Here is a 57,671-nt window from a genome sequence, read left to right on the forward strand (position 1 = left end):
ATATGTAGTAAAACCTGGAGACGTATTATGGAAGATAGCAAAACAATTTGGACTAGTATGGGAAAAACTAGCTGAGTTCAATAACCTAAAGAACCCACATCTAATATTCCCAGGACAAGAAATACTAATACCAGCAAACTAGTAAAAAAACGAGGGCGACCTCGTTTTTTTTAACAAAGAATCGAGAATTAATAAGTTGTCACTCTGAGAAGGGCAGTATAAGCTTTACTTACGAAGGGTCTCTTAACTTTTTTTAGTTCTGATTCTATGTAAAACATTATGGTAATCTAGTCTAAATTACTATACAAGTTACATATGTAGCAATATTTCTATTATTATGTTTTCATTTCTCAATTGTTCAGGGGTGATGGTTACGGAAGGTAAAGTTTTCAACATAATGAAATATTCCATACATGACGGACCAGGAATTAGAACCACAGTTTTCTTAAAAGGTTGCCCTTTAAGCTGTTGGTGGTGTCACAATCCCGAAAGTCAGGAGATAAAGGAACAGCTCATGCTGTTTCCAAATCGTTGCATAGGCTGCAAGACATGTATAGATGTATGCAAACATGGCGCAATAAAAGAAGTTGATAGCATGATAATTACAAACCTAAAAGAATGTACCCATTGTGGTGATTGCGTTAAGGAGTGCTATGCAGAAGCCAGAGAAATGGCAGGCAAAACTATGACAGTAGACGAAGTAGTAGCAGAAATATTAAAAGATAAGGATTTTTTCCAGCAATCCAATGGAGGCATTACATTTTCAGGAGGGGAACCCTTGATGCAGCCAAGCTTTTTAATTGCCTTATTAAAAGAAATGAAAAACCTTGGCATACATACTACAATTGATACCTGCGGCTTTGCATCAAAAAAGACAGTAGAAGAGGTAAGTCAATTTGCAGACCTATTTCTCTATGATTTGAAACATATGAACTCTGACAAACATGAAAAATACACAGGTGTACCAAATCATAAAATATTAGAGAACCTTAAACTTCTTAGGGACATAAACAAAGAAGTATTTATTAGAATACCTATCATACCAGGAATAAACGATAATATAGATGATTTAAGGGATTTTAGAGATTTTATTAGAACCTTGCCTAATGTGAAAATAGTGAATCTGCTTCCTTATCATAAAATTGGGCAAGAAAAATACAATAGACTAGGTAAGCCATATAAAATCTTAGACGTTGAAGAGCCAACTCAGGAAGAGATGGACTTTGCTTCTGAAGTAATTAAAACCTGTGGTGTAAACGTAAAGATAGGGGGTTAATTTTATGAATGAAAGAGTACAGATTTTGAGACAAAGGAGCTTAGACGCTATTCCTACTATTTCTGTGGAAAGAGCTCAAATAGTAACTAATGCCTATAAAAAATACCAAGGCAAGGTTTCGATTCCTGTCCTAAGAGCATTGACATTCAAGGAACTGATGGAGAATAAGACCATATGCATAAACGACGGTGAGCTTATAGTAGGAGAAAGGGGACCATTACCAAAGGCTACACCAACCTATCCAGAGCTTTGCTGTCACACCATAGAGGACTTTGAAACCATAAATAAAAGAGAAAAAGTATTTTTTAGAGTAGATGAACAGTCAAAAAAAATTCAAGAAGAAGAAATAATTCCTTTCTGGAATGGCAGCTCCATGAGGGATTTACTATTTGACCAGATGTCAGAAGAGTGGAAGGACTGCTACAATGCAGGAATATATACAGAATTCATGGAGCAAAGAGCACCAGGCCATACAGTAGGAGATAATAAAATATTCAATAAAGGCTTTTTAGAATTTAAAAAAGAAATAGATGAAGAAATAGAAAAGCTAGACTTTATCAATGATTTAGATGCCTATGATAAACATGAGCAGCTTAAGGCAATGTCTATATGCTGTGATGCCATAATCACCTTTGGGAAAAGACACGCATTGGAGGCTAAAAGACTTGCTGACTTAGAAGAATCTCCAGAGAGAAAAAAAGAACTAATAGAGATATTTCAAGTATGCAATCACGTACCTGCCAATAGCCCAAGAAACTTCCACGAAGCATTACAAGCTTATTGGTTTGTGCATCTTTCTGTAATAACAGAGTTAAACACATGGGATGCATTTAATCCAGGAAGATTAGACCAGCATATTGAGCCATATTACAAAAAGGGAATAGAAGAAGGAACTTTAACCAGAGAAAAGGCTAAGGAGCTTTTACAGCTTTTCTGGATTAAATTTAACAACCAGCCAGCACCTCCTAAAGTAGGAGTCACTTTGAAAGAAAGCGGAACTTATACTGACTTTGCAAATATAAACTGTGGCGGATTAAAAATAGATGGCACTGACGGAGTAAATGATGTAAGCTACATGATGCTTGAAGTAATAGATGAAATGAGATTATTACAGCCTAGCTCCAATATCCAATTAAGCAGAAAAAGTCCTGATAAGTTCCTTAAAAAAGCTATCGGAATAATTAAGAAAGGTTGGGGTCAGCCTTCAATATTCAATGCTGATACAGTAATAGAAGAAATGCTAAGACAAGGCAAATCTATTGAAGATGCAAGATGTGGAGGCACTAGCGGTTGCGTAGAGACAGGAGCATTTGGTAAAGAAGCATTTATATTAACGGGATATTTTAATTTGGTTAAAGTATTAGAAATAACCCTAAACAATGGAATCGACCCTCAAACAGGCAAGAATATAGGTATAGATACAGAAAACCCAAGAAAGTTCAAGGATTTCCAAGAACTAATGACTGCATTTGAAAAGCAAATAAACCATTTTATAGATATAAAAATCAAAGGAAACAACATTATTGAAAAACTATATATGAAATACATGCCTTCACCTTTTTTATCAATTATAGTTGATGATTGTATAAAAAAAGCTAAAGACTATAATGCTGGCGGAGCAAGATATAACTCTATGTATATACAAGGCGTAGGTATAGGAACATTAACCGACAGCTTAAGCTCAATAAAATATCATGTATTTGACAATAAGACTTTGACCATGGATGAAATGTTAAAGGCTTTAGAAGATAATTTTAGAGGAAAAGAGCGTATTAGACAGCTTTTATTAAATAGAACACCAAGATATGGTAGTGACAATGACTATGCCGATAACATAATGAGAGAAGCCTTTGACTATTTTTATAAGGCTGTAAACGGGAGACCATCAGTAAAAGGTGGCACTTATAGAATAAACATGCTTCCAACTACCTGCCATGTGTATTTTGGTTCTGTAACAGGAGCTACACCAGATGGAAGGAAAGCACATGAACCTCAATCAGAAGGTATATCACCAGTTCAAGGCACTGATAGATTAGGACCAACTGCAGTTATAAAGTCAGCATCAAAAATGGATCATCTAAGAACAGGTGGAACATTATTAAACCAAAAGTTCACACCATCATTATTAAACAGTGAAGAAGGAATAGAAAATCTTATGCACCTAGTTAGAACATACTTCAAGCTAGACGGGCACCATATACAATTTAATGTAATAAGTGCTGATACACTAAAAAAAGCACAGATAACCCCAGAACAGTACAAAGATTTAATAGTCAGAGTTGCAGGATATAGCGACTATTTCAATGATTTAACAGAAGAACTGCAAAATGAAATCATAACGAGAACAGAGCATAAGGGATTCTAATATTTTTTTCATATAGCTTATCCCCCTAGCATACAATTAATTAAGACTAAAATAACGATAGATTAACAATAGTGTAGCGGTAGTGTAACAATAGTTTAACAATTGTTCAACTATTGCTTAACTACTGCTTAACTACTGTTTAAGGGGGATAACACACATGAAAAACCTAGCTATGTACATAATTTTTATTCTCTTTTTAACAATATTATTGCCACTATTCCTTGTAAAAGGTTGTGAGATGAATAAGGGAAAAAATCCTTCCATGGATGAACAGCAGAAAATCATAGAAGGTAAAGAACTTGTAAAAGTATATAATATAAAAACAGGTACTACTGATGAAATGGAGCTAGAGGAATATATAAAAGGAGTAGTAGCTGCTGAGATGCCAGCAGCATTTCATATTGAGGCATTGAAGGCACAAGCCATAGCCGCTAGAACCTATGCATTGACACGTATAGAGAGATTTAAAGATGGAAATCCTGACCATATAACAGCACCACTTTGCACAGGTGTCCATTGTCAGGCATATTTGACATTAGAGGAGCTAGGACAGGACCATGGTCAAGGATGGATTACTGAATACTGGCCCAAGATAAACCAGGCTGTAGATGAAACTAAAAATATGGTAGTAACATTTGATGGAGAATTGATAGATGCTATTTATCACTCAACAAGCGGTGGTATGACAGAGGATTCAGAAAATGTATTTGCAACAGCAAAGCCTTATCTAAGGTCAGTATCTAGCCCAAATGAAGAGAGTTCACCAAAATTTCATTCAAGTATTAGCATGTCATTTAATGATTTTGTAAAAAAAATCCAAGAAATAGTTCCAAACATTAAAATTACAAAGAAAAATGTTACCCAGATTATAAAAGTGGCCGATAAAAGCGAAACAGGTAGAATAATGAAATTGATGATAGGAGATAAAATAGTAGAGGGAAGAGATTTTAGAACACTATTTAATCTCAACTCAACTAATTTTAAAATAAATCTTATAGGAGACAAAATAGAAATAGAAACCCTTGGCAACGGCCACGGTGTAGGAATGAGTCAGTGGGGAGCAAATTCCATGGCTAAAAACGGCAGTTCATATGAAGAGATATTAAAGCATTATTATCAAGGAGTGGAGATAAGAAAATATAATTAAAAATTGAGATCCTTCACATTCGTTCAGAATGACAAAAAAAGTAGTGGTTGGCTTCCATGACAACCTGTCATCCAGAGCGTTAGTGAAGGATTTATTTTTTTGCAAAAAATTTTTTATATACATGTATTATTTTTCTAAAACTGGTCACAATATGTAATGGAGGTGGGACATATGGACGAGTTTAACAAAGAACCCAATAATAATGAAGGCAATAATAAAAATAAAAATCCAATAATAAGTAAAATATCAAAAGGAATGAAGGTGATTACAGATAAAGATGGTTTTTATGTTATCTTATTTATCTGTATATGCATAGTGACAACTACAGCAGTTTGGGTGTCGAAAACAAATTATGACAAGGCAAATACTCCAGATAATATAGAATATCTAGATTTTGCTGAAGGCTATTTTGAAGACATCGAAGATTTAGAAGAAGATAAAAGCAAAGATGTCTCATTAATAGAAATAGATGAAGATTCAGTAACCCAAGAAACAAAAGATAACGGAGCAGAGACTCCAGAAGAACAAAAGACAAAGGTTACATCAACTACGGATGTTGCAGCTACTTCTACAAAAGGGGAAGAACCAGCAGTCACAGTAATGGCTCAGCCAACTCTAGGTAGTATAAGCATGGATTATGCAGAAGATAACCTAATTTATTCAAAAACTTTAGAGCAGTGGACTACACATAACGGAATAGACATAAAAGCAACTGAAGGAACAGTAGTAAAAGCAGCTTTAGATGGAACAATCACTCAAATAGAAAAAGAAAGTGAATTAGGAATAACCATTACCATAGATCATGGAAATGGACTAAAGACAAAGTATGGTTGCTTGTCTACAGATGAGATGGTTGAAGTTGGTCAAGAAGTAAAAAAAGGTGATGCAATAAGTGGAATAGGAAAATCTGCAGGAATTGAGTTATTAGAAGGACCTCATTTACATTTTGAAGTTATTAAAGATGGTAAAAATGTAAATCCTAAAAATTATTTGCCAAAGTTTAAATAATCTTTAAAAAATAAAACATACAGAAGCATCAATAGTTCTAATATTCAACAATTATGCATAAGTATTACTTAAAAAGACTCATAATTTCAAGAATACCGTCAAAGGGGGTTAACTAATTTGAAAGATTATATAGAAGAACGAGCATTAGAGATTGCCAAATATATAATAAGTGAAAATGCCACAGTACGACAAACTGCAATGGTTTTTGGTGTTAGTAAAAGTACAGTCCATAAGGATGTGACGGAGCGTCTTCCCAAGATAAACCCTCTTGTAGCAAGTGATGTAAAGAAAGTACTTGATATGAACAAGGCAGAAAGACACATTCGGGGTGGCAAGGCAACAAAGATGAAATACAAAGCAATTAATAACTAATGAGGATTTAAGACAAATTTTATATAGAGGGGTATACAAAAAATATTATTTCCAAAAAGGAAGTAATATTTTTTGTTTTATTAGAAGAAAAAAAGAGGAATTTTGGAAAATTTATAGAAATATCTAACAGTGGGATAGCTATGCGTATAAATACAATGAAGAATTGAGAATTGAGAATGGAGAATTAAATAGAATTGTCATCCTAAGCGTAAGCGAAGGATCTAGTATTTAAAGATTCTACATTCAATAGTAAAGACTACTAAAGAAAGTATTAAGAATTGATAAGTATTGAAAGAAAATAACTCTCAATTCTCAATTTTCAATTACATAAGGGGGTTTTATTATGTTTTCGTTTAGATCTGACATGGGAATAGACCTAGGGACTGCTAGTATACTAGTATACATAAAAGGCAAAGGAATAGTGCTTCAGGAACCATCAGTAGTAGCCATTGACAAAAACACAAACAAGCTATTAGCTGTAGGAGAAGAAGCAAGGAGAATGCTTGGAAGAACTCCTGGCAATATAATAGCCATAAGACCACTTAGAGACGGAGTCATTTCTGATTATGAGGTAACAGAGCGAATGCTTAAATATTTTATAGAAAAAGCTGCAGGAAGGATGCTATTTAAACCAAGAATCATAGTATGTGTTCCAAGTGGAGTGACGGAAGTAGAGAAAAGAGCAGTATTAGAAGCAAGCAATCAAGCAGGGGCCAGAAAGACATACTTAATTGAAGAGCCAATAGCAGCAGCTATCGGAGCAGGACTTGACATAACAGAGCCAACAGGACATATGATAGTAGATATAGGTGGAGGAACTACAGATGTAGCTATTATTTCTCTTGGTGGAATAGTTGTTAGTAAATCAATAAAAGTAGCTGGAGACAAATTTGACGAAGCTATAACTAGGTATATAAGAAAGAAACACAATGTTATGATTGGAGAAAGAAGTGCTGAAGGATTAAAGATTAACGTAGGAACAGCATTCCCAAGATCAACTGAAGTATCTATGGATGTTAGAGGTCGAAATCTAGTTACTGGACTTCCTAAAAATATAACTATTACATCAGAGGAAATGTTAGAAGCATTAGAAGAACCAGTTACAGCAATAGCAGAAACTGTCCATTCAGTTCTCGAAAAGACACCACCAGAGCTAGCAGCAGACGTAGGCAATATTGGTTTAGTAATGACAGGTGGAGGCTCACTACTATGGGGAATGGACAAGCTAATTAGCAAACGTACAGGTATACCTGTTTATATAGCAGAAGATCCAGTATCTTGTGTTGCAGTAGGTACAGGCAAGGCACTAGAATGGGTTGATGTTCTAGAAAATACTGTATTGTCTGACGACCAGAGAAAAAGAAATTATGAATAGGAGTTGGTTTCGTGAATAATTCCATGTACATAGCAGCGTCTGCGTTATTACAAAATCAAAAAAATATAGATGTAATATCAAATAATCTTGCAAACGCAAACACTACAGGATTTAAAAAGGATATAGCCATATCAGAATCTTTCCCAGAGGTACTCCTAAGTAAAATTAACGATAGAGTAGACATGGACAACCATAGGGCTTTTAGCGGAGTAAATGTTGAAAGGGATGAGGATTCTTATACATTATCAATAAATGCAGGATACTTTAAAGTAAATACACCTGCAGGCATAAGCCATAGCAGAAGTATAAGGTTTACAGTAGATGACAATGGATATCTTAAAACATACTATAAAAATCTAAATGATGAGCTTAAAACAGATGGAGAGAATTATGTTTTAGGCAAAAATGGACCTATTAGAGTAGAAGACAGAAATATAGAGATTGACAATAGAGGAAATGTAATTTCAGGTGGACAAATCGTGGATAATCTCATAACATTCCCACCATTTAATGTTATAGGTACAACTAGTGGAGGAGTTAGATTTGATAAGATAGCCACAGACTATACAGCAGGTATCATAACAGAAACAGGAAACAAGCTAGATTTTGCATTGCAAGGAGACGGATTTTTTAAAGTGCAGACACCAAATGGAGTAGCATATACAAGAGATGGCTCATTTACATTAGATGCCAATGGAGAGCTTGTAACTAATGAAGGACATGCCGTATTAGGGCAAAATGGTCCCATAGTACTAGGCCAAGAGAGTTTCGAAGTCAATGAATATGGTGATATAATTATAGAAGGACAAGTCGAATACAATCTAGATATAGTGAAAATTGACAATAAAGAATACTTAAGAAAACAAGGAGACAATTTATATACTACAGTTGACAATGTAGATGCACAAGAAGCCAGATTTGATGGACAAGTATTAGCTGGATATCTAGAGACTTCAAACGTAAATACAATAAAAGAAATGGTAAACATGATCACAGCCCAAAGAAGCTACGAATCCAACCAAAAAGTAATCCAAGCCCAGGATCAATTACTAGATAAAGTAGTAAACGAATTAGGAAGAGTGTAGAACAATAGTAGAACAATTGTCATCCTGAACGTAAGTGAAGGATCTCGTAGTAGTTCGGGGACATTCCCCAGAAAGATAGACCGTATTGCAGGGACGTGTCATACCTTTAGTGATGAAAGGATGTGAAAATATGATTAGATCATTATGGACAGCCGCAACAGGCATGAAAGCCCAACAATTAAACATAGACACAATTTCAAACAACCTAGCAAATGTAAACACAAATGGCTACAAAACACAAAGAGCAGAATTTAAAGACCTTTTATATGCTACAATCAAAAAAACAAATTTAAATGATGATTTAGGAGCTCCAGTAAACCTAGAAGTAGGTCATGGAGTAATGCCTAGTGCTACAACAAGAGATTTCAGAAAAGGAAGCTTAATAGAAACACAGAACGACCTTGACTTTGCAATAGATGGAGAAGGCTTCTTTTCAGTACTATTACCTAACGATAATGTAAGATATACTAGAGATGGTAGCTTTAAGCTAAGTGTAGACGGAGACGAAGCTATGCTAGTAACATCAGACGGATATATTGTACTTAATGAAGATGATGATGTTATCATAGTAGAAAATGGAATGACAGATTTAAATGTAGATAGTATGGGATATGTAACTGCAAAAGATGAAGATGAAGAAACGATCGAGCTTGGAAGACTAAAAATAGTTAACTTCATGAATCCTGCAGGGCTTTTAAGCGAAGGACAAAATCTATACAGCATAACAGCTGCAGCGGGGGAAGAATATTTACTAGAAGCAGATGAGATGGATAGTAAAATTGTACAAGGATACCTTGAAGCTTCGAATGTTCAGGTAGTGGAAGAAATGGTAAAGATGATAACAGCTCAAAGAGCCTATGAAATAAACTCAAAAGCAATTCAAGTATCAGATGAAATGCTTCAAATGGCAAATAGCCTAAGAAGATAATAAATATTTAAGGTGATTATATGAACATAATAGATTCAAGCGCTAATATGCTAATAAATACAAATACATATGACGAAAATAAAATAAAGCAAATTACTGAAAAAGCTAACAACAAAGAAAACGATAAAGCACTTATGAAAGCATGCCAAGATTTTGAAGCCATATTCACCCACATGCTTCTAAAATCCATGCGTTCAACAATACCAGAAAGTGAGCTTATAGAAAAAGGTACAGCTACAGAAATCTTTGAAGACATGTACGACCAAGAATTAGCAAATCACCTAAGCAAAGGCACCAATGGTATAGGTATAGCTCAGATGCTTTATAACCAAATGAAGAGAAATTATTAATCAAACAGAAATTTGAAAACACCTTTTGGTAAAATGAAACCAAAGGGTGTTTTTTGTTGAGAAAATATATTATTGTTCAAAATACAACTTGATACTGCTACCTAATTATAAATATTAATTTAATTATTGCATAAAATGACACTTATTGATAATATATATACAAAAGTGTCATTTTTGTTAAGTAAATAGACCCATATATGTCTTTATGGGAAGTTTACATGGAGGTAGTTTATGAACGGTTTTAAAATTTACAAGGATGGTAAACCCATAAAGGAAGATGAAAACAAAGCTGGATCATACGAATACAAAGTCTTATATCTCAGCAGGAGATTATTATACATTTAAAAATTTAGAAGAGACTAATCATTTGAGCGTTGAGGAAGAAACAAGACTTTTGACCATTAGAAAAAAAGGATATTTTATAGAACAAGTTTCTAAGACTAGTAAGGTTACACAAGTTATAGATATGATTCAGAGAAAGGACAACTATACAGAGGATCACTGCAACCGTAAACCCATAAGTTTGTTGTGCAGACACTTAGTATACCATTTCTAGTAAAACGAAAGCAGAACAGATATTATCACTCCATTTCTAGCAACCATAACACACTTACTCCTAAAGCATCAGCAATGGCAACAAGTTCAATATCTGTTACAGGTCTTGTTTTCGCTTCTATTTTAGAGATAGTAGTTTTCTCTAATTCAACTCCTCGAACAGCTAGACGAGCTAATAAATCTGTTTGAGTAACTTTAGGTTTGGCTTTATGTCGAGCTTGTCGAACACGTTCACCTATTAAGTTTCTATTATTTGAATCGTTCATTTTAATCATACATAAATCCTCCAAATTATTTATTTATAAACTTGATTATAAAGCAAGTTTAATGTTATAATTTGCTTTGTAAGCAAGTTATATAATAATGGAGGATTTTGTATGAATGATATAGAGAAACGTATGGAAGAACTAAGAGAGCAACTAAATAGACTTGCTTATGATATAGATAACTGTGATGTAGAGAAGTTACTCAATACTAGTAGAGAATTGGACAAGGTTATAAACGAGTATATCAAAGCAAAGAAAAAAGTAGAGTAGCTAAAGGAAATAAATCATAATCTAACATGTTGAATGAAAAATCTCCTAGTAAGCAACACTAAAATAACAAAGGATTAAAATTAGCAATAATATTATACTAATCTTAATCCTTTTGATTTTAATACTCTATAACAGACCCACTCCCAACCTCTTTAATCTCACATATTTTAGATATCATCAACTTGTATTCTAACCTTGTACAGTGACAAGGATGCATTAAAGTTGGCTGCAAGTTACTTAAATAATCAATAGTGCCTTGGATTTTTTCATCAGATGGATTTAGTAGATGAAGACCACCTATGATATCAAGTACTTTTTCCTTATTAAATAGGCTAATTGCAGCATTAGTTATATTACATATTCCAGAATGAGAACAGCCTGTAATCACAACTAAGCCATCATTTGTATCATAAGCAAGCGCAGAATCTTCTACTAAATAATCAGGCATAAATTCACCGTTTACTAAGACTTTTGCCCTCGGAGTGAAATTTTCAAATGGATGAGTACGTTTGATTTCACCTAAGAATACTAGCTTTTCAGTTATCCAAAATGGTTCAGTTGTCTTCTTTACATTAAAATAGTTGCTTATAACTTCTCTAGCCAATACATTTCCTACAATCTTACCATTTAAATATTTCATTTCAAATGTTAAAGGATGAGTTACCAGTGTAGGTTTTTTCTTTGGAGGATTATCTTTGTAATAGTTTATTAGATGAAATAGACCACCAATATGGTCATCATGTCCATGAGAAATCACTATGTAATCAATATCATCTAAAGGAATATTTAAATTTCTTGAGTTATTCAAAAAAACATCAGTAAGACCTAAATCAAATAATATCTTTTTCCCTTCATCTTCAATAAAAAAAGATAGTCCAGGCTCACCATACAAACTATTTCCTATTAAAGTATTGTTGTCAACTAAAACTGTAAGCTTCAAAGCAATCACCTTGTATAATAAATTTAGGTTTTTTGGATACCTATAAACCTTAATACTACTAACTTAAAGTATAGGTAAAAATCCTCAAACATACAACAAAAGTTAGTATAGGTATTATCTATAAATTAACAATCTTTATAGGTATTCTTGATTGGACAGAGATGGACAAAACATGTAGAATTATGTCGGATTCGATGACTTTATAAAAAAACATACGAAAGAAGGGTTTTATTAACGATGAAAAATACAGCATTTAAGCAAACATTAATTCTCGTGTTAATCTTTACTCTTATTTTTACAATGGCTGGATGTAATGCAAAGCCAGCAGAAGCCCCAGAAGAACAAACAGCTAAAAGCGAAGAATCAGCTACTCCAGAAAAAGAAATCAAAAATCCTGACACATTTATTGAAGCAACTACAAGTACAATTGAAACACTAGACCTTCATTTCATGACTAGTTCAGCAACTACTTGTATAGCTTACAATGTTTATGATTCATTGCTTGTTAGAAATGAGCAAGGAGAACTAGAGCCTTGTTTAGCATCAGAAATACCAAGCTATGAAAATGAACTAATAAAGGATAAGGATAATGGAGGTATGTCCATAGAGTTTCCAATTAGAGAAGGAGTTAAATTCCATAACGGAGAGCTTCTTACTCCAGAAGATGTAAAATATACTTTTACACGTGGAATCATAGTAGGCGCATTATCTGATTTATGTCAAGCTTTAACTGGCGAAGGTGCCTTCAATTCTTTAGTAGAAAAAGAAGGTATGGATAAGGCTTATGATATATTAGATGCAGCTATTACAGTTGAAGGAAATTCAGTAGTTTTCAATTTAGGAGAACCCTTTGCTCCATTTATAGAGATAGTATCTGACGATGGTGCAGAATATGGAATACTTAATAAAAAATGGGCAGTAGATGAAGGAGCATGGCCAGGAACTAAAGAAACAGTAAAAGACTACGTGGCAATTACAGATGAAAACAACACATTACATGATAAAATGATGGGAACAGGTCCATTTAAATTAGGCTCATGGCAACAAGGAGAAAGACTTACTCTTGATAGATTTGATGATTACTGGCAAGGACCTGCTAAAATAAGTCGTGTTGTTAGAGAAATTATTACAGAAGGCAATATTGCAATTCAAAAATTGCAAAAAGGAGACATTGACTTTGTTGAGCTTAGCTTGCCTGAAGTACAACAAGTAGAAGGATACGAAGGAATAAAAGTAGTTAAAGATATACCTGCAGCACAATTAATAAAAATTAACTTTAACTTTGATATCAATGGAGATAAATACATAGGAAACAAAGAATTTGGTTCTAATGGTGCTCCAAGCAATATTTTTAGTGATTTAGATGTAAGAAAAGCTTTTTGTTATGCTTTTGATTATAAAACATTTATTGACGATGTACTACTTGGCACAGGCATAAAACCATATGGTCCAGTACTTGTAGGATATCCAACTGCAAATCCAAACAATCCTCAATATGATCTTGACTTAGCTAAAGCAGAAGAGCATTTTAAAAATGCTTTTGGCGGAGAACTTTGGGAAAAAGGATTTAAGCTTACTGTACCATATAATGAAGGCTCAACTAGTAGACAACGTGCTCTTGAAATATTACAAGCTAATTTAAAACAAATAAATCCTAAATTTGAAATAGAGCTAACTTCATTGCCATGGGCTGCTTATGTTGGTGCTATAAATGATAAAGAACTTCCAATGTCAATATTCGGAATACTACCAAGCTACGACCATCCATACTGTTCATTAGCATATCATATGTATTCTGATGGATACTATGCTGGAGTTAATGGATATACAGAGTTAGCTAAAGAAAAGTACGACCCATTAATTAAAGAATTAGCAAAAACATTTGATGCTGAAAGAACAGAGGAAATTTCACATGAATTACAAAAACTTTCTTCTGAAGATGCACTTTCAATTTTCCACTACCAAGTTATTGGACAAGTTGGAATGAGAGACTGGGTTCAAGGTTATCATACAACTGCTTACCCATTCTTAGTTGACTATTATGATATTTATAAAGATTAATATATAAACGATTTCTGACGAGGCTTATTAACCTCGTCAGAAATTTATTACTTCCAAAGTGAGGTGAAATACCAAGATACTATGAAAATATACATATTAAAAAGACTAATTTCAATTCCTATTATTTTGTTTGTATTGTCTGTAGTAATATTCTCCTTAGTCATTTTTTTAAGCCCATCTCAAAGAATAGCAGTTTTCGTCAGCAATCCTGAAGATTTACAAAATGTATCAACAGATGAATTAATAAAACGTTATGGTTTAGATGAACCGTTTCATATACAATATCTAAAATGGTTAAAGGGTATTTTGAAAGGTGAATTAGGATGGTCAAACTCAGCTAGAATGCCTGTGGCCAAAGCTTTAGCCTTACGTATACCAGCTACAATAGAGTTACTATTATTTGGACAAATAATAGTTTTTTTAAGTGGTTCTTTTTTAGGTACTATAGCAGCAAAAAAACACAATGGTTTTGCTGATTTTTTTATTAGAATTGTAACTATATTTGGTGTTTCTATTCCTAATTTTGTTATTGGCTTATTTTTATTAATAATTTTTTACGTAAAATTCGATATATTTTCACCAGGGCGATTAAGCTTATTTGCACTAGATATTGTCCATTCAGATCAATTTACAATTTATACTGGAATGTATATGATTGATTCCTTGTTAAACAGAAGATTAGATATATTTTGGGACTCGTTTAAGCATATTATTTTACCTTCAATTGCATATTCAACAGGTCCTATGGCTGCAGCCGTTCGTTTAATGAGATCATCACTATTAGAAAACATGGATAAAAGCTATGTAGATACTGCCATAACCAAGGGTGTTCCAGATAAAATGGTTATTAACAAGCATGTTCGTCGCAATGCACTGATACCTTTTATTACATTTATGGGAATGCATATTCCTACACTTTTAGGAGGCTCAGTAGTTATTGAATCAATATTCAATTATCCTGGAATGGGAACCTTTATAGTGACTTCTGCTTTAGGATTAGATTTTCCTGCCATAATAGGCTCAAGTCTAGCTGTAAGCTTAATAATTATTATTAGTAATTTACTAGTTGATATTTTGTATTGGGTAATAAACCCTGTAACCAGATTGGAGTGATATGTATGGCAAATATATTAGAAAAATTTTTTAAGCAGCCATTAGGTGTTTTTGGGTTGCTAATTATTTTAACATGGGTAATAGTAGCTATTCTTGCTCCAATACTTGCTCCGCCAACAGATGGAGAAAATCCATATATGATTATACGCCACTCATTTTCATCTCTTCCAAAGCCTTCAGACGATGTAGCTAAATTCGGAACAACTGAAGGAGGCTATGATATATATTACGGTATTATTTGGGGAAGTAGGACAGCATTAATAGTTGGGCTTATCACAGTTATTTGCAGCTCTATAATAGGAGTACTAGTCGGAGGTATTAGCGCCTACTGTGGTGGAGTTGTAGATAATATTACTATGAGAATTGTAGACTTGTTTATGAGTATTCCTTTTTTAATTGCAGTTATTGTCATGACAATAGTATTAGGTAAAGGACTAGATAAGATTATAATTGCACTTATTATCTTTGGCTGGCCAGACTACGCTCGAATAATCCGTAGTGAAGTATTAGCAGTTAAAAAACAAGAATATGTTTCTGCAGCTAAGAGCATGGGTGCAACTCCTTTACGCATATTTTTTACTCACATTATTCCAAACTCTATCTATCCTGTTATTGTGCTTATATCCATAAATATTGGTAGGATATCACTAGTAGCAGCTTCTCTTAGCTTTGTAGGAGTAGGAGCAGAGCCAGGCTTTGCAGATTGGGGACAAATGCTCTCCTTTGCACGCAACTGGATTTCAGGCATACCTGGTGAGCCATTTCATTATTGGTATACATATGTTTATCCTTCAATAGCCATATTTACTTTTGTTTTGGGATGGACTTTGTTTGGAGATACATTAAGGGATATTTAAACTACTTCGTAGAGACAAGTTAATATAAGGCTAAATAAGTCTATTGGTAATTGGAGGTATACTAAGTTGAATTTGCTTGATATTAAAAACTTAACAGTTACATTTAAGAATAAAGAAAAAATAGTTAAAGCTGTAGATGATGTAAGCCTATCAGTAAAAAAAGGAGAAAAAATTGGGCTTGTAGGTGAATCTGGAGCAGGCAAAAGTGTTATGTCTAAATCTATTTTAGGATTAATAAAAAATTCAAAAAATCTTTCTATTGAAGGTGAAATTTATTTAAACGGTGAAAACCTGCTATTGAAAAACAAGGGAGAATTACAAAAGCTAAGAGGCAGCAAGATTTCTATGATATTTCAAGATCCAATAAATTCTCTAAATCCAGTATTTACTGTTGGTCATCAAATTGCAGAAGTATTTATGATTCATGAAAAAATGAATAAAAAAGAAGCTTGGTCAAAAGCAGTAGAAATGCTTACCAAAGTTGGTATCGAATCACCTTCTCTAGCAGCAAAACAGTATCCACACCAATTTAGTGGTGGTATGTGCCAAAGAGTAATGATTGCAATGGCGTTATCTGCAAACCCTGAGCTATTAATTGCTGATGAGCCAACTACAGCTCTTGATGTTACTATTCAAGCTCAAATATTAGAGCTACTAAACAAGCTTCACGAAAATACTAATACTTCAATTTTGCTAGTAACACATGACCTAGGAGTGGTCTCAGAGTTTTGTCAATCTGTAGCTGTTATGCTAGATGGAAAGATAGTAGAGAAAACAGATGTAAGGACTATTTTCAAAGCTCCACTACATCCTTATACTCAGGGATTACTTAACTCAATACCTGTCATAGGAAGCAAAGAAAGATTGAAGCCTTTACAAAATGAGTCATTAGCTGAAGATACAGCTAATGAAGGCTGTGCCTTCTATAATAGATGTCCAGCAAAGTTTAATAGGTGCAAATGCGAAAAACCAAAGCTATATGAGACTAGACCAGGTCATTTTGTCAGATGCTTTAAAAACGAGGTGTTAAATTACAATGAATAATGAATTAGTAAAAGTAGAATCCTTGAAAAAATATTTCTCTTTAAAAAGTGGACTGTTAGGCAACAACAAAAAAATAGTTAAAGCAGTTGATAATATAAGCTTTTCTATAAATAAAGGTGAAACCTTTGGCCTTGTTGGAGAGTCTGGCTGCGGAAAATCTACAACTGGAAAAATGGTACTCCGTTTGCTGGAGCCAACTTCAGGAAAGGTGTTTTTCAAGGGAGAGGAGCTGACTAGTAAATCTGGAAAAGAGCTACTTGCCATTAGGCCTAATCTCCAAATGATATTTCAAAATCCTTATGGCTCACTTGATCCTAAAATGACTTTAAAAACAATATTAGAAGAACCTTTAAAAATACATGGTGTCAATAAAAATAGTAGAGAAAAAAGAATAAAAGAGCTGCTGAGTTATATTAGCTTTAGTTCCTCTTATCTAGATAGACATCCAGGTGAGTTTAGTGGAGGACAATTACAGAGAATAGCAATTGCAAGATCCTTAGCTCTAAATCCACAATTCATCGTTGCAGATGAACCTGTTTCTGCATTAGATGTTTCTATTCAAGCTCAAATATTAAATTTACTTATAGATTTGCAAAAAGAATTAGAGCTAACATATTTGTTTATTTCTCATGATTTAAGTGTTGTTCAGTATGTATCAGATAGAGTAGGAGTTATGTATTTAGGCAGAATGGTTGAGTTAGCAGATTGTGAGAGTTTATATAATAATCCTTTACATCCATATACAAGATTATTATTATCCTCAGTGCCTATAGCAGATCCTGAAAGAGCTTCTCAAAGAAAAAAGGTAGAAATAAATAAAGGAAGTCAACAAAAGACTAGTAATGGTTGCAGATTTTGCTCTCGTTGCAATGAGAAACTAGCCATATGTGAAGAAGAAGTACCTGAGTTAATAGAATATTCAAAGGGACATTTTGTTTCATGTCATTTATATAATAAAGAACATATTTAAAGAAAGGGTGAAGGTTAATGAAAGGAATTATTTTAGCAGAAAAAACTTACGAAGAAGTAGAAAAAATTATTAATGAGGATTCAATAATTGTATTGCCTATAGGTGGTGCTCTTAAAGAACATGGTCCACATCTCCCTTGTGGATGTGATTATTATATTGTACAAGAATTAGCAAAAAGACTTGTTGAAAAAGCTGATATAGTACTTTTACCTACACTAGAACAAGGCTATTATCCAGCATTTATTGATTGGCCTGGTAGTGTATCTATTAATCCTAGATTATTTATGGATATTATTGCAGATATTATTAGACCATTTGCTAAAAGAGGAGTAAAGAAATTTATGCTATTAGATATAGGAGTTAGTACACAGCCTCCACTAAGATTATTATCATCAGAACTACACAATGAGCTTGGTATATATTTAGCAGTAACTGATTTCGATGAAATATGGGGAAGTATGGAAGAAGAAATATGTGAGCAAGAAAAAGGCGGTCATGGTGATGAAGTAGAAACATCCTTGCTATTATCCATATGTCCAGAGCTAGTGAAAATGGACAAAGCTGTAGAAGATTATTCTATTCCTTTCCCTGGTACAGTAGTAAATGGAAGGAGAATGGTTCGAATAGGAAGTAAAATGAGAACAAAAAACGGAATACACGGCAATCCTACATTTGCTACAAAAGAAAAAGGAGATTTAATCCTAGAAAAATCTGTAGATATATTAGTTAACTTTATAAACCAGTTTAAAGGGGTATAGTTTACTTAAGTCACAAAAACTGACCAAAGTAAAAACACGCGGTCAAAGACTTAAATATTAGTAAAATATTGTTTTATGTGTATATATATAATAAGCTAATCATGAAAGCGCTTTCACAATATTCTGATAAGGAGTGGGAGTATGTCAAAACGAGGAAGATTTAGTGAAAACATTCAAAGATTTGGTCGTTCACTACTATTGCCTATAGCTGTAATGGCGCCAGTGGGGATGGCACTAGGACTGACAGGAGCTTTAGTACAGGGCTACATGATTGAAAGGGTTCCTTTCTTAGGAAACCCAACTCTTCAAGCAATTTTAGTTGGATTGAGAAGCATTGCAGACGTAATCTTTGCTAATATTCCTATACTTTTTGCCATGGGTGTTGCCTATGGAGTATCTAAAAAAGAAAAAGGCATCTCAGTATTTTCATCAATTATTTCTTATTTAATCTTAAATGCAACTATAAATGTATGGCTAAAGACATCAGGTAATTTAGCACCTGCTGATCAAATGGCACAAGTAGGACAAGGAATGGTATTAGGTATTCAAACTCTTAGACTTGACGTGCTAGGTGGTATTATAAGTGGTCTTATAGCAGCATGGCTAACTGACAGATATCATGAAAAAGAACTGCCAATAGCATTTGCTTTCTTTAGTGGAAAGAAATTTGTACCTATAGTTACTATTGGAGCTACTATTGTTGTAGGGCTTATAATCCCATTCTTCTGGCAATTTGTAACTAAGGGACTTATTTCCATGTCTTCACTTATTTTAAGTGGGTATGTGGGAGTATTCTTAAATATTGTAATGGTAAGACTTTTAATACCTTTTGGACTTCACCATGTATGGAGTGCAATGCTTAGATTTACACCAGCTGGTGGAGTATATATGATTGCAGGAGAAGAATTTGTAGGAGTATTACCTGCACTTAATAAAATATTATTTGATTTAGGACCATCTCATGAAGCTTGGGGAATGGTACCAGAATTAACTAGATTTATGGCTCAAAACCAAATGCTTGTTACACTATTTATGATACCTGCCATAGGTCTTGCAATGTATAGAACTTCTTTCTATAAAAACAAAAAGTTTGTTAAAGGTATTATTTTAACTATGGTACTTACACCATTTTTAGGTAACATCACTGAGCCAATGGAATTCTCATTCCTATTTATTGCTCCATTACTTTATGTTTGGTATGTATTCTTAGCAGCATCTGGTGCAGTAGCATTAGCAGCTCTAAAAACAGGAGTAGGTTATATTAGAGGAACTATATTTGACTTTGCTATATTTGGACTAATGTATGAAAACACTTCATGGTATAATCTATTTATAGTAGGTATTCCATTAGCCATAATTACATACTTTTCATTTAGCTGGGCAATTAAGAAATGGAACATACCTACACCTGGTCGTGAAGAGGACGAAGTAGAATACAATACTCTATTAAAGGAAAAGAAGTATGATGAAGTTGCCAAAATAGTAATAGAGGCCATAGGTGGCAGAGAAAATATAGTAAACGTAGAAAACTGTGTCACTAGACTTAGAATAGACTTAAATGACATGCATATTGTGAATAAAGAAAGACTTAAGGAATCTGGTACATCGGGAATATTCTTCCCAGCCAAGAATCATATTCATATAGTATTTGGTCCGAATGTGGAATTTGTTAAGAATGCTGTAGATAAAGAATTAAGAGGGGAGCTGGCGTAAAATTGAAACTGAGCAAATTGACAGAGAGATACGATGAATTAACTCATCTTGAAAAGAAAATAGTCGAGTATATAATGAATAATCCAAGAAAGATACAAGATTCATCTGCAAGTGAAATAGCAGACGCCATCTATGTGTCAAAAACTTCCATAATCAATCTGTCTAAAAAGCTCGGTTTTGAAGGATACAGCGAACTTAGGTATTATGTAAAAGATTATTTAAAGGATAAGGGAAAAAATAAGCCTAATTTGTCCTTTGAAGATGTGTTAGATAGTATCAATACTGAAGTAACTAAAACCTTATCTCTTCAAAGTAAGGACAATATTAACAAAATAACGAAGAAAATATTGAGTTCAAGAATAGTATACGTAATAGGTAGAGGAGCCTCAGAGCCAATAGCAAATCTATTGTGCTCTAGGCTTGCTCTACTAAATATAAAGGCAATATTAATAGAAGATCCAAATATAATTGATGTATTAGGAGATTCACTTGCCTTAGATGAAAGTGTAATAGTGATGTCCTTATCTGGTGAAACTGAAAGGATATTAACCATAGCAAAAACTGCAAGAGCAAGGGGTGTAGATGTAATAGCCCTTACTTCTTTTACAAACAATTCACTGCAGAAAATTGCAAATTACAACCTTTTTTGCTTTGCTGATGATACTCAGACAAAGTACAATGATTTAATTTCTAGAATTGGACTACACACTTTAGTACAAATATTAATATCATACATTCATATGACAGACGAGGAGTGATTATAGTGGAACGCAGACCTTTAACAGTTGCTATTGTAGGCGCTGGTAGTACTAGAACCCCAGCCCTGATTGGCAGTTTAGTTAATTATAAAGAAAGATTTCCCCTTAAGAAATTAATTTTATTTGATATAGATAAAAGTAGAATAGATGTACAAGAAGACTATATTAGATTTACAATGGAAAAATATTGTCCAGATGTAGAGCTAGTATTTACAGATGATGAAGACAAGGCATATATAGGAATAGACTATGCTTTCGTTCAAATGAGAGTCGGCGGCTTTGAAATGAGAAGCCATGATGAGAAGATACCACTAAAATATGGCCTAATTGGACAAGAAACCTGTGGACCTGGAGGATTTGCCTATGGCATGAGATCTATAAAGCCTATGATTCATATGGTAAATAAGATTAGAGAATACGCTCCAGATGCTTGGATATTAAACTATACAAATCCAGCAGCCATAGTAGGATTAGCATTATCTAAAGTATTTCCACATGATGATAAGATACTAAATATGTGTGACCAGCCTTATTCTATGATAAAGTCCTTTGCAAAAATATTAGAAGTAGATATGTATGACATAGAACCTAGATACTTTGGACTTAATCATTTTGGATGGTTTACAAAACTATACAACTCAAAAACAGGAGAAGATTTATTACCAAAGCTAAAGAATTATTTATTAGACCATGAATTTAAACCATTTAATGCAGAGCAAAGAGATCAGTCATGGTTAGATACTTATAAAAATGTAAATAGAATGATGAAATTCTTCCCTGAGTATTTACCAAACACATATTTACAATATTATTTCTTTGCAGATGATATTGCAAAAGCTAGCAATCCTAACTTTACTAGATCCGAGGAAGCAAAAAAAGGCCGTGAAAAACAAGTACTAGATATATGTAGAAAAGCTACTGAACAACAATCACTAGAAGATATACCACTACTAATAGGTGAGGTTCATGGCAATATGATGGTAGAAGTAGCAGAGTCTATTGCTTTTGATTTAAAGAAAGTATTTATTTTGATGGGTGTAAATAAAGGCAGAAGCATAATACCAAATATGCCAGAAGATGCCCTAGTAGAAGTAGCTGGAGAATTATCAAAAGATGGAGCAAAGCTATATCCATACGGAGAAGTAAAGACATTCTACAAAGGCCTTATGGAAAACCAACATGCATATGAAAAACTAACAGTAGAAGCATGTCTAGAATCTAATTATCAAAAAGCTTTAGAAGCTCTTACTTTAAATCGTGCAGTGACAAAGCCTGAAAAGGCTAAGGCTGTATTAGACGATTTGATGGCAGTTAATAAGGAGTATTGGAATTTAAAATAAGAAGGTGTTATCCTATGTACCTATATTCAGAAAGAATATATACTCCCCAAGGTTATAAAGAGGGATATTTAAAAATAGAAGATGGAAAGATTAAAGGAATCTTTGAAGAATTTGAAGGAGAATTTGTAGACTATAAGGACAATATAATTGTACCTGGGTTTATAGACCTTCACATCCATGGCTGGGCTACAGGTTCATTTGTCCATGAAGGTACCGAAAAATCCTTAGAAAACATGTCAAAGGAACTAGTAAAAGAAGGAGTGACTTCCTATTTACCGACTACAGGAACTGATTCATTAGAGAAAATAAATTCTCAGCTTGTAGAAGGTAAAAAAGCTATAGAAAACTACAGCCCTGAAAAAGGAGCAGATATATTAGGATTTCACTTAGAAGGACCTTTTATTAACAAAGAATTTAAAGGCATGCAAAAAGAAGAATATTGCTTAACTCCTTCTATAGAAATACTAGAGCAATTCTTCCAAAGTGCTGGAAAAGAAAACATAAAGCTGATTACAATGGCTCCTGAACTAGAAGGCTCCTTAGAGTTTATTCAATACGTAAATAAAGAAGGAATACAAATATCTATAGGTCATAGTGCTGCTGAGTTTGAAGATATAAAAGCATTAAAGGACTATGGATTAGGCGGATTCACTCATACTTTTAGTGGTATGAGAGGATTCCATCATAGAAGATTAGGCGTGGCTGGAGCTGCTATGTATTTTGATGATATGTATGCAGAGTTTGCAAAGCAAACAGGAATGACTGTTAAGCCTGAAGCTTTTAAAATAATGTATAAGCTAAAGGGACCTGAGAGAATATTTTTAACATCAGATGCTGTAGGTCTAGCCCATGTGAAGAAGCCATTCCACCATTATATTAGACAATGTACATTTTCACCTGATGGAGATTATTTAAAACTAACCTATGATGATGGCAGAGAAGATAGAATCTATAAATATGACTATGAAAATGTAAAGGACTTAGAGCTAGGATATTTAGGCTCAGTTCAAAATGTAGTTAAAAACATAGATGCATCCATAGGAGATATAGTAAAAATGGCATCAGAAAATCCAGCAAAATATATTGGGGTCTATGATAAAAAAGGCTCAATAGAAGCAGGCAAAGATGCAGATTTACTCATAATAGATGGTTTATGGAATCTAAAAGATGTATATGTAAAAGGTGTAAAGCAATTCCTCCATTAATTTTTGGGGACATTCTATATTAGTTAGGGTGTCCCCATTATTTATGCCATAATGTCAAAGTCGAATTATGTCAAAAAATGAGAATCGGTGTTTAGTTAAAATTTCCCCTAATTCATTGAAAATACCAAGAATTAATAGTATAATTATATTTGTTCAGGACTTTTCACCTAGACAGATGACATCCTAGTATAGGGAAATATGTTGTATTAAATAGAAAAGCTTATAGATGGATAGGTGAAGTCATAGAAATATGGCTTTTTGTGTATGTGGGGGAAGGGAAGAGCTAATCAATTAAAAAGAGAGGCAAATATATGAACCTACAAAACAAAGATTCTTGGTATGTGTTATTTGTAAAGACAAATCAAGAAGAAAAGGCAAAAAAAATAATTGAAAAAGAACTGGGCAATGAATTTAAAGCAATTGTTCCTACGAGAGAGCTTAAAGAAAGAAAAGAAGGAAAGTGGAGGAACATAAAGAGAAAACTATTTCCTGGTTATGTGCTTTTAAAGGGAATTGTAGATATTGATACATATTATAAAATAAAAGAGATTCCAAGTATTATAAAGTTATTAAGAGATGAAGAAGAAATATTAACAGTAGATGAAAGAGAACTAGAAGTTCTAAAAATTCTTATAGACAATGAAGAGAATAATATCGGAATTTCTACACTGTATAAAGAGAATGATGAAGTTAAAATTACCTCAGGACCTTTAGTAGGACTTGAAGGTCAAATTGTTAAAGTAGATGCAAGAAAAGGTAGAGCAAAAGTAAGATTACGCTTTATGAATGAAGAAAGAATTGTAGAACTTGGTATAGAATTAGTGGACAAACTTTGATATAAACTTTAGGTGTTTCGGCCCTAATGGAAGTATTAAAGGTCATAGCAAGCTATGTAGCATAATGGAAATTATGTGAATGGGCGAAGCTATGGGCTGGGGTCACAAAAATAAGATAATTAACAGTTGTCTCCACATTAAAAATATTTAGGTTAAGGAAATCATGAAGATGTAAGTGATGACGATACAGATGTATCACCAGGTGATGAAGTACCTTCAATAAATTGGCACCTAAAAGAGATTGAAAGGATTAACAGTAATTTTAAAGTTTGGGAATTTAGAATCACGCGGATTGAAGGCAGTAGAGAAATAAGTCGTAATATTAAACACTATCCATTAGTAACCTTGTTTGACATATCTATGAGGTGTAATAATCTTGATAATTTCAATGATATGATTAAACATTTAAATAAAAAATATGATGTAAATTTAGATTTCCAAGTACGGCCAATAAAAGAAAGAAACTTTAAAGAGATACTCGAGAAAGCCTTGTATGGGATAGTAAGCTTTGAATATCAATATAGAATTAATGGTTATATAATTGATTTTTATTTTCCAGAAATTGATTTATGTGTTGAATACGATGAACATTATCATAAATACCAGTTAAACAAAGATAAATTGAGGGAAGAAAGCATAAAAAAATATCTTGAATGTGATTTTTTGCGAGTAAATGAGGGCGGGGGCATACAGCTGCAGAAATTGTTTATTTGCGTGTTGATGCAGAAAAGGACTTCATGGGAATGACATCCTTTGATGGAAAAAGTTTAAGAAAAGCCGATGCATCCATCGCCAAGAATTATTTACAGGAAGATGAAATTAAGATTTTGAATAGATTAGTCACCGCATATTTAGAATTTGCTGAACTCCAAGCCATTCGACAAAGGCCAATGTATATGAAGGACTGGATAGAGAAATTAGATGACTTTATAAAAATGAGTGGAAGTGAATTGCTGGATCATTCGGGAAAGATCAGTCATGAAGAGGCTAAAATAAAAGCTGAATTAGAGTATGAGAAGTACAAACAACGAAGCAAAGATCAATTAACAAAAGTAGAGAGAGATTTTATTGAACATGTAAAAAGTGTGCAGAAGAAACTTGAACAAGGAAAGGGTTAATTCCATCGAATTAGATGGGGTTTAAAATCCAACTGTCAAGGATTACTTGACAGTTCAAGTTGATAAATATTTTTTGAGGTGAGAACAATGGATAAAAAATCTGAAGGTTTTACTTTAGTAGAATTAATTATTGTGATAGCAATATTAGGAATCATTGCAGCAATTGCTGTTCCCAGATTAACTGGATTGATAGGCATGACAGAAGAAAGAGTGTGTGATGCGAATCGAAAAACCGTGGAAAGATTGTACTCTGCTTTTCTACTTGAAAATGACCATGAGGACAGTTTGTTCAATCAATTTCTGACCGAGAATTTTGATGAGGTGTGCCCTACCGGTGGTGTGATCAGTTATAAAAATGGAAAAGCAAAGCGCAGTGTGCATGAAGATGGAAGTGAAGGCGATGAAGATGAAGGGCCAGGGGAGGAAGTACCTTGGCTTTAAGGGTGGTATGATGTAAGGATGACCAAAAAAAAGTACATATATTGCGGAGAATAAGTATTCAAATACAATATACTGCATAGGCACTTTCGAAAAAGTGGTAGATAGGAAATCATCGACCACCGATGAAAGTTAGTATTATCAATGGTTTCAGAATACGGTGGTAGATGGTGGTCGATAAAAAAGCAAACTTTTTGATTGGATGTATATATCGACGTGAGTATGGTGAAGTAATCAGAACCACAATATGTAGCATAAGAAATGTCAAGAAAAAAGTTTGCTATGCAATATGTAGGTCTGAGCAACTACTCGAAAATTTCGATGAGTTCAAAATGATATGATAAACTACTCATGAACATGTAAGAAATAATTACAAGTTCAAATGGTTAAGAATAGGTGAAAAATACTTAAGAATGCTGTGATGAAGGGGGAGACAACCATGACGCCTAAAAATAAGAAAATAGATGTTCAAGGAAGAGAAGTTGTCATCAACACAGTAAATAATGAAGATTATATTTCTATTACTGATATTGCAAAATATAAGGATGAAAAAAGAACAGATTATATTATTCAAAATTGGTTAAGAAATCGAAACACCATTGAATTTCTAGGGATTTGGGAAAAACTCAATAACCCAGATTTTAATCCCATCGAATTCGAGGGGTTTAGAAATCAAGCAGGATTAAATAGCTTTGTTCTCACATCAAGAAAATGGATTGAAGCCACCAATGCAATTGGTATTGTATCTAAGCCAGGAAGATATGGCGGAACATATGCTCATAAAGATATTGCGTTTGAGTTTGCATCATGGGTATCGGTTGAATTTAAGCTGTACCTCATAAAAGAGTTTCAAAGGCTGAAAGATCAGGAACAGGGACAATTAGATTGGAACATTAAAAGAAATTTGACCAAGATTAACTATAGAATTCATACAGATGCAATTAAGGAAAATATTATACCTAAAGAATTGAGTGGGAAAGAAAAGAACTTTATCTACGCATCTGAAGCGGATGTACTCAATATGGCTTTGTTTGGTATGACTGCAAAGGAATGGAGAGAGAACAATCCAGATAAGGCTGGAAATATAAGAGATTATGCTAACGTATCTCAATTGGTATGCTTGTCGAACCTTGAGAGCTTAAATGCAGTTTTGATTAATGATGGTATGGAACAGAGCCAGAGGCTTGAAAAGTTAAACAAGATTGCCATAAGTCAAATGAAGATTCTTGTTGATGATGGAAGTGAATATCTTGCAATAGAGTCTAGAGAAGAAAAATGAGTGATTAATGGTGGTAGATATAAAATCATTGACCACCGCTGAAAGCTAGTTAAATAAAGGGTTTGAAGAGTTGGTGGTAGATGGTGGTCGATAAATTCGGAAACTTTTGATTGGATGTATATATCGTCGTGAGTATCGGAAAAGAATAACAAGGGTGCAAATGTAGTAATAACAAGGGCGCAAATGTAGTAATAGCAAGGGTTCTATTGCTTGAGTATGTAGTTGGAATATTACAGAATGGTTACAGGTATAACCATTCAATCAGCGAAATCGCTGAATGCATTGGAATTATAGGTGTTGTATGGGTTTTTGGTATTTTAGTTATTTTATAGATTTTGTTGGGGAGGAAATATTGTGGCTTTAAAGTTGATGTATATAACAAACAAAGAAAATGTAGCTCAAATAGCTGAAAAAAACGGTGTGGATTGGATATTTATTGACCTTGAGATTAATGGTAAAGAAGAAAGACAAGGCCATTTGGATACTGTTATATCACGCCACAGTATTGAGGATGTAAAGAAGATTAGACAAGTATTAACTAAAGCAGAGCTGCTTGTAAGAGTTAATCCAATTTATGAAGGTTCAAAAGATGAAATTGACAAGGTTATAGCTGATGGTGCTGATATTGTGATGCTACCATTTTTTAAATTTAAGCATGAAGTCGAAAAGTTTATTAAATATGTTGATGGAAGATGTAAAGTCTGTCTACTATTAGAAACCCCTGAAGCAGTTGATAATATAGATTCAATTTTATCGATTAATGGGATTGATTATGTACATATAGGACTTAATGACCTACATCTCGGATATAATATGAAATTTATGTTTGAACTATTAGCTGATGGTACCGTAGAGATGCTTTGTAATAAGATAGGACAAAAAGGTATTGCCTATGGTTTTGGAGGAATTGCACAAATTGGAGAAGGAACCTTGAGGGCAGAAAAAATAATAACTGAACATTACCGTATATCGTCAAGCATGGTTATTCTTTCACGAAGTTTTTGTAATGTAAATAAAGTAAGTGATGTAAAAGAAGTAGACAAGCTATTTGCTAAAGGGATAAAGGATATAAGGAATTTTGAAGCTACGCTAATAGATAAGTCTAAGGACTTTTATAAAGCAAATCAACAAGAAGTTAAGCGAGTAGTATCTAAAATAGTGGGTGAAGTAGAAAAAGAAGTGGTTTAATAAAAGGACTAGCAAGACGTTAATTAAACATAAATATAAAATAAAAATATAAGGGGACAATTCGATATGTATCAATATATTAAAAGAATTTTAGATATAATTCTTGGCATCATTGCTTTAATATTATTATCACCAATTATGATTATCACGTCAGTGCTAATAAGAATTGATTCTAAAGGGCCTATTATTTTTAAGCAGCAACGAGTTGGAAAAGATGGAAAACACTTCACTATTTATAAGTTCAGAACGATGGTAGAGAATGCAGAAAAAATTGGTACTGGCCTTGATTCATATGAAAATGATACAAGAGTAACTAAAATTGGGAAGTTTCTTAGAAATTCAAGCTTAGATGAATTCCCTCAATTGTTCAATATTCTAAAAGGAGATATGAGTTTTGTTGGGCCAAGGCCTCCAGTTACATATCATCCATATAAATATGATGATTATCCAGTTGATGCTAAAAGAAGATTTGAGGTTAGACCCGGAGTTACAGGATATGCACAAGTAAATGGTAGAAATGAACTTTCATGGGAAGAAAAATTTAAGTACGACTTATATTACGTGGATAAAGTTTGTTTATTATTAGATTTGAAGATTTTTATATTAACTATATTTAAAGTAATCAAAATGGAAGGTAGCTATGATTTAAAACAGAATACTAAAGAGAAAAGTACTAGTTTGAATCAATAAATGAGTGGGGGGAGATTTAAGTGAAAATTAGAAATGGTAATAGACTTATTTGGTTAGATGGTAGAATCGTACCACTTCAGGAAGCAACTATAAATGTATTATCACCGACATCACAATTTGGAGCAAATGTATTTGAAGGTATTCGTTGTTATTGGAATGAAGAAGAACAACAATTATATGCGTTTCGTTTAGAGGAGCATTATAAGAGACTAAAAAATTCAATGAAGATGTTTCGAATGGAAGAAAAATATTCTATAGAAGAATTAAAACAAGGTTTAATTGATGTAGTAAGAGCAAATGAGTATAAAGAGGATATTCAAGTTCGTCAAACGGTATTTATTGATGGTTTTGGTACTTGGAGTTCAAAGGGCCCAATTAATATGTTTATTGCACCTATAGCTAAGTCAAGAAATGATTTGGAGAAAAGCAAGGGAATGAAATGTTGTATAAGTTCTTGGGAAAGAATTAGTGATCGAAATCTATCTCCAAAAGTTAAGGTTGGTGCTAACTACATAAATAGTAGGATGGCTCAAATGGAAGCTTTAGAGAATGGGTATGATTCGGCTATATTTCTAAATAATCAAGGAAAGGTTTCTGAGGGACCAGGTTCATGTCTCTTTATTGTGAGAGATGGTAAATTAATAACTCCACCGATGACAGCATCAATATTAGAGAGTATTACTAGAGACACAATTCTTAAATTAGCAAAAGAACAATTAAAAATTGAAGTTATAGAAAGAGATATTGATAGAACAGAGTTATATATATGTGACGAAGTTTTTTTATGTGGATCAGCAATGGAAATAGCTGCTGTTACTAACGTTGATGGTATTGTAGTTTCAAATGGTGAACAAGGTGATATAACAAGAGAAATTCAAAAAATTTACATAGAGACTGTCACAGGTAATATGAAAAATTATAAAAAGTGGTTGATGCCAATATACGACTAAATACTTTTTGTAATTTCTATATAGAAAAGGAGATTTATGTGAGTGAATGATAAACAAGTAAAAATAGATTTGAAAGAAGAGATTATTATTTCAAGTTTTAGTAAAGAGGATCTAGATTCTTTCATTCAAATACACGTTGAACATTTATTTTCTGACAGTAGATTCTCCAGGATTTACCTCGCTGAAAGATTTAAATATTTACTCAAACTTGAAGATGCAGTTACAGTTTGTGCTAAAGATATTCATGGTAAAATGCTAGGTTTAGTTTATGGGGGACCAGAAGGGTACAAAAATCAAATGAATAAATATATTATGAATAGAATTGTATGGAAACTTTTAAGAAGACCATATCTGTTATTTAGTGGTGAGTTTTTATACAAGTATAAATCTGCTATAAAAAGATTGATTGCAAAGTTTAAATATAAGAAAAATAATGTAGATCATACTTCAAAAAGCGTAAAAGATGTGAATATACCTCTAGAACCTATCTTAAGATTAACAGGTATAGCCGTGTTAGAAAAATACTCACACCTAGGTATTGGGGAACAATTGTTAATGGGTTTCGAAAAAGTTGCAAAAGAAAGAAGTTATAAATCTATCATACTAGAGACGCCCAATACAAATATAAGAGCTATAAAGTTTTACGAGAAGTTTGGGTGGCAGAATTATGTTAATGAAGATGCAAATTTGGGTAAGGTTTATTTCTACAAACTCATCCATGAAAATAATTAAGTGGGAGATAGAATCATGAATATTACATTTCTTGTGGGACATTTAGCTAAGGAAAGGCATTCTTTGTTATACGAATTAGCTTTAGATTTAGGCGAACATAACAATAATGTTACTGTCATAACAGGATTTCCTTCTAGAAGAATAACTGAAGAAGTTAGACAGTATTACTTGGAACATCCAATTGAACAGGTTTCTAATAACGTAAAGGTAATTAGAGTTGGTTCAAAAATGGGAGAAGGCAAGGGTTTATTTATTCGCATGATAAAATATGTATTTTTAACTTTTGATATTTACAGAGAGGTGAAAAAACATAAAGCTGATGCTATATATATTTATAGTACACCTCCATTTTTAGGGTTATTGGGGTCTAAATTAAGCAAAATAGCACCAACGCTATATAATGCGCAAGACTTATTTCCAGATACACTTATAAAAATGAAAAAACTGAGTGAAAAAAATATACTAGTTAAGTTATTAAGAAAACTTGAGAAAAATGTATATAAGCATAACGATAAGATTGTGACAATTTCCCAAGACATGAAAAAAACCATTACTGATCAGGGGTGTAGTAAAGATAAAGTAGAAGTTATACAAAATTGGGTGGATATACATAGAATAAAAAAAGTAGATCGTTGTGATAATGAGTTGTTTTCAAAATTCAATTTAGATAAACAGTCTTTTTATATTTCTTATGCTGGTGACATTGGATTATTTCAAAATTGGGAAGTAATACTAGATGCAGCCCAAGAACTTGATAAAGAGTACAATGATATTAAATTTGTGATAATAGGAAATGGATCTTATAAAGATAGTATGGAGAAAAGTATAAAAAGAAGAGAGTTAAAAAATACCTTTCTCTTTCCACTACAACCAATAGAATTAATTTCAAGCGCCTATAGTCTAGGAGACTTAGAACTAGTTTCACTTGAAAAAGATATGACGAAGATTGCGTTACCATCTAAAATTGGCCAAATCCTAGCTGCGGGAAGTCCATTGCTCGGTATGTTTGATTCAGATAGTTATATATCGAATGAGATAAAAAATAGTAGTCTTGGAGCCATTGTAGATAGTTTTCAGAAGGAATCATTAATTGAAATCATTAAATATTATTACAACAACAAGCATGAATTAGATGATTTATCAAATAATGCTAGAAAATATGCTGAGCAACAATTAGAAAGAAAAGCACAGACTTCTAAATATAATGATTTATTAAAAAGCATTTCAAAAAATCGTACTAGTTATATAGATAATATTTTTTTGCAGGAGGAAAAACATGTTTAAAGATAAAACTTTATTAATTACAGGTGGTACTGGATCATTCGGTAATGCTGTTATGAAAAGATTCTTGGATACGGATATTAAAGAAATTCGTATTTTCTCTCGTGATGAGAAGAAACAGGATGATATGAGAAAGCTTTATAAGGACGATAAACTTAAGTTCTATATTGGGGATGTAAGAGATCTTGCTAGTGTAAAGAATGCAATGCATGGGGTGGATTATATCTTTCATGCAGCAGCTTTAAAGCAGGTGCCTTCATGTGAATTTTTCCCGTTAGAGGCGGTAAAAACCAATGTATTAGGTACTGATAATGTTATTTCTGGTGCAATTGAGATGGGTGTAAAAAAGGTAATCTGCCTTTCAACTGATAAAGCCGCTTATCCTATCAATGCTATGGGAATTTCAAAGGCTATGATGGAGAAGGTGTTTGTTGCAAAATCAAAGACAGTAGACCCTGATAGAACTCTTATCTGTGGAACTCGCTATGGTAATGTTATGGCTTCAAGGGGTTCTGTAATACCATTGTTTATTGAACAAATTAAGAGTGGACAACCCTTGACAGTAACAGACCCTAATATGACGAGATTTTTGATGAGTCTTGAAGAAGCTGTTGAACTTGTAGTTTTCGCTTTCCAAAATGCTGAAGCGGGCGATATCATGGTTCAAAAGTCACCAGCTTCTACTATAGGCGATTTGGCACAAGCAGTTAAAGAACTATTTAATGCTGATAATGAAATTAAGGTTATTGGTACTCGTCACGGTGAAAAGAGATATGAAACACTTCTTACTAAGGAAGAATATATAAAGGCTGACGATATGGGTGGATTCTATAGAGTTCCCGCTGATAAAAGAGATCTTAACTATGATAAGTATTTTGTAGAAGGATGCGAAAAACTTTCAACTGATGAAGAGTACAATTCTGATAACACTGAAAGATTGAATATAGAACAAATTAAAGAAAAGTTATTATCACTTGAATATGTAAGACAGGAATTAGAGTATTTTACAGCTAGAAATGAAGCAGCAATTACAAAAGAGGTTTCTAAATAAATCTGAAAGGCTGGTATAAGATATGAGGATACTTATAACAGGAGCAAAAGGTTTTATCGGGAAAAACTTAGTAGCAGAACTTAAAAATAGAAAATACACAGATATTTATGAATACAATAGAGATACTGATCCTATTTTACTTGAAGAATACTGTAAGGAAGCTGATTTCGTATTTCATCTTGCTGGAGTAAATCGCCCTAAAGAACAATCGGAATTTATGGAAGGCAACTTTGGGTTTACATCTACTCTACTTGACACATTTAAAAGATATAGGAATAACTGCCCGGTAATGATTTCATCATCAATTCAAGCTGAACTTGATAATCCCTATGGAAAGAGTAAGAAGTATGGAGAAGATTTGCTATTTAATTATAGTAAAGAAACTGGAGCTAAAGTATTAGTTTATAGATTTCCAAATGTATTTGGAAAGTGGTGCAAGCCAAATTATAACAGCGCTGTAGCAACATTTTGCCATAATATTGCTCATGATTTACCTATAACTGTGAACGATCCAAGTGTTGTAATGAACCTTGTGTATATAGATGATGTGGTTAACGAATTAATTAATGCTCTCGATGGTGATGAAAATAAAAATGGAGACTTTTGTGAAGTACCAATATTTCATACTATTACCCTTGGGGATATTGCTGATTTAATCTATTCATTTAGAAAAAGCAGGGAAGAACGTTATATACCAGATATGTCTAATGAATTTACTAAGAAGCTATACAGTACATATTTAAGTTATTTACCAGAAGAACAATTTAGCTATGAACTAAAAATGAATGTGGATAATAGGGGTTCATTTACTGAATTCTTAAAGACTCCTGATAGAGGGCAGGTTTCCGTGAATATTTCTAAACCTGGAATTACAAAAGGGAATCACTGGCATCACACTAAAAATGAGAAGTTTCTTGTGGTGAGTGGTAAAGGGGTTATACGTTTTAGGAAGATAGATTCTGATGAAATCATAGAGTATGTTGTTAGTGGAGAAAAGATGGAAGTTGTAGATATACCTACTGGCTACACACATAACATAGAAAATCTTGGAGATACAGATATGGTTACTATCATGTGGGCCAATGAACAATTTGATCCAGAAAAACCGGATACTTACTACTTGGAGGTATAGAGCATATGAAGAAGTTAAAAGTGATGACAGTTGTAGGAACAAGACCTGAAATAATTAGATTGTCAGCTGTTATAAATAAATTAGAAGAGTCAGAAGCAATAGAACATATTTTAGTTCATACGGGACAAAATTATGATTATGAATTAAATGAAGTATTTTTTAAAGATTTCAAGTTAAAGAAACCAGATTACTTCCTTAATGCAGCTATTGGAACAGCAGTAGAAACTATAGGAAATATTCTTATAAAGATAGATCCCATTATGGAAGAAGTAAAGCCAGATGCTTTTCTAGTGCTTGGAGATACAAATAGCTGTCTATGCGCCATTGCAGCTAAGCGAAGACATATTCCAATATTCCATATGGAAGCAGGTAATAGATGCTTTGATCAGAGGGTACCAGAAGAAACAAATAGAAAAATTGTGGACCATACAGCTGATATTAACCTTACTTATAGTGATATAGCAAGAGAATACTTATTAAGAGAAGGAATACCTGCTGATAGAGTTATTAAGACGGGTAGCCCAATGTTTGAAGTTATTAACTCTAGAAGAGATGATATAGATAAATCAGATGTACTTGAAAGGTTAGGACTTGAAGGAGGAAAATATTTTGTTGTATCTGCACATAGAGAAGAAAATATTAATTCAGAAGTTAATTTCTTAGATTTAGTTGAAAGCTTAAATGCAGTAGCAGAAAAATATAAAATGCCTCTAATTGTAAGTACACATCCTAGGACTAGAAAGATGATTGAAGCAAAGGGCATTGAATTTAATCCTTTAGTAAAAACAATGAAACCTTTAGGTTTTAATGATTATGTGAAACTTCAAATCAAAGCAAAAGCAGTTCTTAGTGATAGTGGAACTATTAGTGAAGAGTCATCTATTCTTGGTTTTAAAGCTCTTAATATAAGACAAGCTCATGAAAGACCAGAAGCTATGGAAGAAGCATCAGTTATGATGGTGGGGCTTAAGAAAGAGAGGATTCTTCAGGGGCTAGAAGTTTTAGAAATTCAAGAAAAAGAGACATTAAGGTTAGTTAGGGATTATAGTATGCCTAATGTGTCTGATAAGGTGCTTAGAATAATATTGTCTTATACAGATTATGTGAATAGAGTTGTATGGGGGGAGTAGGATGAAGATAATGGTATTTGATGTACCGGCTGAATCAGGTGGGGCTCTTTCAATACTTAATGAATATTATGAGAATGCAGTTAATCAAAAAAATAAGAATATTGAATGGATATTTGTTGTAAGTAAGCCTAGACTGGAATCAAGAGAGAATGTTAAGATATTAAGATATCCGTGGATCAAAAAAAGCTGGTTTCATAGATTGTATTTTGATTATTTTATTGCACATAAATTAGTAAAAAAATATAGTGCTGATAAGGTACTATCACTACAAAATTTAACAATTCCAAGAGTTAAGGGTATTAATCAGACTTTATATGTACATCAATCTTTACCATTTGTAGATTATAGATTTAAATTTATAGACGATAAAAAGCTATGGGTTTATCAAAATATTATAGGAAAGGGAATAATAAACTCTATTAAAAAGGCAGACAATATAATAGTACAAACAGAGTGGATGAAAGAAAAATGTCTTGAAATGATAAAAGTTGATAAAGAAAAAATAGAAGTAAGACCTCCACAAGTTAATATAGAGCCAAAAAAATTCTATAATGCAAATTCAGAAAGTAGGAGGACTTTTTTTTATCCTGCAGGGAGTGGATATTATAAAAACCATAGAGTTATAGTTGATGCATGTGAAGAATTATTAAAAGAAGCTACCATAGACTTTCATGTCATCTTTACATTAAAAGGAGATGAAACAGATCATATTACTTCTTTATATAGTAAAACTGTAGATCTTGGATTGCCTATTAGTTTCATAGGTCAAATCTCAAGGGAAGAGGTATTTGAGTACTATACAAAATCAATTTTAGTGTTTCCTTCATATATAGAAACGTTTGGATTACCAATGCTAGAGGCGAAGCTGCATAAAGGAATGATATTAGCATCAGATTGTAGTTTCTCACGAGAGATATTAGATGACTATGAGAATGCTTTATTTTTTAATCCTTTTAATAGTGTAGAATTAAAAAATCTTATGTTTGGTAAAATTAAATAGTCGAAAGAGGCTAGATTATAAAAACATTATATAGGTGGTGACTAAAATTTCACGATTATTTAAAACAAATATTGCTATTTTAATAATACTTTATTTTCTTAGTTCAAGCATTTTTGCAACAGATATTATAAGGTTTGGAAAAGTGATTATGCCTATAGTGATAGTTATTTTATGGATAACTAATATATATATAAATAAATTAAGCATAAAAAAAACTGATGCTGTTATTTTATTTCTATTTGGATTATATTTTATTTTTGCTGTTTTGAGCACTTTTACTAGTATAGATAAAATTATAACATTTAGTGAAATTTCGGGCTTGATAATTATGTTTTTAATATCTTTTTGTATTATACCTTATTATATAGATACAGAAAATAAATATATGGAATTCATAATTCTTATAAATAAGATACTAACTTTACTTTTGCTTCTTAGCGTAGCTATAGGTTATAATAACCCAGGTCTAACTTATACAAATTATGGAAATAGACTTAGATATAAATCAATTTTAACTAATTCAAACGCACTAGGATCTTATGCAATGTTAGGAGGTATTAGTTCTCTAAGTTTAATATATTTAAAAGGGGAAAAAAGATATTTTATACCACTTATATTTAATTTAAGTTTATTATATTTAAGTGATTCGAGGACATCGTTGTATACTTTAATAATTTTTACAATAATTATAGTAGGATTTTATTTTTCCAGTAAGGGAAAAAGCTTTAAATTATTAATGAAAATATTAAAAGCTTTTTCCATTATTGCTGTGTCTATATTACTTTTGGTTTTATTATTTAATATAGAAAATATCTCATTTGTAAAAATAAATTCGATTTTATCAGGGAGGGCAGAGTTATGGCTAAGTCCTTTCGAAGGATTCACTGCAAGCCAGGTACTTTTTGGAAAAGGATCAAATCGAAGTTTTATAAATCCTCATAATTATTATATTAAATCCATTATGAGTTGGGGTTTAGTAAGTACAGTTATATTTATAATTATTATGGCCTATTTATTAATAGATATTATTAAGAAAATAAAGAAAACAGATAATAATGTACGTCTATATATAACATTATCTATTTACATATCGTTCTTGGCATTTTCATTTTTTGAATCTATGTTTTTCAATATTGGAAATTTAGCAAGTATGGTTTTATGGATTCATTTAGGATTATCATTAAACTTAACTAAGGAATGAATTATTAAAAAATCACTAGATGGGAACTATATTAAAGTCTAAAGGAGGAAATGTTATGAAGATAATAAAGAAAATGCTATTTAAAATATCATATTTGCTAAGTTGGTTTACAAAAAAAAATTTAAACTTAATATACTATCATGATGTTGTTGCTAGTAGTGGTCATAGTTATATGAAAATTGAAACTGATAAATTCAAAGAACAAATGGAGTATATAAAAAACAACATATATAATACCTTAACTTTTTCTGATTTAAAAAAAGAAGAATATCTAGACAGAGAAAACAATGTGTTAATAACATTTGATGATGGTTGGTTAAGTAATTATGAAGTAGTATATCCTATAATGAAAGAATTAGATCTTAAGTTCAATATATTTTTAGAAGTGGGAGCTATAGGTAAAAAAGAAAATTACTTAACATGGGATATGGTTAATGAAATGAAAGAGAGTAATATAGTTGGTTTTGGTGCACATACATTTAATCATATAGATGCTAGAACCATAGATGACGGTAATGTCAATCTAGAAATAATAAAGTCAAATGAAATAATAAAGGAAAAAACGAATTTAATTACAAAAGACTTTTGTTTCCCTTATGGATATTATAATGAAAGTATTATAAATTACATAGAAAAGCTGGGAGTCTATGATAGGTTATACACTTCAGATGGAGTATCAATAATTACTAAAAATGATATTAAAGTATTTGGAAGAGTAGGAATTGAAAATGAAGATTCTATGAAAGAATTTATTAATAAATTAGAAGGACGATATAATTTATACTATTCTACTATTAATAGAATCAGAAAATCTGCTAGAGGAGAGAAACAATGAAACCTTTTAAAGATATTATTTTAAAAGCAATATGGACTGATAACATTCGTAAAGAAGAAGTTTTAGACTTCATTAATACTCAAGATCGTGTTTTCAAAAATAGCTATAGTGTAAAGAAGTTTGAAAAGAAGTATAATGATAATATCTATGGAAAGTCTTTAATAATTTTGGCATATTTAGATAATAAATGTGTCGGTGCTAGAGCATTTTGGAGAAATGACATTGAAGGGATGAAAGCATATCAACCATGTGATACAGCAGTATTAGAGGACTATAGAGGATATGGGATTTTTACTAAAATCAATGATAAGGGATTAAAGAATATAGAAGAGAATACTTTGATTTATAATTTTCCAAATGATAATTCTTTACCAGGTAATTTGAAAATGGGGTGGAAGATACATAGCAGAAGAAGGTATAAAATTTTCAATCCAATAATAAATTCAAAAGAAATAATGAAAGTCGATGAGAAATATTTTGAATGGTTATTAAATGATACAAATTCTAAAAATATAGATTTACTAAAGTATGTTTGTTTAAATAAAAAGTATTATCTATTGAGGAAAAGGGCAAAAAATATATATCTAATCATTGGAGAAATACATAAAGAAAGTGCTTTGTTTATTTCAAAAGCTAAATTTCCTATATTGTTACATTATTCTAGCAAGGGTTATATTGGAAGGGGGATTGTAACAGTAATAAGAAATACTAACAAAGAGATAAATATTCCTTTATATAAAATTGATACATTATTTTGATTGGAATGAAACCATGTTATATATTGAATAGAATTTATTAAGAGGGTTGGAGATAAATGTGACTAAATCAAGGCAAGCTACTAAATCGGCTTTAATAATAGTATTTTTTACTTTCGGAAGTAAATTAATTGGATTTATCAGAGAAATGCTTATTGCATCTAAATTTGGCTCAAGTATGGAAACAGATTCATATTTTATAGCTATTACTGCTACTGGATTAATAATAGGTTTGATAAGTAATGCTATATCAACAACATTTATTCCTGTGATAACGGAGGTAGAAGCAAAAGAGGGGAAAATAGGAAAAATTGAACATACTAATAATATGATAAATGTTGTATTTATTATATCAATTATTTTATTAATCATAGGATGGATAGCTTCTCCAATTATAGTAAGGATAGTTGCTAGAGGCTTTGTTGGTGAGCAATTTGATCTAACAGTTAAGTTAAATAGAATTGCTATGCCAATGATATTATTTAGTGGTATTGTAGGTGTACTTACTGGGTTTCTACATAGTGAAAATAAATTTGCAACTTCTTCTGCATTGGGATTTCCTAGAAATTTAGTTTATATAGTATTTTTACTATTTTTTTCATCTAAATTTGGTATAGTGGGATTAATGGTAGCTAGTACAATTGCTGTTGCATCACAAGTCATAATTTTAATACCTGATGCAATAAAAAGTGGATTTAAATATAAATTAATATTTGACTTTAAAGATGTATATGTAAAAAGAATCTTAATCTTAAGCGTACCAGTACTAATTAGTGTGGCTATTAATGACCTTAATGCAATAGTAGATAGAACACTAGCTTCTAGTCTAGAGGTTGGAAGTATATCTGCATTAAATTATGCCAATAGACTAATCAATCTGATTTTAGGGGTGTTTATTACGGCTGTTACAACTGTAATATTTCCTTTGCTTTCAAAAGAATCTAATGATGGAAATATAGATAATCTTAAAATAGTTATGGGACGCGGTATCAACATAATAATGATAATGATAATACCAGCAAGTGTAGGAATGATAGCACTAGCTAAACCAATTATAGAAATAGCATTTGAAAGAGGATCCTTTGATGTAATAGCTACCCAAATGTCCTCACAAGCACTTATGTTTTATTCAATAGGGTTATTGGGAATGTCAGTTACATTACTATTAAATAGAGTATATTATTCATTGCAAGATACAAAAGCACCAATGGTTAATGGTGCTATATCTGTAGGGTTTAATATAATACTCAGCCTAATCCTAGTAAAATTCATGGCTCATTCAGGCCTTGCACTAGCTACAAGTATAGCTACTACTATTGCTACTATACTATTGTTGTATGGATTAAAAAAGAAGATTGGGTCATTGGGAACTAAGGGATATATAACTACATTTCTTAAAACTGGACTAGCTTCTGGAGTTATGGGAGTAGTTGCATATTTAATTTATCATGGATTATATAGGATGCTTGGAGTATCTAAATTATATAATTTGATATCGTTATTGATGGCTGTTGGAGCTGGAGTAGTAGTGTATTTGATATTGTGCTATGTATTTAAGGTTGAGGAAGTTGGGAATGTTGTTGGTAAGGTTAAAAGGAGATTGAAAAGATAAGTTTCCTCTTCCTGGTACAGGGGTATGGAGTGGCAGTCTTGCAGCTGCACTACTTGATATGAGATTTAAGTGGGCGTTTCCAGCTATATTAGTGGGTAATTTGATTGCTGGGATTTTGATAATGGTTTTGAGTCATGGGGTAGTTTCGGTGATTGGTGGGTAGCAAAACCTGGTAAGGGTCCTGGACTCGTGGCGGTTTGAACTCAAGAACCAAGAATAGTAAAATCCATGTAATTACTAATTAAGGTAGGATAACAATATGATTTCGATAATTAGCTTTATAGCATATATCATAGCATCAATTTTATATTTTACTAATGGGCAGATGATATTGTTTTATTTGTCAGTTACACTACTCATCATTACATATGCTGTAAACTCTTATGTACGCCATTATCGAATTAGAATTCTTAGGGAAATTTTTAATAATACTGTAGAGCAAATGGAAGCTAATGGGGCAACTGATGATGACATACAAGCGTTTGCTGTAAATACAAAGGTAGATAAAAGCCTACTTAAATATCCTGTATGGATTAAGTGGGTAATAATCCCAAGTGTTTTAGTAAGCCTTATATTACTTGTAATAGGAATCATAGGGAAGGTGTAACATATGGCATCCTTGCCAGGTACCATGAACGATATTATTAGCCATTGAGGCCATAAAAAGATTTATGTAGAAATTAAATTGATAAAAGGATAGTAACTTTCCCTTCCTATTTCTATATGGTTAAATCTATCTCTAAAGTTGTACAAAAGTTTGTTTAAAAGTGGTACAAATTGAGCTAAAAATAATTAAAAATTAAGTAGGGTTAAAGCAAAAATAAAATACACAATATTCTGAAAATAAAAAAGAGCATAAAAAGCCCTTGATTATAAAATAGATTTTTTGAAATTTTCAAGGGACATTTTTTAGATTAATTGAATTAATATATAAGCAATATTGAATCAAGTATTTTTTCAATAGTTAAGCTTGAATAATCATTACCATTTAATCGCAATACTTTTTTCATGGTATTCTTTGGATATTTTTTAATGATTTCTAATAAAGCTATAAAATCATTTGTGTTTTTGTTAAATGTTTTTTCATAAAGCTTTTGTAACCAACTAGGCATAGATCTTTTTTCACGACTATTATCAAAACCAGCAGATTTTACCTTTAACTTGTGCAGCATATGCCATATTCTGTACTTTTTCTTTTTTTTGTTTTTGCTAATTTTATATTTTCCTAAGATATCTTCTTTTTTAGAAAGTATGTATAGCACTTTATCGGCATATCTTACTAAGACCTTTTCACCTTTGAATTCTTCAGGTACTGAGTAGCTATTTCCTCTGAAAGAGATTAAACAAGTATTTCTTACTTTGCGTTCTACTTCATCAAAATAAATGTATTCTTTCAGAGGTAATGGACTAAATAATGGTTTTTCATGAAGCATTAGATTATAACAAGTGTCATTTTTTTCATGATGCTTTTTTTTATTTAGTTCATCAAATGTTTTATTGATAAATTTTCTTAAATCATCTATAGATTTAAATGTACTATTTGTTGATATTAGTTTGTTTTTCACAACTTTAACAGCATTTTCTACTGTTCCTTTTTGATTTGGTTTATAGGGTGTACAAAAACGCACATTAAAAGAATAATGAAATGATAGATCAGTAAATAATCTTGTAAGTTTAACCTCATTTTTTCTATATGAGGCACTTATTTTAGCAATCTTCATGTTATCAATAAGCAAAACAGGAGGTATACCTCCCATATCATACGCAAAATTTTTAAAGGCATAACAAAAAGATTTACTATCCATTTTTTCAGTAATATAAACTTTTCTATAGTTACTATATGGCAAAGCAAAAACTGCAAAGTATATTGTTTTTGTTTTTTCATCTATTTGGATTTTAGATTGTCCCCAATCAAATTGAGCAATTTCTCCTGGAGCATAGAAGATATCAAGATAACTTTTCTTCAAACGGTTTTTCTCTTGACGTAAAAGCTCTTTAGTTTTTGATAAAGAGATTTGAAAACCTTCAGCTTGAAGATTATGATATATATCTTCATAGGTTATACTTTTTTGCTGATTCTTATAGGATAGAGATTTTTGTAATGATATATAGTAACGAATTCTCTCTTTTATTTTTTCGATAAATGGATCATATATTGATTTTCTTTTTTTCTTACTTGGTATAATTGAGCCAGTACTTTTTAAACGTTTTGATAATTTCATGACAGTAGTCTTGGATATTTGTTCATTATTAGCAATTTTACGAATAGGTATGTTGTGTTGTAGTTGATGCATGATACTTTGATATGTAGCATCTGGTAATGTCATAATGCTTCCCCCTTATCATTCTAAAATTTCATATTAAATAATAACATATTTTCATTATGATGTGGAACAATTAAAACAATAGATAATTATAATAAGACAATGGAGGTAACCCATGAAAATACTAAAACTTAGAATTTCATTAGATGAAATACAACCAGAAATTTATAGGGAAGTGCTTGTAGATAAAGAAATTACATACCATGATTTGCATATGGTGATTCAAAAGGTGTTCGGCTGGGAGGATTATCATTTATATGAGTTTAATGTAGAAGGTGATAGAATAGGTGATCTTGAAAATGATGAATTTGGAGATATAACTTATGATTCTAAAACAACACCTATTTTTTCTGATGAAAAGGATTTTTATTATGAATATGATTTTGGTGATTCGTGGGAGCATACCGTTAAAATTGTTGAAGAGTTAGAGGCTGACCCTGATATGAATTATCCTGTGTGTATAGGAGGAAAAAGAGCCTGCCCACCTGAGGATTGTGGTGGCGTTTCTGGATATGAAGAGCTTTTAGAAGATCCTGAAGAATTTGTAGAATGGCTAGGCTATAGATATGATCCAGAATCTTTTACGGTGGAATGGGCCAATGAAAGATTACATGACCCTAATTGCTGCAGGAAAGGCTATACTGTTGAAGATTTAGCTGAAATGGCAGGAAAGTCAACTGCTACTATTAAGAGATGGATTAAAAAGTTAGAAGATAATGAGCTTAAAGATTATCTTTGGAAGTATGAAGGAAAGATATTATTACTAGATCCTGAAGGTGTGCCTATACTATTTAGGCTATTTTAGGTGAGATAATGAGGGTGCATTTAGTTAGTATAGAGAATAAGTTTGATAAAAAGAAGAAACTAAAACTACAACCAAGGGCCTAAGTGCTTTTTTTAAATGTAAAAGAAGAGTTGGTAAAACAACCATAGGGGATTGAAACAACCATAGGGGATTGGTGCCAGACACTTAACTTATTAACTTATTTTTGTTTTAGAATTTGACACACAGGCCAAGGAACTTCAGTACTTCAACTCGTACAAGCCTTTGAAGAAGTTAACAACATCAAGATCCCATTTGAAATAGTAGATAGAACACCCACCAATAAACCCTTCTTTCGTATGCAGATGCAAGTAAGACAGAGCGAGAACTAGGTTGGAAAGCTCGGAAGGGTATTAAAGAGATGTGTTTAGATAGCTGGAGGTTTGAGAAGGGGTATGGAGAGTAACAAGTAAACTTGTGACTATTCAGAAGGTGAAGAAATCAATGTATAGATTCAGAAGAATAGAAAATTTAATAGGAAAGTATAAAGAACTTGAAAATCAAGAAATCTATTTTTCGGACATTGTTTCTTTGAATGATCCAATGGAAGGATTTAGAGAGTTTTATTGGTCTGGAGATGTAATTGCTTGGAAAAACTTGTTTAAGCATTATATTCTTTGTCTTGAGCAAATGTGTTTCTTAGCATATTTAAGCGATGAGATGCAAATATTTAGTGCTAGGGATATACCAATTTTTATAGAAGAGGATAAATTACCAACAGAACAATATAGGCAAATGTTTCGTGAAATCTGGGAGAAGTTCTTTCAAATTGATGGAATTAAAGAATATATTGCTATTATTGCATCTTTACCATGGAAGGTTTATCGTGATGAAATTTATGCCTATTTCAAATATATCCATTTTATAGCCTTTCAAGTTATCATGGAAACGTATATTAAACATGGATTCCAAGAATCATATACTACTCAACCACCAGATTATTCTAGTCATTTAAAAGGTTTTGTTGAGGCATTGAAAAAAATAAATTTGGTAGATGAGGATGAACAAGATAAAATTAAAATTCTAGTAAAAATACAAAGAGATTTATTGCTGGAGTTTGATTTAATTAGCGCATACAAACTATATGATAGCCCTATAAATCAACGAAGGTGGTTTATATTATCTGAGTTTACAAACGCTTACTTAGATAGTCTTATAAAACTTACATATCCTGAAGCTTATGTTGCCTGCTTTATGAGTGATTGCACCAATGCAGCAGTTTGGGGACATTATGGGGACAGTCATAAGGGTGTATGTTTAAAGTTTAGAACAAAAGATACAAATGGTATCCCTTCAATTGATCTAAATTGCATAATAGGTATGGGAGAAAAGCCTATATATGATTATAGACAATTTCCATTTCATAAGATAGATTACACAAATAAATTTAAAGAAATTGATTTTTTTAAATCTATCGGTCGTCTTACAATGGGTCAACTCATGAGACAGTGGTATACTGACCAGGAAGGGAATAGAAGTAGCTGTGCAGATCATATGATAGATAAGAAAAGAGAAGAAATATGGCGTGACCAATATTGGAATAGTTACAATAGCGGTTTTCTTATAAAACTTAAGGATTGGGAGTATGAGAAAGAACATAGGTTGCTTTTATCAAGTGTTCTTGATTCGTTTGAAGAAGTTGAAGACCGCAAGCTTAAGTATAAGTTTGATGATCTTGAAGCTATAATTTTTGGTACGAGGACATCCATTGAGGATAAAATAAAAATTATAAAGATTATTGAGTCTAAATGTAAAGTAAATCATAGAAAAAACTTTGATTTCTATCAGGCTGAATATTCTCAAACTACTGGAAGAATGGGAATTAGAAAATTAGATTTTATAAAGTTGGACTTAACTTAAATTAATGAAGGAAATGGGCCAGGCACTTAACTTATTAATGATTGGTGTCAGATACTCAGGAACTTATAGTACAAGCATATAATATAGTAGCTATTGAGGCTATAAGGTGAACAGAGGGCGAAGTCGGCTGCTAATATAATGATCCGACTGCCCTAGTTTTTACATAAAATTAAGTAAGGTATTTTTCTATTACATCTTCTATAAGATGAATTAATTTTCTTAGTTCATTTTTTATTTTATTTTTAGTTTCAGGATCATAGGAGTCCAAATCGCTAGTTAGGCATTCAGTGAATTTTTCATAGGTTTTAAAGAAATTACTAATGGATTTTTTCTTGTTTTCATCGTTTTTTAATTGGAATGCTTTGTTTCTTAATAGATTAAGTCTTTTTTCTAATCTATTGACTTGATTGTCGAAGGATTTTACTGTTTTGTATAAACCAGTAACTTGTTTTTTAGTGAGATTGAGATCCTTTTGTAATTTCTGAACTTCTTCTTGATATTCTTTTAGTATCTTTACGAGGTATCTTATATGTTACGATTCCATCAGGATGATAATTACCTTGAAAAATAATATATCCATCCATTGAAATGCATTGATGACCTTCCAGGTTAACTTGTGTTACCACCTTTGTTATCTCTTTGTGACAACTCTGTAAGTTTTCAACTCCAGATTTTTCTTTAGCATCAACCAGCCTGAACTCTTGTGTTGTCATCATAAAAAAACACCTCCCACTTGTACATCTTATTAAGTGAAAGGTTGTCTCATTCGTCAACTTTATATAAAATTTCACGGGACAAGTTAATAATACCTTGGCTATTGTTTATTAAGAGGCCAGCGGTGTAAATGAATGGTGCCAGGCACTTAACATTTTAATATTTAATATTTTTATTCGTATTTTAGTTAATTATATAATATGATTTAATAGTTATTGTACCCCAAAAAAGGCATAAAAAAAGCTTTATCAAGTATTTAAAAGCAACGATAAGCTAAGTTGAAATGGTTGTAATATATGAATGTTGCAATATAAAAAATTATATGTTACAATTAAGGATGATTGGTGCCAGGCACTTAACTTATTAACTTATTGAATGTTCTGAAAATATGATATGCAAGTTTATAGATAGAGGACCTTAGCTACATGAGGTAATTTTTGTAGATGAGGTCTTTTTTTGTTATGAAAAGAAATAAAATAAAATATAGATTTGTGACAATTTAAATAAGGATGGAACGAAGAAACCAACAAAGAAAATTACTAATTATTGTAATAACAGCGTTCAATATGATATAATACAAGCAAGGATATTTTTAATAAAAAGTACTATAGTGGTAGAAGGGAAGGCTAAGATATGAGTATTATAAAAAAGCCTCACGACAAGTTTTTTAAGGAAACTTTAAGTGACATAGAAACTACTAAGGATTTTATGATAAATTATTTACCAAAGGATTTACTATCAGTAATTGATCTTGAAAACCTAAAACCTGAGAAGGATAGCTACATAGAAAAAGAATTAGAAGAAACATTTTCTGATTTGTTATTTAAGACTAATATTAATGGCCAAGAAGGATATATTTATTTTTTATTTGAACATAAAAGTTACATATCAAATAGAATTACTCTGCAGCTACTAAAATATATGATTAACATTTGGGAACAAAAAACAAATAAAGAAAAGGCTTCTACACTACCTATGATTATTCCACTAGTTGTATACCATGGAAAATTAAAATGGAACACATCAAAAAGCCTTGGAGGGATAATAGAAGGTATAGAAAGTATGCCAGAATCTATAAAAAAATACATCCCAGATTTCGAATACATTCTATACGATTTATCTCCTTATGGAGATGAAGAAATTAAAGGAAATGCAAAACTTAGAATCTTTCTAGAAATATTAAAATCTATTTTCAATGAAGATCTTGAAAAATTCATAGATACACTTGTAAGGGCGCTTGAGACCTTAGAAAAACTGGATAAACAGGAAAAAGGTATAGATTATTTTGAAACATTTATTAGATATATTATGAATGCTAGAGAAGATATTAATTTAACGAATGTATATGAAATAGTGAAAAATATCTCTTTAGAAAGGAGTGAGGATATTATGACAATTGCAGAGCAGCTTATTAAAGAAGGCATGGAAAAAGGCATAGAAAAAGGTATAGAAAAAGGTATTTTAGAAGGAAAAAGAAAAACAGCAATAAACATGTTAAGATTAGGATTAACAGTAGAACAAGTGGTAGATGCTGCCGAGCTATCTATTGAAGAAGTGATACAATTAAAAAAAGAAATAGAAAATTAAGAATGAGTCGCACCTGGAACTCAGGCACTCAGGCACTTAACGTATTAACTTATTGAATGTTCCAAAAATTAGTTAGATAAATTTATAAATGACGGACTCCAGCTGCAGGAAATATTATAGGTAGCAGGAGTCTTTTAAATTTGCTGGAATAAAGCAAAACTTTAATTTCGTATAATACCAGAAAATCAAAAGAAACGAATGGCTCAAAGGATTCAAAATGAACTAGGGAATATAAAAGGTAAGCAACTAGCTATTTTAGGACTCCAAATACAGATGATATGAGAGAAGCTCCATCTATTACTATACTAAATGAATTAGCATTAAAAGGTGCTTACTTTAAAGTATATGATCCTATTGCGTATAAGGAAGCAAAATGGGACTAGATAAAAATGAATGGTGCCAGGCACTTAACACATTAGCTTATTGAATATTCTGAAAATACGACATGCAAATATATAGATAGAGGACCTTAGCTACATGAGATAATTTTTGTAAAAAGGTCTTTTTTTGTTATGAAAAGAAATAAAACAAAATAAAGCTTTTGTTCCATTAAAACTTTTAAGCAAGAAATGAGAAAGTAGTTAAATAAGCAATCTTTGGTAATATGTTGTTTGTAAGATAAAATTGGTGATATAATTAATGTAAATTATATTAGAATTAGTAAAAACTATACATCATATATTAGAATAAAAAAGACGGGTGTTATATTATGAAGATAGAAAGACTAAAAGAAATTCTTGTTGATGGCGAAAGCATAACTGTAGAGTTTAAGCAAAGCAAAAACAAATTAAATAAAGATGTTTTTGAATCTGTCTGTGCTTTTCTAAATCGGAATGGAGGACATCTTTTTCTTGGTGTTGAGGATAATGGTGATATAGTAGGCATTGATCCAGAATCAATTGAGAAGGTTAAAAAGAATTTTGTGACTTCTATGAATAATCCTCTAAAAATCAGTCCAACATTTTATTTATCTATTGAAGAAGTAAAAATAGATGAAAAAACGATACTTTATATCTTTGTTCCTGAGAGTTCCCAGGTTCATAGGTGTAATGGGAGAATTTATGATAGAAATGAAGATGGTGATATCGATATTACCGATAACACAAATCTTGTTTCTGGATTGTACATGAGGAAACAGGGAACGTATACAGAGAATCGAATCTTTCCTTTTGCAGAGTTATCAGAGCTGAAAAGTAATCTTTTTGTAAAGATAAGAAAGTTAGCCAGCAATCAAAAGGCTAACCATCCTTGGGAGTTGATGGATGACTTTGAGCTTCTAAAAAGTGCTGGACTATTTCTTAAGGATTTACAAAGTGGAAAGGAAGGTATTACATTAGCAGGAATTCTTCTTTTTGGTAATGATCAACTAATTCATGCTGCATTGCCTCACTATAGAACTGATGCTATTCTTAGAAGAGAAGATACAGACCGTTATGACGATAGAGATGATATTCGAACCAATTTAATAGATAGCTATGAAAGGCTAATGCAGTTTATTGCTAAACATCTTAATGATAAATTCTACTTAGAAAAAGACCAGCGGATAAGTGTTAGAGATAAAATTTTTAGAGAGGTTGTATCAAACATCCTTATACATAGAGAATTTGCAAGTCCATTCCCAGCAAAACTTGTTATAGAGAAAGATAGGGTTTTTACAGAAAATAGTAACAAACCACATGGTAATGGAATTATAGACCCTAATAATTTCTCACCATATCCTAAAAATCCTACCATAGCGAAGTTTTTTAAAGAAATTGGTTGGGTGGACGAGTTGGGATCTGGAGTTAGAAATATTTTTAAATATAATAAGATTTACTCTGGTACAGAACCTACTTTTATTGAAGATGATATATTCAGAACCATTATTCCATTAATTGCGCAGGATACCGCGCAGGATACCGCGCAAGATACCGCGCAAGTTGATGAAAGCATTAGTAAATTGTTAGATTTTTGTAAGGTCCCAAGATCTAGAAGCGAAATGCAAGAATTCATGAAGTTAAGCCATAGAGAAAACTTTAGAAAAAATATTTTAAATCCATTAATCAAGGGTGGTTTGTTAAAACTTACAATTCCTAACAAGCCCACAAGTCCAAAGCAGAAATATTATTCTGAAAAAAGGTAAACGGAATTGTAATGAATGGTGCCAGGCACTTAACTTTCAGAGTATTTTGCATATTAATTTATTGAACAATATACCACCTTTTGGTAAAATGAAGCCAGAAGGTGGTATATTGTTAAGAAAATAAAATACACCTGATGAAACTAGTTAGGACATATATAAGGATTATGAGTTAGAGGATAAATGAATCTGTTGTGGTGGACAACCATTACTATGTATTTACAAGATAAAACTATTTAAAATATTACAGTCATGTATTACTTATAAGTAATATTAATTGGAAAAATCGTTGCAAATATTACTTATAAGTAATATAATATGTAAATAAGGAGATACTATAATGAAAGAAGAAAAAATTTCAAAGGTATTGTATCCCGATTTTTTTAATAGTGACTATATAACTACTTTTTCAGAAATAAATGAAGAGTTAAAAGAACTAATCGAACTAAGTGGGTATAAGGAAGAATTTACTAGAAAATTTAGAAAAACGCTAATAATGTTAGAGAATTTGAAAAGAAATTGTATTAAGCAAAAGTCTTTTGAAAGACTTACTAAAAAGGGAGATATATACTCTATTAGGCTTATTGGTAACAAAAAGGTGAATTGGTGCCAGGCACTTAACTTATTACTTAACTTATCAACTTATTGGATGTTCTGAAAATTAGTTAGATAAATTTATAGATAGAGGACCTTTGCTACATGAGATAATTTTGTAGAAGAGGTCTTTTCTTGTTATGAAAAGGAATAAAACAAAAAAATCTTTTGTGACGTTTTTTAACGAATGGGAGTTAGACATTTAGCTTTTTAAATTATTGAAATTTTAGATAATTTTATTGGATTTAACGAAAATGAAAAGTGAATCAACCTTTTTGAAGGTATTTCCTCTTTTTGATTACAAGTGTTTTTTTTAGTTTACGATAATAATATATGATATACTATTTTTAGAATAGACAAGTAGAGCGACTTAAATTTCTCAATATGAATAGGAAGGAGGCTATTAAATGAAATGGGAAGATGTGAGACAAAAATATAATAATGAATGGATTATTATTGAAGCTATTAATGCACGAACTCAAGATGACAATAGGATTATTGACCAACTAACAGTGGTTGATGCTTTTAACAATGATAATAACGAAGCTTTACGTAAATATGTAGAACTGCACAAAGCTCATCCTGAAAGAGAGTTGTATGTTGTTCATACATCACGAGATCAGCTAAATATAAAAGAACGTAGATGGACCGGGGTGAGAGGGACACAATGAATATAACTATAAAAGATGGGCTGCCTTTTATTGAAGTAGAATTAATTCATGAAGGCAAGATTATAAAGCTCGAAAATGTTCTTCTTGATACAGGATCAGCATCAACAATTATTTCTACAGATATTGCTTTAGATTTAGGGCTAGGCCCAAGTCCTGAAGATGAGCTTTTTAGAATTCGGGGTGTTGGTGGATCAGAATATGTTTATGAAAAAAGCATAGAAAAAATTAAGTTGGAAACAGCTGTAGTTTCAAATTTAAAGATTGATATAGGTGCTATGAACTATGGTTTTGATATTGATGCAATATTAGGGATGAATTTCTTAGTGTCCGTAGGACTAATCATAGATATTAGTAAAATGACTGTTTATTCTGTAAATGAATGAAGGGATTAGTGCCAGGCACTTAACTTATTAACTTATTGAGAAACATTCCACCTTTTGGTAAAATAAAACCAGGAGGTGTTTTTTATTGGGAAGAAAACCTAGAATAGAGTACAATGGTGGAATATACCATGTTATACAAAGGGGGAAATAACAGACTGTACATATTTGAAAAAGAAGAAGATAAAATAGACCTGATGAAGTTGGTAAAGGATGATAAATATCTTTTGCCTTTAATTTGATATGAAATAAATGATTGGTGCCAGGCACTTAACTTATTAATACTCTATAGTTGTAATATATCAGAAATGTATTGAGTAAAATTTAAGTAGAAGGTGTGGAAATCCTCTGAAGCCGGGTAAGATCTAGACTAAGCAAGAAAACGAATGATTGACAAATTCCATAATTAAGCATATAATATTGTAATAGCTCTAGTATTAAAAGAGTATGAAAATTAGAATACGTAGGGTCACGTTGCTGAACCCTATATAGTATAGACGGCACGTGCATAGGTATGTGTCCTTTTTTTATATAAAAATAGAAAAATTATAATGCTATAACTATTAAATAAAAAATTAAATTCAGAAAGAGGGTGAAGGGTATGGCGACAATTGAACAAGTAAAGGCATTAATGAGAGCGCATTTTGAAAATAACAATGATAAGTTTCGGACAATAGTTTTACAAATAGCAGCACATGAAGCAAAAGTAGGTCATACCGCTAGTGCAAGAGAGATAAAAGAATTAGCACAAAACCCGAAGTATGATAGTAAAAATAAAATTATAAAATTGAATAATAAACTTGATGTGCTCGAACAAAAGTATGTTGATGCTACACTTTCAGATTTAGTTGTATCAGAAGATTTGGAGCTTAAAATTAGCAGAGTTTTAAAAGAGTATAGAAAGAAAGAAATTTTAAGAAAAAATGGTTTAAAAAATCGATCTAAGATATTACTTACAGGCAACCCAGGAACAGGCAAAACAATGACTGCATCTATAATTGCAAGTGAGTTAAATCTACCTTTGTATGTAATTCAATTAGATAGGCTTATCACTAAATACATGGGAGAAACAAGTGTAAAGTTACGCCAAGTTTTTGAACAAATTTATGAGATAAGAGGAGTTTATCTATTTGATGAATTTGATGCTATTGGCTCTGATAGGAGTTTAGACAATGATGTAGGAGAGATGAGAAGGATATTAAATTCATTTTTGCAATATCTTGAGGATGATGATTCCTATAGTATAATCATTGCCGCTACAAATAATCCAAACTTATTAGATAATGCATTGTTTAGAAGATTTGATGATGTTCTAGAATATAAAATCCCAGACGTTTCACAAATTGAAAGGTTATTTAGAATGAAGCTTACAGGACTGGCTTTAAATGAAGTTTTTTCAGAAGATATGTATATGAAAGCAAAAGGATTAAATCACGCTGACATAACTAGAGCTTGTGAAGATTCAGTTAAGTATTCTATTTTGGAGGAGAAAGAAATAACTAAAGATATTCTTTTAACCTTTATACAAGATAGAAAAGACTTCTATAAGTATAAGGAGGCTTAAGAGATTGTCACAAAGGAATTTAGTTAATATACACATAAATGAAAAAGCGGAATCTAAAGATTATAAACCAGTCAATAATCGAGGTTCAGAAGGTAATTTTCCTATAAGAAAAAGTAGAAGTAGACACGCTAGTAATCTTCAAAAGCAATTTGATAAAGCCTGGGAATTAGCAATCAAGCAAAAAGAACAAAAGAATGTTGTATCTGCAAGTACAAATAATGGAGTATACTTACAGATAAAAGGAAAAGAAGGTCATGATCTATTAACAAAGAGTTTAGAAAATGTTGCACAACACGTACGTTTATATAACGTTCAGGAAGATGGAAACGGAGTAACTAGCTCAACAGTATTTATTCCTAATGATAAGAAGAATTTCTTTTTAAAAAAGATTAATAAATATAAAGAAACTGAAAATAAAGAAAAGGTAATAGGAACTATAGAAAGTATTAATTTAGCTTTAGTTGAAGCACTGTGGATTGGAAGTAAATCATCTACTCCTGTAAAGGTACCTATTTGGTGTGAAATATGGTTAATGGCTGAAGTTAAAGAAGATAGTAATGCTGTAGTTGAGGAATTCTTTAGTATTTGCAAGAAAAACAGAATACCATATAAAGAACAAAAGATTGTATTTCCTGAAAGAATCGTAGTTGGAGTAAAAGCAAATAAAAAGCAATTATCAAAGCTACAAATTGAAAGTTCAAGAATTACAGAAATAAGAAAAATGGCTACTCCAGCTAGTTTCTTTATTGAACTATCACAATCTGAGCAAAGGGAGTGGGCTAAAGATTTAGAAAAAAGGCTTGATATATCCAAGATGTCTAATACTTCTGTCTGCTTGTTGGATACAGGGGTTAATAATGGCCATCCTCTTTTAGCACCAGTATTAAAAGATAAAGATATGCATACGGTGGATCCAGAAAAGGGTACTCATGATGGAGGGGACCATGGAACAAGGATGGCTGGAATAGCTGCTTATTTTAGTCTTGAAGATAAATTAGAAACCATTGACACAATAGAAATTTATCATTTTCTCGAATCCGTTAAGATTATGAATGGCGGAAGGGATAATGAACAAGAACTATATGGATATATTACAGCTAATGCTATTAGTTTAGCTGAAATTGAAAATCCTGATACAATCCGTTCCATATGTATGGCTATTACAGCACCTGATTCAGATATTGAAAAAGATGGACGACCATCTTCATGGTCAGGCGCAATTGATGCGATTATTTCAGGAGCATATGAATCAGAGGAGCCAGATAATAAAAGATTAATGTTTGTTTCAGCTGGAAATACAAGTGTTCCAGAAATAATAGAAGCAGGAGATTATGAAACTGCGGTCATAAACCACTCTGTTGAAGATCCGGGACAAGCTTGGAATGCTATAACAGTAGGAGCTTATACTGATAAATTTGAAATCTCAAATCCAGATTATTCGGAGGATTTTGAAGTAGTAGTTGAGCCAGGAAGTTACTCACCATTTACTTCTTCTTCCCTTGATTGGAACAAGAAATGGCCTGTGAAGCCAGATATTGTTTTAGAGGGTGGGAATCTAGCTTATGATGAAAGTTCTGATTTTTATTCAGAGTTTGAAGACTTACAATTGCTAACCACGAATAAAGATTTTATGCTTGGTAAATCCTTTGATACGATTAACATGACTAGTTCAGCAACTGCACAGGCTGCGTGGCTTGGTGCTAATATACAACATCATTATCCAGAGCTTTGGCCTGAAACAGTAAGAGCGTTAATTATTCATTCTGCTGAATGGACAGATGCAATGAAGAGAAATATATTGGGGACAGGAAAACCTAAAAGGAATGATTATAGAAAGCTTCTTAGAATTTGTGGATATGGAGTCCCTAATCTTGATAGGGCAATATGGAGTGCTGAAAATAGCGTAAACTTAATAATTGAAGATGAATTACAACCTTTTATTAAAAATGGTTCCGGTAGTCCAACTTCTAATGAAATGCATATACATGAGTTACCATGGCCAAATGATTTGTTGTTGGAACTCGGAGATGTAAATGTAAGAATGAAAGTAACCCTTTCATACTACATAGAACCTGGACCAGGTGAAATAGGTTGGAAAGATAAATATAGATATCCGTCTTGTGGTTTACTATTTGACGTAAATAACCCTACAGAAGATAAAGAAAATTTTCTAAAACGAATTAATAAAGCTATTCGAGAAAATGAAGATGATAAGGGAGACGTTAAAAACGACAGCGATAGATGGGTTGTTGGAATAGATAATCGGAATGTAGGTTCAATTCATTCAGATATATGGGAAGGAACAGCAAGCCAGTTGAGTCAAAGTAATTATATTATTGTATATCCTACAACAGGTTGGTGGAAGACAAGAACCAATTTAAAAAGGTATAATTCTAAAGTAAGATACTCTTTAGTCGTAACAATTGAAACCCCTGAAAATGATATTGATTTATATACTACTATTAAAACAAAGATAGAAAATAAGGTTACTGTAAAAACTGAAATTAAGGCGTTAAAAAACAAATACTAATGATTGGTGCCAGGCACTTAACTTTTTAACTTATTGAAAAACATACCACCTTTTACCACCTCTTGCTAGAATAAAACTAGGAAGATTCGTACTGAAGAGTACCTAAAAAACATAAAAGGAGCAAATATAATGAACAACTACTTAAGAGCTGATAGTATAATTGAAGAAAAGATATATATAGGTGAGATTCCAGCAATTCTTTTTAGACCAAAAGAAGCAAAAGATTTACTTCCTACTATTATTTTTTATCATGGATGGAGCTCAAGCAAAGAATTACAAAGAATTAGAGGATTTATACTATCAGCTGTAGGATATCAAGTAATTATACCTGATGCTATTAATCATGGTGAAAGAAATCCAATTGATTATAATGATATCAAAAATGGCAGATATTTTTGGGACACAATATTTAAAAATCTAGATGAATCAAATGATATAATCCATGAATTAATTTTAAAATATAACACTGACCCAAATAGAATAGGAGTAATGGGTAATTCTATGGGTGGATTTACAGCTGCAGGAGTATTTACTCATAATCCAAAATTGAAATCTTTAATAGTGTTAAATGGCTCCTGTGCATGGCAAAACTCTAATAAAATATTCAAAAAAGCTCTTGGAATAAATGAGGTTGAAGAGTTTAAGGAAATAGAAGATAAGATTAATGAAATTGATCCAATAAACAATTTACAACTACTAAAGGATAGACCCATACTTATGCTACATGGAGATAGTGATAGTGTAGTTTCAGTAGAAAGCCAAAGATTATTTTATAAGGAAATAATGCCTTTGTATCAAGATAAAAACAGGATTGAATTAATTGAATACCCTAATTTAAATCATTTTGTAACTACAAATATGATGGAAGAAAGTATTAGTTGGTTTTATAAATACATGAGATAGTAGAGGACTGGTGCTATAGGATGTTCATAGACATTCTAAGACGAATTTTTAATAGTAGCATGCGAAATTATGCAAGTGAAAGTCCTTCTACATGGGCTCAACAGGAAAAGGTAAAGATTTTACTTACAATGAAAAAGCAAATACTATTCCTTATGAGATAAAATCAGAAAATGCTACTAGTCATTCCAAGGATAAAAAACACTCTGGGGATTTAAAGGATGATGTTCCTCACCATTTACAATTCCAGGTACGCCTTGTACTTCTATACCAACTATTTTACAAAGTATGTTATATAAAGCTGTATAACCCTGACATACGGCTTCTTTATTAATTGCTGCGCCATAACCTGTAAAGCTTTCTGGTGAATAACTTCTATCATATTTCAAATTATGAGGAAATTTCTTGATTGGCGATTTTTTTATTCTTTAACAATTATTAAATAGTTATTGACATATGTCAAAAATGGGGTATAATAAAAGTATAAATGACATATGTCATAAACTATAAGGAGGTAAATAGTATGCCGAGAAGAGATGGAACTGGTCCAATGGGTGCAGGCTCAAAGACTGGAAGAGGTTTTGGAGTTTGTACTGGAGTAAATGCAGTTAATTATGGTGC

Annotated in this window: 57 protein-coding genes and 2 pseudogenes (1 of these 59 running past the window's edge); 54 read left to right on the top strand and 5 right to left on the bottom strand. The window is 31.9% G+C overall.

Going from position 1 to position 57,671, the window contains the following annotated elements; genetic code table 11:
* Positions 1–397: 397 nt before the first annotated feature.
* The 10 genes from ABV008_RS08680 (at position 398) to ABV008_RS08725 (ending at position 10,462) form a co-directional block, all read left to right on the top strand.
* Entirely contained in the window at positions 398–1,276 is an 879-nt protein-coding gene (locus tag ABV008_RS08680) for a glycyl-radical enzyme activating protein (RefSeq protein WP_352419427.1), read from the top strand.
* A 4-nt stretch (positions 1,277–1,280) separates the two neighbouring features.
* A complete protein-coding gene (hypD, locus tag ABV008_RS08685) occupies positions 1,281–3,641 on the top strand; it encodes a trans-4-hydroxy-L-proline dehydratase (RefSeq protein ID WP_352419428.1) in 2,361 nt (786 codons plus the stop codon).
* Positions 3,642–3,798: 157 nt separating this feature from the next.
* Positions 3,799–4,788: a stage II sporulation protein D gene (gene spoIID / locus ABV008_RS08690; protein ID WP_352419429.1), complete on the top strand. Its 990-nt coding sequence runs from the start codon at positions 3,799–3,801 to the stop codon at positions 4,786–4,788.
* Between the two features lie 171 nt (positions 4,789–4,959).
* Complete coding sequence (locus tag ABV008_RS08695; RefSeq protein ID WP_352419430.1) at positions 4,960–5,796, top strand: peptidoglycan DD-metalloendopeptidase family protein; 837 nt, start codon at positions 4,960–4,962, stop codon at positions 5,794–5,796.
* A gap of 117 nt (positions 5,797–5,913) precedes the next feature.
* Positions 5,914–6,168: a sporulation transcriptional regulator SpoIIID gene (spoIIID, locus tag ABV008_RS08700; protein WP_352419431.1), complete on the top strand. Its 255-nt coding sequence runs from the start codon at positions 5,914–5,916 to the stop codon at positions 6,166–6,168.
* A 343-nt stretch (positions 6,169–6,511) separates the two neighbouring features.
* On the top strand, positions 6,512–7,543 hold the full coding sequence (locus ABV008_RS08705; RefSeq protein WP_352419432.1) for a rod shape-determining protein: 1,032 nt from the start codon (positions 6,512–6,514) through the stop codon (positions 7,541–7,543).
* An 11-nt stretch (positions 7,544–7,554) separates the two neighbouring features.
* A complete protein-coding gene (locus tag ABV008_RS08710; RefSeq protein ID WP_352419433.1) occupies positions 7,555–8,628 on the top strand; it encodes a flagellar hook-basal body protein in 1,074 nt (357 codons plus the stop codon).
* Positions 8,629–8,758: 130 nt separating this feature from the next.
* Positions 8,759–9,556, top strand: coding sequence for a flagellar basal-body rod protein FlgG (flgG, locus tag ABV008_RS08715; protein WP_352419434.1), 798 nt, complete (start codon positions 8,759–8,761; stop codon positions 9,554–9,556).
* A gap of 20 nt (positions 9,557–9,576) precedes the next feature.
* Positions 9,577–9,906 carry a rod-binding protein gene (locus tag ABV008_RS08720; protein WP_352419435.1) on the top strand — a complete coding sequence of 110 codons (330 nt, stop codon included), beginning with the start codon at positions 9,577–9,579 and terminating at the stop codon, positions 9,904–9,906.
* Between the two features lie 277 nt (positions 9,907–10,183).
* On the top strand, positions 10,184–10,462 hold the full coding sequence (locus tag ABV008_RS08725) for a hypothetical protein (RefSeq protein WP_352419436.1): 279 nt from the start codon (positions 10,184–10,186) through the stop codon (positions 10,460–10,462).
* A 25-nt stretch (positions 10,463–10,487) separates the two neighbouring features.
* Here ABV008_RS08725 and ABV008_RS08730 read toward each other — a convergent pair whose 3' ends face one another.
* A complete protein-coding gene (locus tag ABV008_RS08730; protein WP_352419437.1) occupies positions 10,488–10,736 on the bottom strand; it encodes a helix-turn-helix domain-containing protein in 249 nt (82 codons plus the stop codon).
* A 102-nt stretch (positions 10,737–10,838) separates the two neighbouring features.
* Here ABV008_RS08730 and ABV008_RS08735 point away from each other — a divergent pair, with 102 nt between their 5' ends.
* Positions 10,839–10,997 carry a Spo0E family sporulation regulatory protein-aspartic acid phosphatase gene (locus ABV008_RS08735; RefSeq protein ID WP_352419438.1) on the top strand — a complete coding sequence of 53 codons (159 nt, stop codon included), beginning with the start codon at positions 10,839–10,841 and terminating at the stop codon, positions 10,995–10,997.
* A 118-nt stretch (positions 10,998–11,115) separates the two neighbouring features.
* Here the strand turns inward: ABV008_RS08735 and ABV008_RS08740 are convergent, their stop codons facing one another.
* Complete coding sequence (locus tag ABV008_RS08740) at positions 11,116–11,937, bottom strand: MBL fold metallo-hydrolase (protein WP_352419439.1); 822 nt, start codon at positions 11,935–11,937, stop codon at positions 11,116–11,118.
* A gap of 237 nt (positions 11,938–12,174) precedes the next feature.
* Between ABV008_RS08740 and ABV008_RS08745 the strand changes: the two genes are divergently transcribed.
* The 31 genes and pseudogenes from ABV008_RS08745 to ABV008_RS08895 all read left to right on the top strand — a co-directional run bounded on the left by ABV008_RS08745 (position 12,175) and on the right by ABV008_RS08895 (position 41,591).
* On the top strand, positions 12,175–13,998 hold the full coding sequence (locus tag ABV008_RS08745) for an ABC transporter substrate-binding protein (protein WP_352419440.1): 1,824 nt from the start codon (positions 12,175–12,177) through the stop codon (positions 13,996–13,998).
* Positions 13,999–14,079: 81 nt separating this feature from the next.
* Positions 14,080–15,111, top strand: a complete 1,032-nt coding sequence (locus ABV008_RS08750) for an ABC transporter permease (RefSeq protein ID WP_352419441.1) — start codon at positions 14,080–14,082, stop codon at positions 15,109–15,111.
* A 5-nt stretch (positions 15,112–15,116) separates the two neighbouring features.
* Complete coding sequence (locus tag ABV008_RS08755) at positions 15,117–15,968, top strand: ABC transporter permease (protein WP_352419442.1); 852 nt, start codon at positions 15,117–15,119, stop codon at positions 15,966–15,968.
* A gap of 66 nt (positions 15,969–16,034) precedes the next feature.
* Positions 16,035–17,012, top strand: coding sequence for an ABC transporter ATP-binding protein (locus tag ABV008_RS08760; RefSeq protein WP_352419443.1), 978 nt, complete (start codon positions 16,035–16,037; stop codon positions 17,010–17,012).
* Positions 17,005–17,982, top strand: a complete 978-nt coding sequence (locus tag ABV008_RS08765) for an ABC transporter ATP-binding protein (RefSeq protein WP_352419444.1) — start codon at positions 17,005–17,007, stop codon at positions 17,980–17,982. The genes ABV008_RS08760 and ABV008_RS08765 overlap by 8 nt, the downstream gene beginning before the upstream one ends.
* A 17-nt stretch (positions 17,983–17,999) precedes the next feature.
* Complete coding sequence (locus ABV008_RS08770) at positions 18,000–18,740, top strand: creatininase family protein (RefSeq protein WP_352419445.1); 741 nt, start codon at positions 18,000–18,002, stop codon at positions 18,738–18,740.
* Between the two features lie 141 nt (positions 18,741–18,881).
* Positions 18,882–20,453 carry a PTS transporter subunit EIIC gene (locus tag ABV008_RS08775; protein ID WP_352419446.1) on the top strand — a complete coding sequence of 524 codons (1,572 nt, stop codon included), beginning with the start codon at positions 18,882–18,884 and terminating at the stop codon, positions 20,451–20,453.
* A gap of 17 nt (positions 20,454–20,470) precedes the next feature.
* The gene (locus ABV008_RS08780; RefSeq protein WP_352419447.1) at positions 20,471–21,211 is read left to right on the top strand and encodes a MurR/RpiR family transcriptional regulator; all 741 of its coding nucleotides are present in this window, start codon (positions 20,471–20,473) and stop codon (positions 21,209–21,211) included.
* 5 nt (positions 21,212–21,216) lie between these two features.
* Positions 21,217–22,551, top strand: a complete 1,335-nt coding sequence (locus ABV008_RS08785) for a family 4 glycosyl hydrolase (protein ID WP_352419448.1) — start codon at positions 21,217–21,219, stop codon at positions 22,549–22,551.
* A gap of 14 nt (positions 22,552–22,565) precedes the next feature.
* Positions 22,566–23,756, top strand: coding sequence for an N-acetylglucosamine-6-phosphate deacetylase (nagA, locus tag ABV008_RS08790; RefSeq protein WP_352419449.1), 1,191 nt, complete (start codon positions 22,566–22,568; stop codon positions 23,754–23,756).
* Between the two features lie 311 nt (positions 23,757–24,067).
* The gene (gene loaP / locus ABV008_RS08795; protein WP_352419450.1) at positions 24,068–24,592 is read left to right on the top strand and encodes an antiterminator LoaP; all 525 of its coding nucleotides are present in this window, start codon (positions 24,068–24,070) and stop codon (positions 24,590–24,592) included.
* A gap of 393 nt (positions 24,593–24,985) precedes the next feature.
* Positions 24,986–25,339 (top strand): DUF559 domain-containing protein, encoded by a 354-nt coding sequence (locus ABV008_RS08800; protein WP_352419451.1) that lies wholly within the window; start codon positions 24,986–24,988, stop codon positions 25,337–25,339.
* Positions 25,303–25,710: a RhuM family protein gene (gene rhuM, locus ABV008_RS08805; protein ID WP_352419452.1), complete on the top strand. Its 408-nt coding sequence runs from the start codon at positions 25,303–25,305 to the stop codon at positions 25,708–25,710. The genes ABV008_RS08800 and rhuM overlap by 37 nt, the downstream gene beginning before the upstream one ends.
* An 87-nt stretch (positions 25,711–25,797) precedes the next feature.
* A complete protein-coding gene (locus ABV008_RS08810; protein ID WP_352419453.1) occupies positions 25,798–26,151 on the top strand; it encodes a prepilin-type N-terminal cleavage/methylation domain-containing protein in 354 nt (117 codons plus the stop codon).
* Positions 26,152–26,318: 167 nt separating this feature from the next.
* Positions 26,319–26,489, top strand: a complete 171-nt coding sequence (locus ABV008_RS08815) for a hypothetical protein (RefSeq protein WP_352419454.1) — start codon at positions 26,319–26,321, stop codon at positions 26,487–26,489.
* Between the two features lie 98 nt (positions 26,490–26,587).
* Positions 26,588–27,427 (top strand): KilA-N domain-containing protein, encoded by an 840-nt coding sequence (locus ABV008_RS08820; RefSeq protein WP_352419455.1) that lies wholly within the window; start codon positions 26,588–26,590, stop codon positions 27,425–27,427.
* A 354-nt stretch (positions 27,428–27,781) separates the two neighbouring features.
* Positions 27,782–28,615 carry an aldolase/citrate lyase family protein gene (locus ABV008_RS08825; RefSeq protein ID WP_352419456.1) on the top strand — a complete coding sequence of 278 codons (834 nt, stop codon included), beginning with the start codon at positions 27,782–27,784 and terminating at the stop codon, positions 28,613–28,615.
* Between the two features lie 66 nt (positions 28,616–28,681).
* A complete protein-coding gene (locus ABV008_RS08830; protein WP_352419457.1) occupies positions 28,682–29,305 on the top strand; it encodes a sugar transferase in 624 nt (207 codons plus the stop codon).
* A gap of 20 nt (positions 29,306–29,325) precedes the next feature.
* Entirely contained in the window at positions 29,326–30,255 is a 930-nt protein-coding gene (locus ABV008_RS08835) for a branched-chain amino acid transaminase (RefSeq protein WP_352419458.1), read from the top strand.
* A gap of 42 nt (positions 30,256–30,297) precedes the next feature.
* On the top strand, positions 30,298–30,987 hold the full coding sequence (locus ABV008_RS08840) for a GNAT family N-acetyltransferase (RefSeq protein ID WP_352419459.1): 690 nt from the start codon (positions 30,298–30,300) through the stop codon (positions 30,985–30,987).
* A 15-nt stretch (positions 30,988–31,002) separates the two neighbouring features.
* Positions 31,003–32,271, top strand: coding sequence for a glycosyltransferase family 4 protein (locus tag ABV008_RS08845; RefSeq protein WP_352419460.1), 1,269 nt, complete (start codon positions 31,003–31,005; stop codon positions 32,269–32,271).
* Entirely contained in the window at positions 32,264–33,319 is a 1,056-nt protein-coding gene (locus ABV008_RS08850) for a polysaccharide biosynthesis protein (RefSeq protein WP_352419461.1), read from the top strand. Before ABV008_RS08845 ends, ABV008_RS08850 begins: the two co-directional genes overlap by 8 nt.
* A 22-nt stretch (positions 33,320–33,341) precedes the next feature.
* On the top strand, positions 33,342–34,451 hold the full coding sequence (locus ABV008_RS08855; RefSeq protein WP_352419462.1) for a capsular polysaccharide biosynthesis protein CapF: 1,110 nt from the start codon (positions 33,342–33,344) through the stop codon (positions 34,449–34,451).
* 5 nt (positions 34,452–34,456) lie between these two features.
* Complete coding sequence (gene wecB / locus ABV008_RS08860) at positions 34,457–35,581, top strand: non-hydrolyzing UDP-N-acetylglucosamine 2-epimerase (RefSeq protein ID WP_352419463.1); 1,125 nt, start codon at positions 34,457–34,459, stop codon at positions 35,579–35,581.
* 1 nt (position 35,582) lies between these two features.
* The gene (locus ABV008_RS08865; protein ID WP_352419464.1) at positions 35,583–36,581 is read left to right on the top strand and encodes a glycosyltransferase; all 999 of its coding nucleotides are present in this window, start codon (positions 35,583–35,585) and stop codon (positions 36,579–36,581) included.
* A 34-nt stretch (positions 36,582–36,615) separates the two neighbouring features.
* Positions 36,616–37,782 carry an O-antigen ligase family protein gene (locus ABV008_RS08870; RefSeq protein WP_352419465.1) on the top strand — a complete coding sequence of 389 codons (1,167 nt, stop codon included), beginning with the start codon at positions 36,616–36,618 and terminating at the stop codon, positions 37,780–37,782.
* 55 nt (positions 37,783–37,837) lie between these two features.
* Positions 37,838–38,617, top strand: coding sequence for a polysaccharide deacetylase family protein (locus ABV008_RS08875; RefSeq protein ID WP_352419466.1), 780 nt, complete (start codon positions 37,838–37,840; stop codon positions 38,615–38,617).
* Positions 38,614–39,375: a GNAT family N-acetyltransferase gene (locus ABV008_RS08880; RefSeq protein ID WP_352419467.1), complete on the top strand. Its 762-nt coding sequence runs from the start codon at positions 38,614–38,616 to the stop codon at positions 39,373–39,375. The genes ABV008_RS08875 and ABV008_RS08880 overlap by 4 nt, the downstream gene beginning before the upstream one ends.
* 58 nt (positions 39,376–39,433) lie before the next feature.
* Complete coding sequence (gene murJ, locus ABV008_RS08885; protein WP_352419468.1) at positions 39,434–40,984, top strand: murein biosynthesis integral membrane protein MurJ; 1,551 nt, start codon at positions 39,434–39,436, stop codon at positions 40,982–40,984.
* Between the two features lie 13 nt (positions 40,985–40,997).
* Positions 40,998–41,147: pseudogene (locus tag ABV008_RS08890) on the top strand (small multi-drug export protein); the annotation flags it as partial.
* Positions 41,148–41,243: 96 nt separating this feature from the next.
* Positions 41,244–41,591 (top strand): hypothetical protein, encoded by a 348-nt coding sequence (locus tag ABV008_RS08895; RefSeq protein ID WP_352419469.1) that lies wholly within the window; start codon positions 41,244–41,246, stop codon positions 41,589–41,591.
* 316 nt (positions 41,592–41,907) lie between these two features.
* Here the strand turns inward: ABV008_RS08895 and istA are convergent, their stop codons facing one another.
* Entirely contained in the window at positions 41,908–43,311 is a 1,404-nt protein-coding gene (istA, locus tag ABV008_RS08900; protein ID WP_352419470.1) for an IS21 family transposase, read from the bottom strand.
* Between the two features lie 112 nt (positions 43,312–43,423).
* Here istA and ABV008_RS08905 point away from each other — a divergent pair, with 112 nt between their 5' ends.
* A complete protein-coding gene (locus ABV008_RS08905) occupies positions 43,424–44,113 on the top strand; it encodes a plasmid pRiA4b ORF-3 family protein (RefSeq protein ID WP_352419471.1) in 690 nt (229 codons plus the stop codon).
* A gap of 435 nt (positions 44,114–44,548) precedes the next feature.
* Positions 44,549–45,991 carry a DUF2971 domain-containing protein gene (locus ABV008_RS08910; protein ID WP_352419472.1) on the top strand — a complete coding sequence of 481 codons (1,443 nt, stop codon included), beginning with the start codon at positions 44,549–44,551 and terminating at the stop codon, positions 45,989–45,991.
* A gap of 452 nt (positions 45,992–46,443) precedes the next feature.
* On the opposite strand, the gene ABV008_RS08915 is transcribed toward ABV008_RS08910, so the two are convergent.
* A complete protein-coding gene (locus ABV008_RS08915; protein WP_352419473.1) occupies positions 46,444–46,707 on the bottom strand; it encodes a hypothetical protein in 264 nt (87 codons plus the stop codon).
* Positions 46,708–47,338: 631 nt separating this feature from the next.
* Between ABV008_RS08915 and ABV008_RS08920 the strand changes: the two genes are divergently transcribed.
* The 9 genes and pseudogenes from ABV008_RS08920 (at position 47,339) to ABV008_RS08960 (ending at position 57,053) form a co-directional block, all read left to right on the top strand.
* Positions 47,339–48,292 carry an Rpn family recombination-promoting nuclease/putative transposase gene (locus ABV008_RS08920; RefSeq protein ID WP_352419474.1) on the top strand — a complete coding sequence of 318 codons (954 nt, stop codon included), beginning with the start codon at positions 47,339–47,341 and terminating at the stop codon, positions 48,290–48,292.
* A 275-nt stretch (positions 48,293–48,567) separates the two neighbouring features.
* Positions 48,568–48,675, top strand: a pseudogene (locus ABV008_RS08925) (UDP binding domain-containing protein); the annotation flags it as partial.
* A 326-nt stretch (positions 48,676–49,001) separates the two neighbouring features.
* Complete coding sequence (locus ABV008_RS08930; protein ID WP_352419475.1) at positions 49,002–50,414, top strand: RNA/DNA-binding domain-containing protein; 1,413 nt, start codon at positions 49,002–49,004, stop codon at positions 50,412–50,414.
* A gap of 337 nt (positions 50,415–50,751) precedes the next feature.
* Positions 50,752–51,069, top strand: a complete 318-nt coding sequence (locus ABV008_RS08935; protein ID WP_352419476.1) for a hypothetical protein — start codon at positions 50,752–50,754, stop codon at positions 51,067–51,069.
* 343 nt (positions 51,070–51,412) lie between these two features.
* Positions 51,413–51,676 carry a hypothetical protein gene (locus ABV008_RS08940; RefSeq protein ID WP_352419477.1) on the top strand — a complete coding sequence of 88 codons (264 nt, stop codon included), beginning with the start codon at positions 51,413–51,415 and terminating at the stop codon, positions 51,674–51,676.
* Positions 51,673–52,059 carry a retropepsin-like aspartic protease gene (locus ABV008_RS08945; RefSeq protein ID WP_352419478.1) on the top strand — a complete coding sequence of 129 codons (387 nt, stop codon included), beginning with the start codon at positions 51,673–51,675 and terminating at the stop codon, positions 52,057–52,059. The genes ABV008_RS08940 and ABV008_RS08945 overlap by 4 nt, the downstream gene beginning before the upstream one ends.
* Positions 52,060–52,657: 598 nt before the next feature.
* Positions 52,658–53,620 (top strand): AAA family ATPase, encoded by a 963-nt coding sequence (locus ABV008_RS08950; RefSeq protein WP_352419479.1) that lies wholly within the window; start codon positions 52,658–52,660, stop codon positions 53,618–53,620.
* Positions 53,621–53,624: 4 nt separating this feature from the next.
* Positions 53,625–56,150, top strand: a complete 2,526-nt coding sequence (locus tag ABV008_RS08955) for a S8 family peptidase (RefSeq protein WP_352419480.1) — start codon at positions 53,625–53,627, stop codon at positions 56,148–56,150.
* A gap of 129 nt (positions 56,151–56,279) precedes the next feature.
* Complete coding sequence (locus tag ABV008_RS08960; protein WP_352419481.1) at positions 56,280–57,053, top strand: alpha/beta fold hydrolase; 774 nt, start codon at positions 56,280–56,282, stop codon at positions 57,051–57,053.
* A 176-nt stretch (positions 57,054–57,229) separates the two neighbouring features.
* Here the strand turns inward: ABV008_RS08960 and ABV008_RS08965 are convergent, their stop codons facing one another.
* On the bottom strand, positions 57,230–57,439 hold the full coding sequence (locus tag ABV008_RS08965; RefSeq protein ID WP_352419482.1) for a hypothetical protein: 210 nt from the start codon (positions 57,437–57,439) through the stop codon (positions 57,230–57,232).
* 134 nt (positions 57,440–57,573) lie between these two features.
* Between ABV008_RS08965 and ABV008_RS08970 the strand changes: the two genes are divergently transcribed.
* Positions 57,574–57,671, top strand: partial view of a DUF5320 domain-containing protein gene (locus ABV008_RS08970; RefSeq protein ID WP_352419483.1) — the 5' end (the start) only. 181 nt of this gene lie beyond the right edge of the window; 98 of the gene's 279 nt are visible here — the first part of the coding sequence; the start codon lies at positions 57,574–57,576; its stop codon lies beyond the right edge, outside the window.

The sequence above is a fragment of the Proteiniborus sp. genome (genome assembly GCF_040308045.1).
In the GTDB taxonomy this organism is placed as follows: Bacteria; Bacillota; Clostridia; order Tissierellales; family Proteiniboraceae; genus Proteiniborus.

Bases quoted from the DNA above. Each gene is read 5' to 3' on its own strand.
- ABV008_RS08680 (WP_352419427.1), top strand. From the start codon at position 398: ATGAAATATTCCATACATGACGGACCAGGAATTAGAACCACAGTTTTC.
- hypD (WP_352419428.1), top strand. From the start codon at position 1,281: ATGAATGAAAGAGTACAGATTTTGAGACAAAGGAGCTTAGACGCTATT.
- spoIID (WP_352419429.1), top strand. From the start codon at position 3,799: ATGAAAAACCTAGCTATGTACATAATTTTTATTCTCTTTTTAACAATA.
- ABV008_RS08695 (WP_352419430.1), top strand. From the start codon at position 4,960: ATGGACGAGTTTAACAAAGAACCCAATAATAATGAAGGCAATAATAAA.
- ABV008_RS08705 (WP_352419432.1), top strand. From the start codon at position 6,512: ATGTTTTCGTTTAGATCTGACATGGGAATAGACCTAGGGACTGCTAGT.
- flgG (WP_352419434.1), top strand. From the start codon at position 8,759: ATGATTAGATCATTATGGACAGCCGCAACAGGCATGAAAGCCCAACAA.
- ABV008_RS08720 (WP_352419435.1), top strand. From the start codon at position 9,577: ATGAACATAATAGATTCAAGCGCTAATATGCTAATAAATACAAATACA.
- ABV008_RS08725 (WP_352419436.1), top strand. From the start codon at position 10,184: ATGAAAACAAAGCTGGATCATACGAATACAAAGTCTTATATCTCAGCA.
- ABV008_RS08730 (WP_352419437.1), bottom strand. From the start codon at position 10,736: ATGATTAAAATGAACGATTCAAATAATAGAAACTTAATAGGTGAACGT.
- ABV008_RS08735 (WP_352419438.1), top strand. From the start codon at position 10,839: ATGAATGATATAGAGAAACGTATGGAAGAACTAAGAGAGCAACTAAAT.
- ABV008_RS08745 (WP_352419440.1), top strand. From the start codon at position 12,175: ATGAAAAATACAGCATTTAAGCAAACATTAATTCTCGTGTTAATCTTT.
- ABV008_RS08750 (WP_352419441.1), top strand. From the start codon at position 14,080: ATGAAAATATACATATTAAAAAGACTAATTTCAATTCCTATTATTTTG.
- ABV008_RS08755 (WP_352419442.1), top strand. From the start codon at position 15,117: ATGGCAAATATATTAGAAAAATTTTTTAAGCAGCCATTAGGTGTTTTT.
- ABV008_RS08765 (WP_352419444.1), top strand. From the start codon at position 17,005: ATGAATAATGAATTAGTAAAAGTAGAATCCTTGAAAAAATATTTCTCT.
- ABV008_RS08770 (WP_352419445.1), top strand. From the start codon at position 18,000: ATGAAAGGAATTATTTTAGCAGAAAAAACTTACGAAGAAGTAGAAAAA.
- ABV008_RS08775 (WP_352419446.1), top strand. From the start codon at position 18,882: ATGTCAAAACGAGGAAGATTTAGTGAAAACATTCAAAGATTTGGTCGT.
- nagA (WP_352419449.1), top strand. From the start codon at position 22,566: ATGTACCTATATTCAGAAAGAATATATACTCCCCAAGGTTATAAAGAG.
- loaP (WP_352419450.1), top strand. From the start codon at position 24,068: ATGAACCTACAAAACAAAGATTCTTGGTATGTGTTATTTGTAAAGACA.
- ABV008_RS08800 (WP_352419451.1), top strand. From the start codon at position 24,986: ATGATTAAACATTTAAATAAAAAATATGATGTAAATTTAGATTTCCAA.
- ABV008_RS08810 (WP_352419453.1), top strand. From the start codon at position 25,798: ATGGATAAAAAATCTGAAGGTTTTACTTTAGTAGAATTAATTATTGTG.
- ABV008_RS08820 (WP_352419455.1), top strand. From the start codon at position 26,588: ATGACGCCTAAAAATAAGAAAATAGATGTTCAAGGAAGAGAAGTTGTC.
- ABV008_RS08830 (WP_352419457.1), top strand. From the start codon at position 28,682: ATGTATCAATATATTAAAAGAATTTTAGATATAATTCTTGGCATCATT.
- ABV008_RS08845 (WP_352419460.1), top strand. From the start codon at position 31,003: ATGAATATTACATTTCTTGTGGGACATTTAGCTAAGGAAAGGCATTCT.
- ABV008_RS08850 (WP_352419461.1), top strand. From the start codon at position 32,264: ATGTTTAAAGATAAAACTTTATTAATTACAGGTGGTACTGGATCATTC.
- ABV008_RS08855 (WP_352419462.1), top strand. From the start codon at position 33,342: ATGAGGATACTTATAACAGGAGCAAAAGGTTTTATCGGGAAAAACTTA.
- wecB (WP_352419463.1), top strand. From the start codon at position 34,457: ATGAAGAAGTTAAAAGTGATGACAGTTGTAGGAACAAGACCTGAAATA.
- ABV008_RS08865 (WP_352419464.1), top strand. From the start codon at position 35,583: ATGAAGATAATGGTATTTGATGTACCGGCTGAATCAGGTGGGGCTCTT.
- ABV008_RS08875 (WP_352419466.1), top strand. From the start codon at position 37,838: ATGAAGATAATAAAGAAAATGCTATTTAAAATATCATATTTGCTAAGT.
- ABV008_RS08880 (WP_352419467.1), top strand. From the start codon at position 38,614: ATGAAACCTTTTAAAGATATTATTTTAAAAGCAATATGGACTGATAAC.
- ABV008_RS08895 (WP_352419469.1), top strand. From the start codon at position 41,244: ATGATTTCGATAATTAGCTTTATAGCATATATCATAGCATCAATTTTA.
- istA (WP_352419470.1), bottom strand. From the start codon at position 43,311: ATGACATTACCAGATGCTACATATCAAAGTATCATGCATCAACTACAA.
- ABV008_RS08905 (WP_352419471.1), top strand. From the start codon at position 43,424: ATGAAAATACTAAAACTTAGAATTTCATTAGATGAAATACAACCAGAA.
- ABV008_RS08915 (WP_352419473.1), bottom strand. From the start codon at position 46,707: ATGATGACAACACAAGAGTTCAGGCTGGTTGATGCTAAAGAAAAATCT.
- ABV008_RS08920 (WP_352419474.1), top strand. From the start codon at position 47,339: ATGAGTATTATAAAAAAGCCTCACGACAAGTTTTTTAAGGAAACTTTA.
- ABV008_RS08930 (WP_352419475.1), top strand. From the start codon at position 49,002: ATGAAGATAGAAAGACTAAAAGAAATTCTTGTTGATGGCGAAAGCATA.
- ABV008_RS08935 (WP_352419476.1), top strand. From the start codon at position 50,752: ATGAAAGAAGAAAAAATTTCAAAGGTATTGTATCCCGATTTTTTTAAT.
- ABV008_RS08940 (WP_352419477.1), top strand. From the start codon at position 51,413: ATGAAATGGGAAGATGTGAGACAAAAATATAATAATGAATGGATTATT.
- ABV008_RS08945 (WP_352419478.1), top strand. From the start codon at position 51,673: ATGAATATAACTATAAAAGATGGGCTGCCTTTTATTGAAGTAGAATTA.
- ABV008_RS08950 (WP_352419479.1), top strand. From the start codon at position 52,658: ATGGCGACAATTGAACAAGTAAAGGCATTAATGAGAGCGCATTTTGAA.
- ABV008_RS08960 (WP_352419481.1), top strand. From the start codon at position 56,280: ATGAACAACTACTTAAGAGCTGATAGTATAATTGAAGAAAAGATATAT.